General features: G+C 68.1%; 60 protein-coding genes, 4 tRNA genes and 1 pseudogene (2 of these 65 cut by a window edge). 17 read left to right on the top strand and 48 right to left on the bottom strand.

Annotated features, from left to right (window positions below):
- From secY to rpsJ, 22 genes are all read right to left on the bottom strand, one after another.
- Positions 1-218, bottom strand: the beginning of a protein-coding gene (gene secY / locus RLT59_RS14290; protein WP_024491597.1) for a preprotein translocase subunit SecY. 1,102 nt of this gene lie to the left of the window's left edge; 218 of the gene's 1,320 nt are visible here — the first part of the coding sequence; its start codon is at positions 216-218; its stop codon lies beyond the left edge, outside the window.
- A 224-nt stretch (positions 219-442) separates the two neighbouring features.
- On the bottom strand, positions 443-898 hold the full coding sequence (gene rplO, locus RLT59_RS14295; protein ID WP_073732675.1) for a 50S ribosomal protein L15: 456 nt from the start codon (positions 896-898) through the stop codon (positions 443-445).
- Between the two features lies 1 nt (position 899).
- Positions 900-1,082, bottom strand: a complete 183-nt coding sequence (gene rpmD, locus RLT59_RS14300; RefSeq protein WP_024491595.1) for a 50S ribosomal protein L30 — start codon at positions 1,080-1,082, stop codon at positions 900-902.
- Positions 1,082-1,681, bottom strand: coding sequence for a 30S ribosomal protein S5 (rpsE, locus tag RLT59_RS14305; protein WP_024491594.1), 600 nt, complete (start codon positions 1,679-1,681; stop codon positions 1,082-1,084). The genes rpmD and rpsE overlap by 1 nt, the downstream gene beginning before the upstream one ends.
- 47 nt (positions 1,682-1,728) lie before the next feature.
- Complete coding sequence (rplR, locus tag RLT59_RS14310) at positions 1,729-2,112, bottom strand: 50S ribosomal protein L18 (RefSeq protein WP_024491593.1); 384 nt, start codon at positions 2,110-2,112, stop codon at positions 1,729-1,731.
- Between the two features lie 3 nt (positions 2,113-2,115).
- Positions 2,116-2,655 (bottom strand): 50S ribosomal protein L6, encoded by a 540-nt coding sequence (gene rplF, locus RLT59_RS14315; protein ID WP_311303763.1) that lies wholly within the window; start codon positions 2,653-2,655, stop codon positions 2,116-2,118.
- Between the two features lie 21 nt (positions 2,656-2,676).
- Positions 2,677-3,075 carry a 30S ribosomal protein S8 gene (gene rpsH, locus RLT59_RS14320; protein WP_024491591.1) on the bottom strand — a complete coding sequence of 133 codons (399 nt, stop codon included), beginning with the start codon at positions 3,073-3,075 and terminating at the stop codon, positions 2,677-2,679.
- 224 nt (positions 3,076-3,299) lie between these two features.
- Positions 3,300-3,485 carry a type Z 30S ribosomal protein S14 gene (locus tag RLT59_RS14325; protein WP_024491590.1) on the bottom strand — a complete coding sequence of 62 codons (186 nt, stop codon included), beginning with the start codon at positions 3,483-3,485 and terminating at the stop codon, positions 3,300-3,302.
- Between the two features lie 2 nt (positions 3,486-3,487).
- Entirely contained in the window at positions 3,488-4,045 is a 558-nt protein-coding gene (gene rplE / locus RLT59_RS14330; RefSeq protein WP_018550615.1) for a 50S ribosomal protein L5, read from the bottom strand.
- Positions 4,045-4,368 (bottom strand): 50S ribosomal protein L24, encoded by a 324-nt coding sequence (gene rplX, locus RLT59_RS14335; protein ID WP_018550616.1) that lies wholly within the window; start codon positions 4,366-4,368, stop codon positions 4,045-4,047. The genes rplE and rplX overlap by 1 nt, the downstream gene beginning before the upstream one ends.
- A gap of 2 nt (positions 4,369-4,370) precedes the next feature.
- Entirely contained in the window at positions 4,371-4,739 is a 369-nt protein-coding gene (rplN, locus tag RLT59_RS14340; protein ID WP_003966950.1) for a 50S ribosomal protein L14, read from the bottom strand.
- Between the two features lie 107 nt (positions 4,740-4,846).
- The gene (rpsQ, locus tag RLT59_RS14345) at positions 4,847-5,131 is read right to left on the bottom strand and encodes a 30S ribosomal protein S17 (protein WP_024494977.1); all 285 of its coding nucleotides are present in this window, start codon (positions 5,129-5,131) and stop codon (positions 4,847-4,849) included.
- Complete coding sequence (gene rpmC, locus RLT59_RS14350) at positions 5,131-5,355, bottom strand: 50S ribosomal protein L29 (protein ID WP_024494976.1); 225 nt, start codon at positions 5,353-5,355, stop codon at positions 5,131-5,133. The genes rpsQ and rpmC overlap by 1 nt, the downstream gene beginning before the upstream one ends.
- Positions 5,355-5,774, bottom strand: a complete 420-nt coding sequence (gene rplP, locus RLT59_RS14355) for a 50S ribosomal protein L16 (protein WP_003966953.1) — start codon at positions 5,772-5,774, stop codon at positions 5,355-5,357. The genes rpmC and rplP overlap by 1 nt, the downstream gene beginning before the upstream one ends.
- A 5-nt stretch (positions 5,775-5,779) precedes the next feature.
- The gene (gene rpsC, locus RLT59_RS14360; RefSeq protein WP_219569010.1) at positions 5,780-6,616 is read right to left on the bottom strand and encodes a 30S ribosomal protein S3; all 837 of its coding nucleotides are present in this window, start codon (positions 6,614-6,616) and stop codon (positions 5,780-5,782) included.
- Positions 6,616-6,963, bottom strand: coding sequence for a 50S ribosomal protein L22 (gene rplV, locus RLT59_RS14365; protein ID WP_073733141.1), 348 nt, complete (start codon positions 6,961-6,963; stop codon positions 6,616-6,618). The genes rpsC and rplV overlap by 1 nt, the downstream gene beginning before the upstream one ends.
- Positions 6,964-7,005: 42 nt before the next feature.
- Entirely contained in the window at positions 7,006-7,287 is a 282-nt protein-coding gene (gene rpsS, locus RLT59_RS14370) for a 30S ribosomal protein S19 (protein WP_015610726.1), read from the bottom strand.
- Between the two features lie 12 nt (positions 7,288-7,299).
- On the bottom strand, positions 7,300-8,136 hold the full coding sequence (gene rplB, locus RLT59_RS14375; RefSeq protein WP_024494973.1) for a 50S ribosomal protein L2: 837 nt from the start codon (positions 8,134-8,136) through the stop codon (positions 7,300-7,302).
- 39 nt (positions 8,137-8,175) lie between these two features.
- Positions 8,176-8,499 carry a 50S ribosomal protein L23 gene (rplW, locus tag RLT59_RS14380; protein WP_014154589.1) on the bottom strand — a complete coding sequence of 108 codons (324 nt, stop codon included), beginning with the start codon at positions 8,497-8,499 and terminating at the stop codon, positions 8,176-8,178.
- On the bottom strand, positions 8,499-9,152 hold the full coding sequence (gene rplD / locus RLT59_RS14385) for a 50S ribosomal protein L4 (RefSeq protein ID WP_073732676.1): 654 nt from the start codon (positions 9,150-9,152) through the stop codon (positions 8,499-8,501). The genes rplW and rplD overlap by 1 nt, the downstream gene beginning before the upstream one ends.
- Before the next feature lie 4 nt (positions 9,153-9,156).
- On the bottom strand, positions 9,157-9,801 hold the full coding sequence (gene rplC / locus RLT59_RS14390) for a 50S ribosomal protein L3 (protein WP_014154591.1): 645 nt from the start codon (positions 9,799-9,801) through the stop codon (positions 9,157-9,159).
- A 14-nt stretch (positions 9,802-9,815) separates the two neighbouring features.
- Positions 9,816-10,124, bottom strand: a complete 309-nt coding sequence (gene rpsJ, locus RLT59_RS14395; RefSeq protein WP_003948644.1) for a 30S ribosomal protein S10 — start codon at positions 10,122-10,124, stop codon at positions 9,816-9,818.
- Positions 10,125-10,631: 507 nt separating this feature from the next.
- On the opposite strand from rpsJ, the gene RLT59_RS14400 reads away from it, so the two are divergent.
- From RLT59_RS14400 to RLT59_RS14410, 3 genes are all read left to right on the top strand, one after another.
- Positions 10,632-12,353 carry an RNA ligase family protein gene (locus RLT59_RS14400; protein ID WP_311303764.1) on the top strand — a complete coding sequence of 574 codons (1,722 nt, stop codon included), beginning with the start codon at positions 10,632-10,634 and terminating at the stop codon, positions 12,351-12,353.
- Positions 12,353-14,605: a poly(A) polymerase gene (locus RLT59_RS14405; RefSeq protein ID WP_311303765.1), complete on the top strand. Its 2,253-nt coding sequence runs from the start codon at positions 12,353-12,355 to the stop codon at positions 14,603-14,605. Before RLT59_RS14400 ends, RLT59_RS14405 begins: the two co-directional genes overlap by 1 nt.
- Positions 14,606-14,713: 108 nt before the next feature.
- Positions 14,714-15,181, top strand: a complete 468-nt coding sequence (locus RLT59_RS14410; protein ID WP_311303766.1) for a GNAT family N-acetyltransferase — start codon at positions 14,714-14,716, stop codon at positions 15,179-15,181.
- A 92-nt stretch (positions 15,182-15,273) separates the two neighbouring features.
- On the opposite strand, the gene tuf is transcribed toward RLT59_RS14410, so the two are convergent.
- The 4 genes from tuf to rpsL all read right to left on the bottom strand — a co-directional run bounded on the left by tuf (position 15,274) and on the right by rpsL (position 19,641).
- A complete protein-coding gene (tuf, locus tag RLT59_RS14415) occupies positions 15,274-16,467 on the bottom strand; it encodes an elongation factor Tu (RefSeq protein ID WP_073732686.1) in 1,194 nt (397 codons plus the stop codon).
- Between the two features lie 161 nt (positions 16,468-16,628).
- Positions 16,629-18,758, bottom strand: coding sequence for an elongation factor G (fusA, locus tag RLT59_RS14420; protein ID WP_311303767.1), 2,130 nt, complete (start codon positions 18,756-18,758; stop codon positions 16,629-16,631).
- Positions 18,759-18,796: 38 nt separating this feature from the next.
- Positions 18,797-19,267 (bottom strand): 30S ribosomal protein S7, encoded by a 471-nt coding sequence (rpsG, locus tag RLT59_RS14425; RefSeq protein WP_014047773.1) that lies wholly within the window; start codon positions 19,265-19,267, stop codon positions 18,797-18,799.
- 2 nt (positions 19,268-19,269) lie between these two features.
- On the bottom strand, positions 19,270-19,641 hold the full coding sequence (gene rpsL, locus RLT59_RS14430; RefSeq protein ID WP_003948652.1) for a 30S ribosomal protein S12: 372 nt from the start codon (positions 19,639-19,641) through the stop codon (positions 19,270-19,272).
- A gap of 381 nt (positions 19,642-20,022) precedes the next feature.
- Between rpsL and RLT59_RS14435 the strand changes: the two genes are divergently transcribed.
- The 6 genes from RLT59_RS14435 (at position 20,023) to RLT59_RS14460 (ending at position 26,819) form a co-directional block, all read left to right on the top strand.
- Positions 20,023-20,772, top strand: a complete 750-nt coding sequence (locus RLT59_RS14435; protein WP_311303768.1) for a Crp/Fnr family transcriptional regulator — start codon at positions 20,023-20,025, stop codon at positions 20,770-20,772.
- A 107-nt stretch (positions 20,773-20,879) separates the two neighbouring features.
- On the top strand, positions 20,880-21,668 hold the full coding sequence (locus RLT59_RS14440; protein ID WP_311303769.1) for a hypothetical protein: 789 nt from the start codon (positions 20,880-20,882) through the stop codon (positions 21,666-21,668).
- Entirely contained in the window at positions 21,665-23,851 is a 2,187-nt protein-coding gene (locus RLT59_RS14445) for a hypothetical protein (RefSeq protein ID WP_311303770.1), read from the top strand. Before RLT59_RS14440 ends, RLT59_RS14445 begins: the two co-directional genes overlap by 4 nt.
- 31 nt (positions 23,852-23,882) lie before the next feature.
- A complete protein-coding gene (locus RLT59_RS14450; RefSeq protein ID WP_311303771.1) occupies positions 23,883-25,214 on the top strand; it encodes a hypothetical protein in 1,332 nt (443 codons plus the stop codon).
- On the top strand, positions 25,211-25,750 hold the full coding sequence (locus RLT59_RS14455; protein ID WP_311303772.1) for a Pycsar system effector family protein: 540 nt from the start codon (positions 25,211-25,213) through the stop codon (positions 25,748-25,750). The genes RLT59_RS14450 and RLT59_RS14455 overlap by 4 nt, the downstream gene beginning before the upstream one ends.
- 187 nt (positions 25,751-25,937) lie before the next feature.
- The gene (locus tag RLT59_RS14460) at positions 25,938-26,819 is read left to right on the top strand and encodes a M48 family metalloprotease (protein WP_311303773.1); all 882 of its coding nucleotides are present in this window, start codon (positions 25,938-25,940) and stop codon (positions 26,817-26,819) included.
- A gap of 90 nt (positions 26,820-26,909) precedes the next feature.
- Here RLT59_RS14460 and RLT59_RS14465 read toward each other — a convergent pair whose 3' ends face one another.
- From RLT59_RS14465 to RLT59_RS14510, 10 genes and pseudogenes are all read right to left on the bottom strand, one after another.
- Positions 26,910-30,809 (bottom strand): DNA-directed RNA polymerase subunit beta', encoded by a 3,900-nt coding sequence (locus tag RLT59_RS14465; RefSeq protein ID WP_311303774.1) that lies wholly within the window; start codon positions 30,807-30,809, stop codon positions 26,910-26,912.
- Between the two features lie 130 nt (positions 30,810-30,939).
- Entirely contained in the window at positions 30,940-34,425 is a 3,486-nt protein-coding gene (rpoB, locus tag RLT59_RS14470) for a DNA-directed RNA polymerase subunit beta (RefSeq protein ID WP_311303775.1), read from the bottom strand.
- A gap of 598 nt (positions 34,426-35,023) precedes the next feature.
- A complete protein-coding gene (gene rplL, locus RLT59_RS14475) occupies positions 35,024-35,407 on the bottom strand; it encodes a 50S ribosomal protein L7/L12 (RefSeq protein ID WP_311303776.1) in 384 nt (127 codons plus the stop codon).
- An 83-nt stretch (positions 35,408-35,490) separates the two neighbouring features.
- Positions 35,491-36,048, bottom strand: a complete 558-nt coding sequence (gene rplJ, locus RLT59_RS14480) for a 50S ribosomal protein L10 (RefSeq protein ID WP_311303777.1) — start codon at positions 36,046-36,048, stop codon at positions 35,491-35,493.
- 274 nt (positions 36,049-36,322) lie between these two features.
- Positions 36,323-37,197: pseudogene (locus RLT59_RS14485) on the bottom strand (hypothetical protein).
- Positions 37,198-37,379: 182 nt separating this feature from the next.
- Positions 37,380-38,102: a 50S ribosomal protein L1 gene (rplA, locus tag RLT59_RS14490; protein WP_311303778.1), complete on the bottom strand. Its 723-nt coding sequence runs from the start codon at positions 38,100-38,102 to the stop codon at positions 37,380-37,382.
- 79 nt (positions 38,103-38,181) lie between these two features.
- Positions 38,182-38,616 carry a 50S ribosomal protein L11 gene (rplK, locus tag RLT59_RS14495; protein WP_010058817.1) on the bottom strand — a complete coding sequence of 145 codons (435 nt, stop codon included), beginning with the start codon at positions 38,614-38,616 and terminating at the stop codon, positions 38,182-38,184.
- A 176-nt stretch (positions 38,617-38,792) separates the two neighbouring features.
- Positions 38,793-39,743 (bottom strand): transcription termination/antitermination protein NusG, encoded by a 951-nt coding sequence (nusG, locus tag RLT59_RS14500; RefSeq protein WP_311303779.1) that lies wholly within the window; start codon positions 39,741-39,743, stop codon positions 38,793-38,795.
- Between the two features lie 73 nt (positions 39,744-39,816).
- Positions 39,817-40,104 (bottom strand): preprotein translocase subunit SecE, encoded by a 288-nt coding sequence (secE, locus tag RLT59_RS14505; protein ID WP_219567765.1) that lies wholly within the window; start codon positions 40,102-40,104, stop codon positions 39,817-39,819.
- Between the two features lie 106 nt (positions 40,105-40,210).
- A tRNA-Trp gene (locus RLT59_RS14510) sits at positions 40,211-40,283 on the bottom strand.
- A gap of 236 nt (positions 40,284-40,519) precedes the next feature.
- Here RLT59_RS14510 and RLT59_RS14515 point away from each other — a divergent pair.
- Both RLT59_RS14515 and RLT59_RS14520 read left to right on the top strand, forming a co-directional pair.
- Positions 40,520-41,746 (top strand): pyridoxal phosphate-dependent aminotransferase, encoded by a 1,227-nt coding sequence (locus RLT59_RS14515; protein WP_311303780.1) that lies wholly within the window; start codon positions 40,520-40,522, stop codon positions 41,744-41,746.
- Between the two features lie 144 nt (positions 41,747-41,890).
- Positions 41,891-42,913 carry an adenosine deaminase gene (locus tag RLT59_RS14520; protein WP_311303781.1) on the top strand — a complete coding sequence of 341 codons (1,023 nt, stop codon included), beginning with the start codon at positions 41,891-41,893 and terminating at the stop codon, positions 42,911-42,913.
- A 22-nt stretch (positions 42,914-42,935) separates the two neighbouring features.
- Here RLT59_RS14520 and RLT59_RS14525 read toward each other — a convergent pair whose 3' ends face one another.
- Positions 42,936-43,541 (bottom strand): TetR/AcrR family transcriptional regulator, encoded by a 606-nt coding sequence (locus RLT59_RS14525; protein WP_311303782.1) that lies wholly within the window; start codon positions 43,539-43,541, stop codon positions 42,936-42,938.
- A gap of 87 nt (positions 43,542-43,628) precedes the next feature.
- On the opposite strand from RLT59_RS14525, the gene RLT59_RS14530 reads away from it, so the two are divergent.
- Positions 43,629-44,264 (top strand): NAD(P)-dependent oxidoreductase, encoded by a 636-nt coding sequence (locus RLT59_RS14530; protein WP_311303783.1) that lies wholly within the window; start codon positions 43,629-43,631, stop codon positions 44,262-44,264.
- Between the two features lie 12 nt (positions 44,265-44,276).
- Here the strand turns inward: RLT59_RS14530 and RLT59_RS14535 are convergent, their stop codons facing one another.
- The 8 genes from RLT59_RS14535 to RLT59_RS14570 form a co-directional block, all read right to left on the bottom strand.
- Complete coding sequence (locus RLT59_RS14535) at positions 44,277-45,332, bottom strand: UDP-N-acetylmuramate dehydrogenase (RefSeq protein ID WP_311303784.1); 1,056 nt, start codon at positions 45,330-45,332, stop codon at positions 44,277-44,279.
- 70 nt (positions 45,333-45,402) lie between these two features.
- A complete protein-coding gene (locus RLT59_RS14540) occupies positions 45,403-46,833 on the bottom strand; it encodes a DHA2 family efflux MFS transporter permease subunit (RefSeq protein ID WP_311303785.1) in 1,431 nt (476 codons plus the stop codon).
- 89 nt (positions 46,834-46,922) lie between these two features.
- Positions 46,923-47,471 (bottom strand): TetR/AcrR family transcriptional regulator, encoded by a 549-nt coding sequence (locus RLT59_RS14545; protein WP_311307725.1) that lies wholly within the window; start codon positions 47,469-47,471, stop codon positions 46,923-46,925.
- A 149-nt stretch (positions 47,472-47,620) separates the two neighbouring features.
- Positions 47,621-48,049: a MaoC family dehydratase gene (locus RLT59_RS14550; protein ID WP_311303786.1), complete on the bottom strand. Its 429-nt coding sequence runs from the start codon at positions 48,047-48,049 to the stop codon at positions 47,621-47,623.
- Positions 48,049-48,501, bottom strand: a complete 453-nt coding sequence (locus tag RLT59_RS14555; protein WP_311303787.1) for an FAS1-like dehydratase domain-containing protein — start codon at positions 48,499-48,501, stop codon at positions 48,049-48,051. The genes RLT59_RS14550 and RLT59_RS14555 overlap by 1 nt, the downstream gene beginning before the upstream one ends.
- A 110-nt stretch (positions 48,502-48,611) precedes the next feature.
- Positions 48,612-48,776, bottom strand: coding sequence for a 50S ribosomal protein L33 (gene rpmG, locus RLT59_RS14560; RefSeq protein WP_003956487.1), 165 nt, complete (start codon positions 48,774-48,776; stop codon positions 48,612-48,614).
- An 89-nt stretch (positions 48,777-48,865) separates the two neighbouring features.
- Positions 48,866-48,938: transfer RNA gene (locus RLT59_RS14565), tRNA-Met, on the bottom strand.
- Positions 48,939-48,983: 45 nt separating this feature from the next.
- A tRNA-Thr gene (locus RLT59_RS14570) sits at positions 48,984-49,056 on the bottom strand.
- A gap of 301 nt (positions 49,057-49,357) precedes the next feature.
- Here RLT59_RS14570 and RLT59_RS14575 point away from each other — a divergent pair.
- On the top strand, positions 49,358-50,635 hold the full coding sequence (locus RLT59_RS14575) for an amidohydrolase family protein (protein WP_311303788.1): 1,278 nt from the start codon (positions 49,358-49,360) through the stop codon (positions 50,633-50,635).
- A gap of 36 nt (positions 50,636-50,671) precedes the next feature.
- Positions 50,672-51,328, top strand: a complete 657-nt coding sequence (locus RLT59_RS14580) for an SDR family oxidoreductase (RefSeq protein WP_073733143.1) — start codon at positions 50,672-50,674, stop codon at positions 51,326-51,328.
- A 92-nt stretch (positions 51,329-51,420) separates the two neighbouring features.
- Here RLT59_RS14580 and RLT59_RS14585 read toward each other — a convergent pair whose 3' ends face one another.
- Positions 51,421-51,876 (bottom strand): 2-thiouracil desulfurase family protein, encoded by a 456-nt coding sequence (locus RLT59_RS14585; protein ID WP_311303789.1) that lies wholly within the window; start codon positions 51,874-51,876, stop codon positions 51,421-51,423.
- A 125-nt stretch (positions 51,877-52,001) separates the two neighbouring features.
- Positions 52,002-52,673, bottom strand: coding sequence for a hypothetical protein (locus tag RLT59_RS14590; RefSeq protein ID WP_311303790.1), 672 nt, complete (start codon positions 52,671-52,673; stop codon positions 52,002-52,004).
- Positions 52,674-53,023: 350 nt separating this feature from the next.
- Between RLT59_RS14590 and RLT59_RS14595 the strand changes: the two genes are divergently transcribed.
- Positions 53,024-53,647 (top strand): hypothetical protein, encoded by a 624-nt coding sequence (locus RLT59_RS14595; protein WP_311303791.1) that lies wholly within the window; start codon positions 53,024-53,026, stop codon positions 53,645-53,647.
- Positions 53,648-53,817: 170 nt separating this feature from the next.
- Here the strand turns inward: RLT59_RS14595 and RLT59_RS14600 are convergent.
- A tRNA-Tyr gene (locus RLT59_RS14600) sits at positions 53,818-53,899 on the bottom strand.
- 214 nt (positions 53,900-54,113) lie between these two features.
- Here RLT59_RS14600 and RLT59_RS14605 point away from each other — a divergent pair.
- On the top strand, positions 54,114-54,602 hold the full coding sequence (locus RLT59_RS14605) for a YajQ family cyclic di-GMP-binding protein (protein WP_311303792.1): 489 nt from the start codon (positions 54,114-54,116) through the stop codon (positions 54,600-54,602).
- Between the two features lie 150 nt (positions 54,603-54,752).
- Positions 54,753-54,869, top strand: the beginning of a protein-coding gene (locus RLT59_RS14610) for a methylated-DNA--[protein]-cysteine S-methyltransferase (protein WP_311303793.1). 396 nt of this gene lie beyond the right edge of the window; 117 of the gene's 513 nt are visible here — the first part of the coding sequence; the start codon lies at positions 54,753-54,755; its stop codon lies off the right edge, out of view.

Genomic DNA, 54,869 nt, shown 5'->3' on the forward strand with positions numbered 1-54,869 from the left:
ATCTGCAGCAGTGCACCACCGCTGAACATGTTCACCAGGCCGAAGAGGCTGTTATTGCCCTTGCTTGCCTGATCAACACAGGTCTGGACGTTCTCGTAGCTCACCCCCGGGACCGGGATGTGCGCCCCGAGCCGGTAGAGCACGATGATGCCGAGCGTGAAGAACAGCTTCTTGCGCAGGTCGGGCGTCTTGAACGCCCGGGCGAACGCGGTGAGCACGGTGCCTCCTGCGACCCCCGCGCAATGCGTAGAGGTGACGGTCTTGAGGATTGACGAATACGTAACAGTCAAAGGTCCCCGGGCGACATGCGTCCAGGGCTTACCACAGCAACGGACGCCACCTTACCGGCGTACATGCCCCCCTAGGAACGACCAACCGGGGATGCCCCATATGAGAGGCATCCCCGGTCGGATGTTCAGGCCACCTATGTGTCCGAGTTGTCTCAGACCAGCTCGGTGACGGTGCCGCCCGCGGCGGCGATCTTCTCCTTGGCGGAGCCGGAGACGGCGTCAACCGAAACCTGCAGCGCCACGGAGATCTCGCCCTGTCCGAGGACCTTGACGAGGTGGTTGTTGCGCACAGCGCCCTTGGCGACCAGACCGGCCACCGTGACCTCTCCACCCTCGGGGTAGAGCGTCGCGAGCTTGTCCAGGTTCACGACCTGGTACTCCGTGCGGAACGGGTTCTTGAAGCCCTTGAGCTTCGGGAGACGCATGTGGAGGGGCATCTGCCCACCCTCGAAGCGCTCCGGAACCTGGTAGCGGGCCTTGGTGCCCTTGGTGCCACGTCCGGCGGTCTTACCCTTGGACGCCTCGCCTCGACCCACACGGGTCTTGGCGGTCTTGGCGCCCGGGGCAGGCCGGAGGTCGTGGGCCTTCAGCGGCTGGTTCTCCGCCATGTCAGTCGACCTCCTCAACCGTCACGAGGTGGCGGACGGTGTTAGCCATTCCGCGGAACTCGGGGCGGTCCTCCTTGACAACCACGTCGTGCAGGCGCTTGAGCCCGAGCGAACGAAGGGTGTCGCGGTGGTTCTGCTTGCTGCCGATGTACGACTTGGTCTGCGTGATCTTGAGGCGAGCCATCACACACCCGCCGCTCGGGCACGGAGGAGAGCGGCCGGGGCCACGTCCTCAAGCGGCAGACCGCGGCGGGCCGCGATCTCCTCGGGACGCTGCAGGCCCTGGAGGGCGGCCACCGTCGCGTGCACGATGTTGATCGGGTTCGAAGAACCGAGCGACTTCGACAGGATGTCGTGAACGCCGGCGCACTCGAGAACGGCGCGCACGGGGCCACCCGCGATCACACCGGTACCGGGGGAAGCAGGCTTGAGCAGGACAACGCCTGCGGCCTTCTCGCCCTGGATCGGGTGCGGGATGGTGCCCTGGATACGCGGAACCTTGAAGAAGCTCTTCTTGGCCTCTTCAACGCCCTTGGCGATGGCCGCGGGAACTTCCTTGGCCTTGCCGTATCCGACACCGACGCTGCCGTCACCATCGCCCACCACGACCAGCGCGGTGAAGCTGAAGCGACGACCACCCTTCACGACCTTGGCGACACGGTTGATCGCGACGACACGCTCGACGTACGCGGTCTTCTCGGCGGCGCTGGCGCCGTCACGGCCCTTCCGGTCCCGCCGCTCGCCGCCACCGGCACCGCTTCCGCGGCGCTGGGGTCCAGCCATTGGAATTACCTCTCTCTGTTACGTCCGCTGTGCGTAGGAACCGGGGCTTAGAACTTCAGCCCGGCTTCACGGGCGGCGTCAGCCAGAGCGGCAATCCGCCCGGCGTACTGGTTGCCACCGCGGTCAAACACGACGGCCTCGACGCCTGCGGCCTTGGCGCGCTCGGCGACCAGGGCCCCGACCTGCTTGGCGAGGGCACTCTTGTCACCCTCGACACCGCGGATGGAAGCGTCGAGCGTCGACGCCGACGCGAGCGTGTGGCCCGCGATGTCGTCGATGACCTGAGCGACCATGTGGCGGTTCGAACGCGTCACAACCAAGCGCGGACGCTCGGGCGAACCGGAGATGTGCTTCCGGACGCGGATGTGGCGGCGCTTGAGGGCGGCACGCTTGTAGGCGTCGCCCTTGGCGATCTTTACACCGTATGCCATGGCTTACTTACCCGCCTTTCCGACCTTGCGGCGGATAACCTCGCCGGCGTACTTGACGCCCTTGGCCTTGTACGGGTCGGGCTTCCGCAGCTTGCGGATCTTCGCCGAGACCTCGCCGACCTTCTGCTTGTCGATGCCCTCGACAGTGAACTTCGTGGGCGACTCGACCTTGAAGGTGATGCCTTCGGGGGCCTCGATGAGGATCGGGTGGCTGTAGCCCAGGGCGAACTCCAGGTTGGAGCCCTTCGCCTGAACTCGGTAACCGACACCGCTGATTTCGAGCGCCTTGATGTATCCCGTGGTCACGCCGGTGATCATGTTCGCCACCAGCGTGCGGGACAGGCCGTGAAGGGCCTTGTTCTGACGCTCGTCGTTCGGGCGGACGACGTTCAGAACGCCGTCCTCACCCTTGGTGACCTCGATCGGCGCGGCGACGGTGTGCGAGAGGGAACCCTTGGGGCCCTTCACCGCGACCGTGCGGCCATCGATGGTGACGTCCACACCGGCGGGAACCTGGATGGGGAGCTTGCCGATTCGCGACATGAGCTTTTCCTCCGTTCCCGACTACCAGACGTAGGCGAGGACTTCCCCACCTACGCCCTTCTTGCTGGCCTGCTGGCCGGTCAGGAGACCGTGGGACGTGGAGATGATCGCCACGCCCAGGCCGCCCAGGACCTTCGGCAGATTGGTGGACTTTGCGTATACACGCAGACCCGGCTTCGAAATACGCTTGATGCCGGCGATCGAACGCTCGCGGTTCGGACCGAACTTCAGGTCGAGAACGAGGCTCTTGCCGACCTCGGCGTCCTCGACCTTCCAGCCGGTGATGAAGCCCTCCTGCTGGAGGATCTCCGCGATGTGCGACTTGATCTTGCTGTGCGGCATCTTGACGTCGTCGTGATACGCCGAGTTCGCGTTACGCAGACGCGTGAGCATGTCTGCGATGGGATCAGTCATGGTCATGAGTTGGCCTTCGGCCTCTCTCGCCGGGGTTTCCTGTATGCGCCATCCCTCTCCCCACTCAGTGGCGGGACGGGTGCGGTGCGGGGACCTACGGCGTAGTAAGTCGGTCTAGGGCGGCAGGCGCCCAACCACACAAGCCTACGGCATGTGGGGCCGGGCTCCTGCCGACCAGATACTTACCGAGAGCTTCCGGATAATCCCGACGCCCAGAGGGCGAAGGAGGATTACCAGGAGCTCTTGGTCACGCCCGGCAGCTCGCCACGGTGAGCCATCTCACGAAGGCACACGCGGCACAGGCCGAACTTGCGGTAGACGGAGTGGGGCCGGCCGCAGCGCTGGCAGCGGGTGTACCCGCGGACGCCGAACTTCGGCTTGCGGGCGGCCTTAGCGATCAGGGACTTCTTCGCCACGGTCAGTTCTCCTTGAACGGGAAGCCGAGGTGACGAAGGAGGGCACGACCCTCGTCGTCATTGGTCGCCGTGGTGACCACGGTGATGTCCATGCCCCGGACCCGGTCGATCTTGTCCTGGTCGATCTCGTGGAACATGACCTGCTCCGTGAGACCGAAGGTGTAGTTGCCACGGCCGTCGAACTGCTTCGGCGACAGGCCACGGAAGTCACGGATACGCGGCAGCGCGAGCGACAGCGTACGGTCCAGGAACTCCCACATGCGGTCACCGCGGAGGGTGACGTGGCAGCCGATCGGCTGCCCCTCGCGCAGCTTGAACTGCGCGATCGACTTGCGGGCCTTGGTGACGGCGGGCTTCTGGCCGGTGATCGTGGTGAGGTCGCGCACGGCGCCATCGATCAGCTTGGAGTCGCGGGCGGCGTCGCCCACACCCATGTTGACCACGATCTTGACCAGACCGGGGATCTGCATGACGTTCTCGTAGGAGAACTCCTCACGCAGCTTGCCGGCGATTTCCTCGCGGTAGCGCGTCTTGAGACGCGGCGCTGTGGTGGTAGTCATCAGATGTCCTCACCGGTGCGCTTGGCAACGCGGATCTTGTTGCCCTCGTCGTCAAAGCGGTAGCCGACGCGAGTAACGACCTTGTTGCCGTCCTTCTCAACAACCAGCTGCACGTTGCTGACGTGGACGGGGGCCTCGGTCGTCACAATGCCACCGGTCTGCGAACCGCGAGCGGTCTGACCGGCCTTCGTGTGCTTCTTGACCCGGTTGACACCCTCGACGAGGACGCGGTCCTGAGCAGGGTAGGCAACGATGACCTTGCCCTGCTTGCCCTTGTCCTTACCGGTGATGACCTGAACCAGGTCGCCCTTCTTGATCTTCATGCTTACAGCACCTCCGGCGCGAGCGAGATGATCTTCATGAACTTCTTCTCGCGCAGCTCACGGCCCACCGGGCCGAAGATACGGGTGCCGCGGGGGTCGCCGTCGTTCTTGAGAATGACAGCGGCGTTCTCGTCGAAGCGGATGTACGAGCCATCCTGACGACGACGCTCCTTGACGGTGCGAACGATGACGGCCTTGACGACGTCACCCTTCTTCACGTTGCCACCGGGGATCGCGTCCTTGACGGTGGCGACGATGACGTCACCGATGCCCGCGTAGCGGCGACCCGAGCCACCGAGAACACGGATGGTGAGAATTTCCTTCGCACCCGTGTTGTCGGCGACGCGCAGTCGCGACTCCTGCTGGATCACGTCTATCTCCTGATCGTCTGCCGGTTCCCGGCGGGGGACGCTCCGTTACCGGAGCGAACCCCCACCGAGCCTGGCGGAACCTGCCTGAGAGGAATGCCTCTCAGGAATTACTTGGCCTTCTCAAGGATCTCGACGACGCGCCAACGCTTCGTGGCGGACAGCGGCCGGGTCTCCATGAGGATGACACGGTCGCCGACGCCGGCGGCGTTCTGCTCGTCGTGAGCCTTGAGCTTGTTCGTACGGCGGATGACCTTGCCGTACAGCGCGTGCTTGACGCGGTCCTCGACAGCGACGACGACGGTCTTGTCCATCTTGTCGCTGACGACGAGACCCTCACGGGTCTTACGGAAACCGCGGTCAGTGTTCGTCTCAGTCACAGTCTTCTCGCTCATCAGACGCTCTCCACCGTCTCGATGCCGAGCTCGCGCTCACGCATCAGGGTGTAGATCCGGGCGATGTCCTTACGGACGGACTTGAGCCGGCCGTGGTTTTCGAGCTGTCCGGTCGCCGCCTGGAAGCGGAGGTTGAACAGCTCTTCCTTGGCCTCGCGGAGCTTGTTGAGGAGCTCCTCGTTGCCCAGCTCGCGCAGCTCGGACGTCTTGGTACCGGCCGACATCACGACTCACCTGCCTCGCGCCGAACAATCCGGCACTTCATCGGAAGCTTGTGAGCAGCGCGGGTGAGCGCCTCACGAGCAATCTTCTCGTTCGGGTAGGACAGCTCGAACATCACCCGGCCCGGCTTGACGTTCGCGATCCACCACTCGGGAGAACCCTTACCGGAACCCATGCGGGTCTCGGCGGGCTTCTTCGTCAGGGGACGGTCCGGGTAGATGTTGATCCAGACCTTGCCGCCACGCTTGATGTGACGGGTCATCGCGATACGAGCGGACTCGATCTGACGGTTCGTCACGTACGCCGGGGTCAGCGCCTGGATGCCGTACTCGCCGAACGCAACCTGCGTGCCACCCTTGGACATACCGCTGCGCTTCGGGTGGTGCTGCTTGCGGTGCTTGACCCTACGGGGGATCAGCATTTCGGTCAGGCCTCCGTTCCGGTGCTCTCAGCCGCCGGAGCAGCGGCGGTCGCCTCGGCCTTGGGGGCCTCGGCGGCCGGAGCCGACTGCTGCGGCTTGCGGCCGCGACCGCCACGCTCGCCACCGCGGCCACCGCGGCCGGCCGGACGGTCAGCGCCGCCACGGGCCGGGCGGTTGCCCGCGCGGGCAGCAGCGTTCTCGGCGCGGACCTCGGCGATGTTCTTGACGTCGCCCTTGTAGATCCAGACCTTCACACCGATGCGGCCGAAGGTCGTCTTGGCCTCGAAGAAGCCGTAGTCAACGTTCGCGCGGAGCGTGTGCAGGGGCACACGGCCCTCGCGGTAGAACTCCGAGCGGGACATCTCGGCGCCGCCGAGACGACCGCCGCACTGGATCTTGATGCCCTTGGCGCCGGCCTTCATCGTGCTCTGCATGCTCTTGCGCATGGCACGACGGAAGGAGACGCGCGAGGAGAGCTGCTCGGCGACGGCCTGGGCCACCAGCTGAGCGTCGACCTCGGGGTTCTTGACCTCGAGGATGTTCAGCTGGACCTGCTTGCCGGTCAGCTTCTCCAGCTCGCCACGGATGCGATCGGCCTCGGCGCCGCGGCGGCCGATGACGATGCCCGGACGGGCGGTGTGGATGTCAACGCGGACGCGGTCGCGGGTGCGCTCGATCTCGACCTTCGAGATGCCGGCCCGCTCCATGCCCTTCGTCATCATGCGACGAATGGCGACGTCTTCCTTGACGTAGTCCTTGTACAGCTTGTCGGCGTACCAACGGGACTTGAAGTCCGTGGTAATGCCGAGCCGGAACCCATGCGGGTTAACCTTCTGGCCCATTACCGGGTTCCTTCCTTGCTGCTGACGACCACGGTGATGTGGCTGGTCCGCTTACGGATCCGGTAGGCACGGCCCTGAGCACGCGGACGGAACCGCTTCAGGGTCGGGCCCTCGTCCACAAACGCCTCGCTGATGACCAGCGAAGAAGCGTCGGGGTGGTCGTAGTTGTGTGCAGCGTTGGCGATGGCGCTGTCAAGCACCTTGCCAACCGGCACGCTCGCGGCCTGCGGGGCGAAACGCAGGACCGCCTGAGCCTCCGTGGCATCCATGCCACGGATGAGGTCCACCACTCGGCGGGCCTTCATGGGCGTGACGCGGATGTACCGCGCCTGGGCCCTGGCTTCCATGGTTGTCCCTTCGGTGTGAGTCATAGTCGTTTCCACCCCGCGCTAGCGGCGCTTCGACTTCCGGTCGTCCTTGACGTGGCCGCGGAAGGTGCGAGTCGGCGAGAACTCGCCGAGCTTGTGGCCGACCATCGACTCGGTGACGAACACCGGGACGTGGATCTTGCCGTTGTGCACCGCGATGGTGTGACCCAGCATGGCCGGGATGATCATCGAGCGACGGGACCAGGTCTTGATGACGTTCTTGGTGCCGGCTTCGTTCTGTACGTCCACCTTCTTGACGAGGTGGCCGTCGACGAAGGGCCCCTTCTTGAGACTGCGCGGCATCTAAACCCGCTCCTAGCGCTTCTTGTTCGTCTTGCGGCGGCGGACGATGTACTTGCTCGATGCCTTCTTCGGCGAGCGAGTACGACCCTCCTTCTGACCCCACGGCGAGACCGGGTGACGTCCACCGGAGGTCTTGCCTTCACCACCACCGTGCGGGTGGTCGACCGGGTTCATCGCAACACCGCGGACGGACGGGCGAACGCCCTTCCAGCGCATGCGACCGGCCTTGCCCCAGTTGATGTTCGACTGCTCGGCGTTGCCGACCTCACCGATCGTGGCGCGGCAGCGGGCGTCGACCAGGCGGATCTCACCCGACGGCATACGAAGGTGGGCCATGGTGCCCTCCTTCGCCAGCAGCTGCACGGAGGCACCCGCGGAACGGGCGAACTTCGCGCCGCCGCCAGGCCGCAGCTCGATGGCGTGGATGGTCGTACCGACCGGGATGTTGCGCAGCGCCAGGTTGTTACCGGGCTTGATGTCGGCGGCCGGGCCGTTCTCGACACGGTCGCCCTGTCCCAGGCCGCGCGGCGCGATGATGTAGCGCTTCTCGCCGTCGGCGTAGTGCAGGAGCGCGATGCGCGCGGTGCGGTTCGGGTCGTACTCGATGTGCGCGACCTTGGCCGGCACGCCGTCCTTGTCGTGACGACGGAAGTCGATCACGCGGTAGGCGCGCTTGTGGCCACCACCCTGGTGGCGAACGGTCACACGACCGGTGTTGTTACGGCCGCCCTTGCTGTGCAGGGGGCGGACCAGCGACTTCTCCGGCGTGGACCGCGTGATCTCGACAAAGTCGGCGACGCTGGAGCCACGACGGCCCGGGGTCGTCGGCTTGTACTTGCGGATACCCATTTCTCAGTCCTCGTCCGATTCCGGACGACTCGACCTCCGTTAGGAGGTCGGGCCGCCGAAGATGTCGATTCGGTCGCCCTCAGCGAGGGTCACGATGGCGCGCTTGGTGTCAGCGCGCTTGCCGAAACCGGTCTTGGTGCGCTTGCGCTTACCCTGACGGTTGATCGTGTTGACCCCGGTGACCTTGACCGAGAAGACCGCTTCGACGGCCTGCTTGATCTGGGTCTTGTTGGAGCCGGGCGCGACGATGAACGTGTACTTGTTCTCGTCGAGCAGCGCGTAGCTCTTCTCCGAAACAACCGGCTTGACGAGAACGTCACGCGGGTCGGAGTAGGTCTTGCTGGTAACGGTCGCCTCGCTCATCAGGCGTCGCTCCCTTCGGTCTCAGCGGTCTGGGGGCCAGACACGAAGGACTCGAAAGCGGCCTGAGTGAAGACCACGTCGTCAGAGACGATCACGTCGTACGTGTTCAGCTGGCCCGGGTCCAGGATGTGCACCTGGGGCAGGTTGCGTGCGGAGAGCCACGCGGCCTCGTCGTTGCGGTCGACGACCAGGAGCACGTTCTTGCGCTCCGAGATCTTGCCGAACAGCGACTTCGCTGCCTTCGTGGAGACCGCTGCACCCTCGACCACGCCGGTGACGACGTGGATGCGGGAGTGGCGCGCCCGGTCGGAGAGGGCACCGCGCAGGGCGGCGGCCTTCATCTTCTTGGGGGTGCGCTGCGAGTAGTCACGCGGCTGCGGGCCGTGGACGACGCCACCGCCGACGAACTGCGGTGCGCGGGTCGAACCCTGGCGCGCGCGGCCGGTGCCCTTCTGGCGGTAGGGCTTGCGCCCACCACCGCGGACCTCGCCGCGACGCTTGGTCTTGTGCGTGCCCTGACGGGCAGCTGCCAGCTGGGCGACAACGACCTGGTGGATCAGCGGAACGCTGGTCTTCGCGTCGAAGATCTCCGCGGGGAGCTCGACGGTACCGGCCTTGTCGCCTGCCGGCGAAAGGATGTCAATGGTGCTCATTACCTCAAGCCCCCTTGGCCGCGGTACGGACCAGGACGAGGCCGCCGTTCGGACCGGGGACCGCGCCCTTGATGAGCAGCAGACCCTTCTCCGCGTCAACCGCGTGGATGGTCAGGTTCTGGGTGGTGACGCGCTCGTTACCCATCCGACCGGCCATGCGCATGCCCTTGAAGACACGCCCAGGGGTGGCACAGCCACCGATCGAACCGGGGGAACGGTGCTTGCGCTGGACGCCGTGGCCGGCGCCGAGGCCCTTGAAGTTGTGACGCTTCATGACACCGGCGAAGCCCTTGCCCTTGCTCTTGCCCGTGACGTCGACCTTGACGCCGGACTCGAACACCTCGGCAGTGACCTCCTGGCCCAGCGTGTACTCGCTGGCGTCAGGGGTGCGGAGCTCCACCAGGTGGCGGCGCGGGGTGACGTCGGCCTTGGCGAAGTGACCCTTGAGGGGCTTGTTCACCTTGCGCGGGTCAATCTCGCCGAAGGCGATCTGGACCGACTCGTAGCCGTCGCTGTCGTTCGTACGGACCTGCGTCACGACGCACGGACCGGCCTTGACGACGGTCACCGGGACAACCCGGTTGTTCTCGTCCCAGACCTGGGTCATGCCGAGCTTCTCGCCCAGGACGCCCTTGATGTTCTTGCTCATCTCGGCCCGTCCCCTCAGAGCTTGATCTCGATGTCGACGCCCGCCGGCAGGTCGAGGCGCATCAGCGAGTCAACCGTCTTCGGCGTGGGGTCGAGAATGTCGATGAGGCGCTTGTGCGTGCGCATCTCGAAGTGCTCGCGCGAGTCCTTGTACTTGTGCGGCGACTTGATGACGCAGTACACGTTCTTCTCAGTGGGCAGCGGCACCGGGCCTGCGACCGACGCACCAGTGCGGGTCACCGTCTCGACGATCTTCTTCGCCGAGGAGTCGATGACCTCGTGGTCGTAGGCCTTGAGCCGGATGCGGATCTTCTGTCCCGCCATGGCTACTAGTAGTCCTGTCTCTCGTAACGCTCTGGAACCCGGGGTTCTGATTACTCCGCCTCCGACCCACGCGGTCGGGCGTGTCGCATCCCCTCTACGAAAATCTCCCGAAGAAGATCCCAACCAAGGGGGTGCGGGCCTGAGACCGCGGATGCCGGGGGAGGAACCCCACCGGGTGCCTGGCCGGTGGCACACATACGCTTCCCGAAAGATTCCCGTACGTCCGACCCATGGGGCCGACGAGTACTGTGGGACTCGCTTCCGGTCCTCCCGGCGGGAGGCGCGCAGCATTGACACTCAACCGAGCAACCTGGTCAGTGTGCCATACGGGGTGTGAGCCTGGCCAATCGGCCGGGGATCTTACCCCTCGGGGATGAATGGTCAAACGCGGGCACGCCTCCACCGCCCCCGTTCCCCTCCCTCGGCGGGGTAATTCGGTCGAGCGCCGCGGTCCCCCGCCCCTACAGTGACCGGCCGGACCAGGCACGTCACCGGGGGCGGGAATCCATGCGTACGCACTATCCGCGGACACCGCATCTGCCCTGGTCACCGGGGGCCTCCTCGGACGACCTACGGCTCACCGGCCGCACGGACCTCGCCGGACTCACCGGCTCGGAGGTCGTCGTCACGGAGAAGCTGGACGGCGAGAACACCACGCTCTACGCCGACGGGCTGCACGCCCGCTCCCTCGACTCGGCGCACCACCCCTCCCGGGCCCGGGTCAAGGCGCTCCAGGGACGCGTCGGCCCGCGCATCCCGGCGGGATGGCGGATCTGCGGCGAGAACGTGTTCGCCCGGCACTCCATCCCGTACGACGACCTCGCGGCCCACTTCTACGGGTTCTCCGTCTGGGACGGGGACACCTGCCTGGGGTGGGACCGGACCGTGGCGTTCCTGCACGGCCTCGGCATCCCGACCCCGCCGGTGCTGTGGCGCGGGGTGTTCGACGCCCGCGCGGAACGGACGCTGCGCGCGCGGCGCCTGGACACCGGACGCCAGGAGGGTTACGTCGTCCGCCCCGCCGGGAGCTTTCCGGCCGCCGAGTTCGGGCGGCGGGTGGCCAAGTGGGTACGGCCGGGCCATGTCGTCACGGACACGCACTGGATGCACGCGGCGGTGGTGGAGAACGCGCTGGGGCCTTCCGCCGCGCTCTGGGACGTGCGCTCCGGCGCCCCGGTGGACCCGGCGGCGCTCGCGGCCGCCGCTGTGACCGGGTCCGGTGGCGCTTCGGCCGGAACCGGTCACGCGGCCGCCGGGACCGGTGACGCTTCCGCCGCCCTCGCGGCGGCCGATGCCCTGGACGCGCTGAGCCTCACCGGGGACGACCGGCTGTCCGGGGTGCTGGCCGCCCTGCTGCACCGCACCCGGCGCGCGGCCCTGGCCCCCGCGCTGGCCGGCCCGCTCGGCATGCCGCTCGCCCGCCGCGTCGCGGACCTGGTGGGGCTGGCCCCCTCGCTGCACCGCCCGTACCCGGACGAGGAGCGGCGCGGCGGACTGGCGCGGATGTCGCTCGCCGCCCGGCTGCCGGCGCTGCACGCGGTGGCCGGCGCCCTGGCCGCGAGCCCGGACGCCCGCGAGCAGGTGGAGTGGTCGCGGCTGCACGCCGAGGAGGTGGCCGAACCGGCAGGGCTCCGGGAGGCGTTCGCGGAGCTGGACCCGGCCGCCGCGGACCGCTGCCTGGCGCAGGCCCGTGAGGCGTACGCGCTGGGCCGGATCGGCACGGCGGAGGAGGCGGTGGCGGCGACCTGGCGCTGGCGGGACGGGGACTTCCCCCGCCTGATCCACCTGGTCGGCCCGTCCGGCAGCGGCAAGAGCACCTTCGGCCGCGCCCTGCCGGGGACCGACACGTACATCTCCCTCGACGAGCTGCGCCTCGCCCGCGGCTCGCGCGCCGACCAGAGCGCCAACGCCGACATCCTGCGCGAGGGGCTGCGACGCCTGGACGAAGCACTGGTCCCCGGCGCCACCGTGGTCTGGGACGCCACCTCGCTCAACCCGCACCAGCGCAACCTGGTGCACGCGGCCGCCCACCGCCGGGACGCGCTGCTCACCCACGCCGTGGCCTGGACCGGCGAGGAAGAGCTGACCGCGCGCAACGCCCGTCGCGCCCACCCGGTGCCCCCGGAGGTACTGGCCTCCCAGCTGCGCCGGTTCGTACCCCCGTACCCGGGCCAGGCGCACCGCACCTGGTACATCGGCAGCAGCACGACCGTGGAGGACCGGGCCTGATGCGTACGAGCGAGGACATCTACCACCGGGTCCGCTGGGACCCCCGGTTCGACCCGGCCCGCTTCGTCCTGGGCGTCGCCCAGCGCGGCCGGGACCCCAAGCGGGTGCCGCTGGAGCGGTTCACCCCGGGCGGGGACATCCCCTGGCACCGGGTGCTGTTCTTCGAGGCGGACGGCGAGGTGGTGTGGGACCGGTCCACGGGCACCGACCGGATCGACGCGACAAACGCCGGCCGGATACGGACTCCGCGCAGGCTCCCGTCCCCCTGCTTCACGTCCCGCACCCCGCACGCGTACTCCCCTGCCACGGGCACCTGGGAACCGGCACCGGCCCGTTCACCTGCCCCGTCCCCCGGTCTGACCGTCCTCACCTGGAACACCCTCTGGGACCGGTACGACGCCGACCGGATCGACACTGCCCGCCGCCGCCCCCTGCTGCTCGACGCGCTGCACGCGGCGGACGCGGACGTCATCGCGCTCCAGGAGGCGGAGCCCGCGCTGCTGGATCTGCTGCTGGGGGCCGGCTGGGTGCGCGACGGATACACGCTCGCCGCGGAACCGGCGGGCCGGGACGTGGCGGACTGCGGTCTGCTGCTGCTCAGCCGGCTCCCCGTGCGCGAGGCGGGGCTGCACGTCCTCGGCCCGCACAAGGCGGTGGCGGCAGCCGTGGTGGAGACGGCCGGAGACTGCCCGGTCACCGTGGCCGTGACCCACCTCAGCAGCGACCACTCCCCTGCCGGAGCCGCCCGCCGCGACACCGAACTGGCCGATCTGGCAACGGGGTTGGCCGACGTCGAGGGCGAGGTGCTGCTCCTAGGGGACTTCAACGACGGCGGCGACCACCCGCAGACCCGGCTGGCGATGACGGACGCGTGGCACCAGGTCCACGGCTCCGCCGACCACACCCCGACCTTCGACCCGTCCGCGAACCCCCTGGCGGCGATCTCCTCCCTGTCAGGCCGCGTCTCCCGGCTGGACCGGGTGCTGCTGCGCACGGAACGCCTCCGGGCCCGTACCGCGACGCTGACCGGCGACTCCCCCGGCCCGGCCGGACTCCACATCTCCGACCACTACGGGGTACGGGTGGAGCTGGGCCCGCCCGTACCGGCGGCGACGGAAGGGCTCGCGGAACGGGTCGCCGCCGCCCTCCCCGGCGCCCGGGTCCACGTCGTCGGCTCCCGGCGCATGGGCTGCGCGCTGCCGGACGCGGACCTGGACCTGGTCGCGGCGCTGCCCGGCACGCCCGCTCCGGCGGAGCTGCGGCAACGGCTGACCGCCGCCCTCCCCGAGGCCCGGGACGTGCGCGAGGTGACGGGCGCCCGGGTTCCCGGCCTGCGCTTCCACCTGGACGGGCTGAGCGTGGACCTGGCCACCGTGGCGACGGGGTCGCTCCCCCCGGCCGACGCGATCGGCCACCGCGCGGAACTGGGCGAGGCGGCGGCGATCGCGCTGAGCGCGGTGAGCGACGCGGAGGCGGTGCTCGCGGCGGCGGAGCCCCACGGCGCTTCCTTCGAGGCCCTCGCCCGGGACGTCAAGGCCTGGGCGCGGGCCAGGGGCCTGGACTCCGCGCCCTGCGGCGGGCTGCCGGGCCTGGCCTGGACCGTCCTCGCGGCCCGTACCGCACACGAGTCGGACGGACTGCCACCCCTCGGCCTGCTCCGGCACTTCTTCGCGACCTGGGCGGCGTGGAACTGGGACGAGTCGGTGGGCGGGGCTGCGGCGGTGGGCGGGGCTGCGGCAGGCGCGGCCACGACGACCACTCACCCGGTCACGGTGCTGACGCCGACGGCCCCCGTACGTTCCTGCACCACACAGGTCTCCCCCGCCGGCCGCGATCTCCTCGCCGCCGAGCTGTACCGCGCCTGGGAGATCCTGGAGGCTGCGGAGGACGGCGCAGACCCGCGTCCCCGGCTCTGCGCCCCGCCCGTACTGCGGGACCGCCACACCTCTTGGGCCCTCGCCTCCGCGCGCCCCGGCCCGGACGAGGGCCGACTGCGCGGCCGCCTCCTCGCCGTGCGCGCCGCGCTCGACGAGGCGGGCGCACCCGACACCTGTATATGGCCGCGCCCGCTCACGGCCGACGGCCGCACGGGGTACGCGATCGGCCTGGGCGCGAGCCCGCCGGACGGGCCCCGGCTCGCGGAGATCGGGGCGGAGCTGCTGCGCGGGATCCGGGACGCGTCGCTGTCGGCGGTGGTGCTGCCGGCGCTGCGGTCCAGCGGGGACGCGGCGTTCGCGGACGGGCCCGCCTGACGGCGGTGCGCTCCCGCCCGGCGCCCGCGCCCGGCTTCCAAGCACACGGCACCACCACCGAGGACCGCTGGCCCCGGCCCCGGGCCCCGCCTCTGGCACAATCCCGCCATGCATGTACGTACCACCCAGGCCTGGGCGCTGCGCCCCGCCACCCCCGAGGATCTTGAGCCCACAGCCGAGATCCGGGCCGTCGTGATGCGCCCGGATCTCGTCCGGCTGGGGCGCTACGACGAACACCGGGTGCGCCAGCGGCTGCGGGACTCCTATCTGCCGGAGTACACCTCGGTCATCGTCGTGGACGGACGCTTCGGCGGGAGTGTCACCCTCCGGCCCGCCGAGGGCGGCCGGTGCCTGGAGAACTTCTTCCTCGCCGAGGAGCTCCAGGGCGCGGGCATCGGCTCGGCGGTGCTGCGCGAGCTGCTGGCCCGTACCGACGCCGAAGGGGTCACCGTCCGGCTCAACGTGTTGCAGGGCAGCGCGGCCCGGCGGCTGCACGAGCGGCACGGGTTCGCCCTGGAGCGCGAGGACCCGGTCGACGTGTTCATGGTGCGGCGGCCGCCCGTCCCCACACCGTAGAAAGCAGAAGGGCCCCCTCCCACCGCTTGCGCGATGGGAGGGGGCCCTTCTCGGTGCTCTGTGCGGAGCTACCAGGTCAGACGCTCAAGGACTTACTTGAGGATCTTGGTGACCTGGCCGGCGCCCACGGTCCGGCCACCCTCACGGATGGCGAACTTCAGGCCCTCTTCCATGGCGACCGGCTGGATCAGCGCGACGTTCATGAGGGTGTTGTCACCCGGCATGACCATCTCGGTGCCCTCGGGGAGGGTCACAACGCCCGTCACGTCCGTGGTACGGAAGTAGAACTGCGGGCGGTAGTTGTTGAAGAAGGGGGTGTGACGGCCACCCTCGTCCTTCGACAGGATGTAGGACTGGGCCTCGAACTCGGTGTGCGGCGTGACCGAACCGGGCTTGATGATGACCTGGCCGCGCTCGACGTCCTCGCGCTTGATGCCACGGAGGAGCAGACCGACGTTCTCACCGGCCTGGCCCTCGTCGAGCAGCTTGCGGAACATCTCGATGCCGGTGACCGTGGTGGTGGTCTTCTCGGTCTTGATACCGACGATGTCGACGGTCTCGTTGACCTTGAGGACACCACGCTCGATACGACCGGTGACGACGGTGCCACGACCGGTGATCGTGAAGACGTCCTCGATCGGCATCAGGAACGGCTTCTCGACGTCACGCTCGGGCTGCGGGATGGACTCGTCGACGGCCTTCATCAGGTCGAGGACGGTCTGGCCCCACTCCTTGTCACCCTCAAGAGCCTTGAGCGCCGAGACCTTGACGACCGGAAGGTCGTCGCCCGGGAACTCGTACTCGGAGAGGAGCTCACGGACCTCGAGCTCGACGAGCTCCAGGATCTCCTCGTCGTCCACCATGTCGGCCTTGTTCAGCGCGACGACGATGTACGGAACGCCGACCTGGCGGGCCAGGAGCACGTGCTCCTTGGTCTGCGGCATCGGGCCGTCGGTCGCGGCGACGACGAGGATGGCGCCGTCCATCTGCGCCGCACCCGTGATCATGTTCTTGATGTAGTCAGCGTGACCGGGGCAGTCGACGTGCGCGTAGTGACGCGACTCCGTCTGGTACTCGACGTGCGCGATGGAGATGGTGATACCGCGCTGGCGCTCCTCAGGAGCCTTGTCGATCTGGTCGAAGGCCGAGGCCTCGTTCAGGTCCGGGTACGCGTCGTGCAGCACCTTGGTAATGGCGGCCGTGAGGGTCGTCTTACCGTGGTCAATGTGACCGATGGTGCCGATGTTGACGTGCGGCTTAGTCCGCTCGAACTTTGCCTTCGCCACTGGGTCCTCCTGCGGAGTGGTTCTGTACGCCTTGCTTCATCGGCGCCAGGTGATCTTTGCTGGGATGCCGGGACCCGGGGGCATTCGGCACAGTGCTTGCGCGCTGCGCCGAATGCCCCACCGGGCTCCGGTGACAAGCCTAAAGCGTGAGCTCGGGAGAGTTACTCGCCCTTGGCCTTCGCGATGATCTCCTCGGCGACGTTCCGCGGAACCTCGGCGTAGGAGTCGAACTGCATCGAGTAGCTTGCGCGACCCGAGGTCTTGCTGCGGAGGTCTCCGACGTAGCCGAACATCTCCGAGAGGGGCACGAGGCCCTTCACGACGCGAGCGCCGCTGCGCTCCTCCATGGCCTGGATCTGGCCACGGCGGGAGTTGAGGTCGCCGATCACATCGCCCATGTAGTCCTCGGGCGTGGTGACCTCGACGGACATCATCGGCTCCATGAGCACGGGGGACGCCCTGCGGGCACCCTCCTTGAACGCCTGCGAACCGGCGATCTTGAAGGCCAGCTCCGAGGAGTCGACCTCGTGGTAACCACCGTCGAGAAGGGTGACGCGGACGCCCACCATCTCGTAGCCGGCCAGGATGCCGAACTGCATGGCTTCCTGAGCACCCGCGTCCACCGAGGGGATGTACTCCCGGGGGATGCGGCCACCGGTGACCTTGTTGACGAACTCGTACGACGCGTCGCCGCCCTCGATGGGCTCGATGGCGATCTGCACCTTCGCGAACTGGCCGGTACCACCAGTCTGCTTCTTGTGCGTGAAGTCGATACGGTCGACGGCCTTGCGGATCGTCTCGCGGTACGCGACCTGCGGCTTGCCTACGTTCGCCTCGACGCGGAATTCGCGCTTCATGCGGTCGACGAGCACTTCGAGGTGAAGCTCGCCCATACCACCGATGATGGTCTGGCCGGTCTCCTCGTCGGAGTGCACCTGGAAGGAGGGGTCCTCCTCCGAGAGGCGCTGGATGGCGACACCCAGCTTCTCCTGGTCGCCCTTGGACTTCGGCTCGATGGCGACCTCGATGACCGGCGCCGGGAAGTCCATGGACTCCAGGATCACCGGGTTCTTGTCGTCACAGAGCGTCTCACCGGTCGTGGTCTGCTTGAGCCCCATGACAGCGATGATGTCGCCCGCGCCCACCGACGCGATCTCCTCACGCTTGTTCGCGTGCATGCGGTAGATCTTGCCGATGCGCTCCTTCTTGCCCTTGACCGAGTTCAGCACCGCGGTGCCGGCCTCAAGGCGACCGGAGTAGATCCGGACGAAGGTGAGCTTTCCGAGGTGCGGGTCGCTCGCGATCTTGAACGCCAGGCCGGAGAACGGCTCGTCGTCCGAAGGCTTGCGCTCGATGACCTTCTCGGGGTCCTTGACGTCGTGGCCCTCGATGGCCTCGACGTCCAGGGGGGAAGGCAGGTAGCGGACGACCGCGTCGAGCAGGGGCTGGACGCCCTTGTTCTTGAACGCGGTGCCACAGAACACCGGGGTGACCGTGACGGAGTCGGCGGAACCCTTCGACGCGAGGGTGATCCGGCGGATCGCCTCGTGCAGCTGCTCCTGGGTGGGCTCGACGCCCTCCAGGTACAGCTCCATCATCTCGTCGTCGTTCTCGGAGACGGCCTCAAGGAGCTTGCCGCGCCATTCCTCGGCGGCTTCCTTGTGGGTGTCCGGGATCTCGACCGTGTCGTACATCTCGCCCTTGGCGGCCTCTTCGGGCCACACGAAGGCCTTCATCGACACGAGGTCGACGACGCCCTTGAAGTCGGCCTCTGCGCCGATGGGGAGCTGCATGACGAGCGGGACGGCACCAAGGCGGTCGACGATCATGTCGACACAGCGGTGGAACTCGGCACCCGTGCGGTCGAGCTTGTTGACGAAGCAGATACGCGGCACGCCGTAGCGGTCCGCCTGACGCCAGACGGTCTCGGACTGCGGCTCGACGCCGGCCACACCGTCGAACACGGTGACAGCGCCGTCGAGGACGCGGAGCGAACGCTCCACCTCGACGGTGAAGTCGACGTGACCCGGGGTGTCGATGATGTTGATCGTGTGGTCAACATCATCGAGCGGCCAGTGACAGGTCGTCGCGGCAGACGTGATCGTGATGCCGCGCTCCTGCTCCTGCTCCATCCAGTCCATCGTGGCAGCGCCGTCGTGGACTTCACCGATCTTGTACGAAACGCCGGTGTAGAAGAGGATCCGCTCGGTGGTGGTCGTCTTGCCCGCGTCGATGTGGGCCATGATCCCAATGTTGCGGACCTTGGCCAGGTCAAGCGAAGTGGTGGCCATAAGGCTCAATCTTCTCTCGGTCTCGATGGGGTAAGCGACTACCAGCGGTAGTGCGCGAAGGCCTTGTTCGACTCGGCCATCTTGTGGGTGTCCTCGCGCTTCTTGACGGCAGCGCCAAGACCGTTGGAGGCATCGAGCAGCTCGTTCATGAGCCGCTCGGTCATCGTCTTCTCGCGACGGGCGCGGGAGTAACCGACGACCCAGCGCAGCGCGAGGGTGGCGGCGCGACCGGGCTTGACCTCGATCGGCACCTGGTAGGTGGCGCCACCGACACGGCGGGACTTGACCTCAAGCGAGGGCTTGACGTTCTCAAGCGCGCGCTTCAGCGTGATGACCGGGTCAGCGCCGGTCTTCTCGCGGAGGCCTTCCATGGCGCCGTACACGATCCGCTCGGCGGTGGAACGCTTGCCGTTGAGCAGGATCTTGTTGATCAGCGAGGTGACAAGAGGAGAACCATAGACCGGGTCAATGATGACCGGGCGCTTCGGGGCGGGGCCCTTACGAGGCATTCTTACTTCTCCTTCTTGGCGCCGTAGCGGCTGCGGGCCTGCTTGCGGTTCTTGACACCCTGGGTGTCAAGGGAGCCGCGGATGATCTTGTAACGAACACCCGGCAGGTCCTTCACACGGCCACCACGCACGAGCACGATGGAGTGCTCCTGCAGGTTGTGTCCCTCACCCGGAATGTAGGCCGTGACCTCGATACCGGAGGTCAGACGCACACGTGCGACCTTCCGGAGCGCGGAGTTCGGCTTCTTCGGGGTGGTCGTGAACACACGCGTGCAGACGCCGCGGCGCTGGGGAGAACCCTCAAGCGCGGGCGTCTTGTTCTTCTCGACCTTGTCCTGCCGGCCCTTCCGGACCAGCTGCTGAATCGTAGGCACTACTTCTCCGGTTTCTGTGTGCCGTCGGTGAAACTAACCTGGAACAACTCCGACCCACGCGGTCGGGTGTGTCGGATACTGCGGGCCACTGCCCTGGAGCAGTGGAAGCGCAGATCACGGTGGCCAAAGACGAACTCGCCGTGCGGTTGAGGACACGCACACGAGCCCAGGCACACCCCAGGCACAAGGTCTGAGCGTACCTACCTCACGGACTCCGGTCAAAACAAATGCTGTCCAGGCCAGGGACCCCGCCACAGGCACACCGCCTGCGGCTTACCGTAACCGTTCGCGAACGGTGGGTGGCCGAAACCCCGCCACGCGCCTGCCGCACCCTCAGCGGCGTCAGTACATTGAACCGCGCGCCGAAGGACGGGGGACTCCATGACGGCTGGTGCGGCCCTGCCCGGCGACGACGGGCTCGACGACCGCGTTCCCTTTCTCGCACGACTCGAGCGCGAGGACCGGGAAGCACTGCTCGCGCTGGGCAGGGAACTCTCCTTCGCTCCTCGCGCGCCTCTCCTGCAACAGTATGAGCCGTCGTCCCACGTCCTGCTCATCCTGCGCGGTTGGACCAAGGTCATCGCCGCGTCGGAGAACGGCTACGAGGCCCTGCTCGCCCTGCGGGGTCCTGGCGACATAGTCGGTGAGTCGGCAGCGTTGACCGGTCGCCCGCGCTCGGCGACGGTGACCGCTCTGGCTCCGGTGCGGGCCGTCGCCATCACGCACGAGCGGTTCCGAGAGTTCGTCAGTCACTCCCCCACCGTCTCGCTCAAGCTGCTGGGGCTGACAGCCGACCGGAACCGCGCCGCCGACCGGCGCCGGCTGGAGTTCGCCTCCATGAGTGTCCGGGAGCGGTTCGCGGTCCTGCTCCTCGACCTCGTTCGCTCTCACGGACGCCGGACCGACGAAGGCATCGAGATCGCCGTACCCCTCAGCAAGCAGGAGCTGGCCGGTGCGGTCGGAGCCTCGCGGGAAATGGTGCAGCGGCTGCTGAAGGACCTGAGGACCAGGGGCATCGTCGTCACCGGTCGCAGGGCCCTGGTAGTGGTGCGTCCGAGCGCTCTGCGCTTGATGGCGCGCGCCGCACATCCCGTACCCGTCGAACGGCCCCGAAGCACACCCACGCCCTGACGTCTGTGCACGCAGTCACAGTCCGACTGCGTCATATGCACTCACCGCCACAGACTCGCCGACGGCACGCTCTTGCCGTACCGTCCCCGGCGAGAGGCAGCCCACCCATGTCCGACCCCGTGAACAGCACTATCCTCCTTCTCGACATCGAGAAGTTCAGTCATCGCGACGATGTCGAACAGGCCTATCTGCGTCGCATGCTGTTCGATCTCACCGATCGTGCGCTGCTGGCCGCCGGCATCGAGATGACGCTGCGGCGCCGTGCGGACCGGGGCGACAGTGTGATGGAACTGATCGACTCCAACGCCTCGTCGACCACGCTCCTGCGCACCCTCCTAAGTTTCGTTCCGGCGGAGTTGCGAGCGATCAACCGCCGGGCGTCCAGCTCCGCCCAGATGAGGCTGCGCGGAGTCGTCGCGTCCGGCTACGTCGCTGTCGACGGCGAAGGCGGCTGGGTGGGGTCCGACCTCAACCACGCCTGCCGCCTGCTCGACGCCGACGCACTGCGTCATGCGCTGCGAGACGAGCGGGGGGACTTCGCCCTGTGCGTGTCGGAGTCCGTTTACCAGGGCGTCGTACGTCACAACCACCCCGGTGTGCCGGCCGACGAGTTCCATGCCGTCACCGTGGACAGCAAGAACGGACCGCTGCCGGCCTGGCTGCACAGCCAGGTTCCCCTTCCCCGGAAGGAGGCCGGCGATCAGAGCCGGAGTGCCCGGCCCGGCGCCACGCACCCCACACGCGAACGGCCCGCGTCCGCAGCGCCTCCGGCCGCCTTCGACTTCGGCGGTGCCACGGTGAACGGCGGCGTCTTCGGCAGCGAGAACCGAGGCATCGGTGGGGGCGTCTTCCACGGCGATGTCCACCTCGGGGGCGAACTCGGAGACCGAGGGTGAGCAGCGAGAACGAGGCGGGACAGCCGGAGGAGGGCGAGCGGCCCGAGGACGCCGAACCGACCGGTCATCCGAACGATGCAGCGGGCGCCAAGGTGATGGACCGGCCGCAGGAGGCCTGGGCGGCACGGTGGGACCTGGTGGACCACACACCGCGCACCATGGCGTTCGGCGAAGGGACCCACCTTGCCGGCGGTGTCCTGGGCGGCGTCAACCACGGCATCGGCGGCGGCTCGTTCCACGGCGACGTCCATCTGGGAGCGACCACCCATATCCACTACGGGTTCGGCGGCCTGTCCACAGGGCCCTCCTCGGGCGAAATCCGCGCCGTCACACTGACACAGGTGGCGGAGTGTTTTGCCGACCCGGGCCCCCCGTTCGCCGAACTCGTCGACCGACTGCGCAAAGAACGCGTGCTCGTGCTCAGTGGTCCCCATTCCTCCGGACGGCGGACCGCCGCGCTCATGCTGCTGCATCGCCTGGGCCTCTCACCGGTGCACTCCGTCGCCCGCGACACCGCACCGAGTTCACTCGTTCCGGACGGCGAGGAGCAGACCGGGGCACGAGGCCACCTTCTCTGTGACCTGGAGACCGACCGGAACAAGCCGTTACGGGAAGTGGATCTGCTGGCACTGCGTGACCGGCTCACCCAGCGGGACGCGTATCTGGTCATCACTGTCGGGCCGCGCGCCCATCTCGAGGATGTGAAGACCGACGCGTGGCAGCCGCCACCATCAGTGGACGTCCTCTCCGCACACTTGCGGGCGCGGCTCGACCCCGATGCCGTCGCGTCCTTGCTGGCGCTGCCGGTGGTCACGGAGTTCCTCGCGCGCACTCACCAACCGCGCGAGACCTCCGAGTTCGCCTCGACCCTATTGGGGTACGCGGCCGGCGACACCGATGAGCGGCAGGTCGAGAACTTCTCACTGGCGGCTCTCGAAGGCCAGGTCCGTGAGTGGTTCGAGGAGGACGACACGGTTCTGCACCTGCGAGAGAAGGCCTTCCTCATCGCATTGGCCGCGTTCGACGACGGACCGTACGCGCTGACGGCGGAAGTGAGCGACCGTCTGTACGCGCGCCTGCAGCGGACTGCGGACTCCCAACGGCCGGCCGCTGTGCCGGTGTTCGGCACACACATCGGCAAGCGCCTCGAGCTGGCACGGGCTCATCGCTACGAGGCCGCGGAGCGCACCGAATGGGGCCCCGTGCAGCAAGTGAAAGCGGCCTACCTGGACGACCGGACCTCGCTCGTTCTCCTGCGAGAGGTGTGGACCGGGCATCCATCGGCACGGCCGGCGCTGGTGCAGTGGCTCCAGGACCTGGCGAAGGACGGCAGGCCGCTGGTCCGCACCCGCGCCTCCTCCACCGCGGCTGTCCTCGCCCATACCGATCTCCCCTCCGCCATGGCCCTAGTCATCGAACCCTGGGCCGCGTCCCCGCTCTTCGGCCCTCGGACGGTGGCAGTGCATGCGCTGACCCTCGCCCATCACGTCGGCACGCCGAACGTGCCACGCATTCTCGATGCCTGGTGCGACAGCAATGTCCCCCATCTGCGCTGGGTGGCGATCCGCACGCATGGGTTGATCGGTCCCGAACGTCCGATGGAGACCATGGCGGCGCTGCGTACCGCGGCGCGCCGGGAAGAAATCGACGAAGCCCCGGATCCGGACGGACTGGCCGAGGGGAACGACGAAAAGCTGTCCGAGGTGCTGGCCGAGTCGGTGGAGCTTCTGTTGCTCTCCCAGGTCGGCGATCAGGTACTCGGCGAACTGCTCAGGACTCTCGACCACGACCAGAAGGTCCGTGCCCTGGCCCTCAACGGGTTTCTCAATGCCTGCGGACGAACAGACCGCGATGCCTCACCGGACCGACCGCTCGTCCTGGACTGGTACGCGACATCTCTTGCTGCCCGGGCTCCGGCCTCGGCGGGTATCCCCGTTCTCCTGCGCACCGCGTTGAACGACCGCGTCAACCGTCGCCGCGTACTTGACGTGCTGCGCCGGTGGGTCCTGTCCGCCGAAGACGACCCCGAAGCCGAACGGGCTCTCGCTCGCTTGCTGTCCGTTCTCGTGACGAGCGAGGCCGATCAGCAGCGCATCAGTCATCTGCTGCACACAGTCACGGGCGACGAGGGCATACCGCCACCTGTGGCACACCGTCTGCTCGGCGCACTGCCACTCCTTTGACCCTCCCCACGAGCACAGGAGACCCATCGGCATGACCCGATTTCACCGCCCTCCCGAGTGGGAACAACCCGCCGGCCGTCACACGCAGCTGAAGGATCCGGTGCTGACCGTGCGCCAGATTTCCCGGTTCGGCTTCGTCCCCCGAAGGCTCACCCGCATCGACCACGCCCTGGTGTTCTCGACGCCGTCCGGCGCGTACGTCACGTCGCTGCCGCCCCTCCGGCCGGCGCGCACGGAGATCATCGGCAAGCGCTACACCGCTGTGTACGAAGTGGACATGGGCATTCATCCCGTCCACCTGGAACTGGCTCTCCCGAGCGACAACGACGCCCTTGAGTTCGAGTGCGCCGTGGAGGTGACCTGGCAGGTGGGCGACCCCGCAGTGTTCGTTGCCTCCGGACACCGTGACGTCCCACGCCTGTTGCTGGGTGAACTGGAGCAGGCCGCGCGCTCGGTCACACGTCGCTTCGCCGTCACCAAGAGCGCCGAGGCCGAGGCGGAGGTTCTGCGCGCGGTGCACGCCCGAGGCCCTCTCGGCTCAGACGCGGGTCTCCTCGTCGGGTGGACTATGAGACTGCACCGGGACCGGGACAACGTCGACCATCAAAAGCGTATGCAGGCGATCGACCACACGGCCACAGAACGCATCCACGCCGAGCAGCAGGCCATGGCCTACGACGTCGAGGCGGACCTGTGTGCACGACGGCGGGACGCGATGCAGACCGACCGGGCGCTGGTCTACGGGGAACGGCAACAGGAACTGCTTCTTCAGCAACAGAAGTGGCGGTCGGAACTGAGGGAGGCCGAACTCGCAAAGATCGACTTCTACCAGGCCCAGTTGGAGCAGGGCGGTGTCCGCGCCTGGGCTCTGCACCTCGCTGAGCATCCGGAGGACTCCCGGCTGGTCGTCCAGAGCCTACGCCAGGACCAGGCGAGCATGATCCGGGCCAAGGCCGACATGGTCGCTCAGCTGCTCGGCGGGGACAACGCCGAGGGATACGAGCTGGCAGCCCCCAAGAAGCTCGCGCTGCGCGCCATGCACGACATCCTGAACCAACAGCTGCCCGCCGACGAAACGGGCCGTGGGGCACCGGTCCCCCGGTTGCCCGTGACCGCATGGCCCCCCGGCGACCCCGAGACCGCGGCAGACCCAGCTTTCGGGCCGGACGAAGAGCTCTCCGGGCAGGTGGAGACCTCGCCGCCCGGCTCCGATCCGTACACCCCCGATGCGTACGAGTCAGACGCAGGCACCTCAGCGGCCTCGGGTTCGCGCGGCACGCTCCTCCCCGAACCCCGTCGGCGGCCCACACCGGCATCCGACGTATCCCGGAACGATGGCCCCGGACCAAAGGACCTCCGATGACCGGCCCGGCCTCATCAGCCCCGGACACACCTGCTCCGGCCACGGCCCTCGGTGCCAGGACCGCCGCTCGCCTTCTGGTCGATCTGCGTGCCGAGATCGCTCGTGCCGACAGCAAGGCGGCCGTAGTCGTCGCTGCGCTCGGCCTGACCTCCGGCGTCGTCTGCGGTGTTCTGGTCAGCAGAGACTGGCCGTCGAGCCATCTGTCGGCACCTGGTGCCATCGTGTGGTGGGCAGGAATCACCGTCCTGGCCCTGGCCCTGCTGTTCCTTCTGCTGGCTGTAGCCCCGCGCTACCGCGTCAGCGACTGGGCTCCCGGTGACCCGCTCACCTACTTCGGGGACATTCGACGTGCGGTAAGACAGAACAAGCTGCCACAGGCACTGGCCGAGACAGAACAGCTGCCCATGGCCTCGCTGCTGTCAGCACTGACGGAGACAAGCCGGATCGTCACGCGCAAGCACCAGTGGATACGCGCCGGACTGGTCGCCTTCTGTATCGGTGCCCTGTTGCTCCCCGCATCCGTGGTCATCGGCTGAGCTACCGACATCACGGAGGACGGACATGACACAGCCCCCAGACGAACGTGCACACCCTCACCACGGAGACCGGACGACCGACGCGCCCCTCACGGAGGACGACCTCGAATATCTCCACGCCCCTGGCAACCGACTGCACATCGCCGCCCACCAGCGCCGAGCGGATGCCGCCACCCTGGGTCGGCTGGTGCTGTACCTGCCCGGGTTCGTGTTCAGTCTCGGGACGGTCCTTGCCGCCGGTCGGCTGCTGGAACTCGCCTGGGGAATGCCCTTCTGGCTCCCTGCCCTGGTGTGGCTGGCAGCGGGCCTGCTGGTCTTCCACCGACCCACAGAAGACCTGTACGCCCGTTATGTACTGGGGTTCCGGTATCCGCTCCCCCATGAGCGCGCCAGGCTCGAGACGGTCTGGCACGAGGTGACCGGACGCGCGGGGATCGAAGGCAATCGCTATGGCCTGTGGATCGAGAACACGGACAATCTCAACGCGTACGCAGCAGCCGGCCACATAGTCGGCGTCACCCGCTTCGCCTTGGAGAACCTTTCGAGTGCCCAACTCGCTGCCGTACTGGCCCACGAACTGGGCCACCACACAGCCGGACACAGCTGGTCCACACTGGCGGGCCGCTGGTACGGCCTGCCCGGCCGCGCGGCGTTCCGGGCCGGCCGCACAGTGCTCGTCAGCACCACCAGCGCGGCGCTGCGTGCGTCATGGCTCGTCACCGCAGCCCTGCTGGCCGGCTTCGGCATCATGCTGCTGAGCCCTGCCGCCATGCTGTTGGGCGGAGTGCCGCTCGCGCTGCTCGTTTCTCCCTATGCGGCGGCGGCACTGAGCAGGCGCGCCGAACTGCGTGCTGACCTGCACGCGGCGTCGCTCGGCTTCGCACCTGTGCTGGTGGAGGTGCTGCTCGCCATGGAGAAAGCCGGACCGCCGTCATCACGGATCCAGGGAGCAGCGATGTCCACAGAGAGCGGTGCCCGTTCGGAGCTCAGCTCACCGCTCTTGGCCTCCCACCCGGACTACGCGACCCGCTTGCACCGCCTTCGCCCTTTCTTGGCTTCCCAGCACTGACCGACAGCCGGGACCGGCCTGGGGCACGCCGGAGGGCGGCCACCCCGTGCACACGGGGTGACCGCCCTCCGGTCGTATCAGGCGACTCGCCTACTGGTTGTACGGACCGTAGTCGTAGTCCTCCAGCGGAACGGCCTGGCCGGAGCCGGTGCCGAACGGCGAGTAGTCGATGTCGTCGTAGCCGACGGCCGAGTACATCGCGGCCTTGGCCTCCTCGGTCGGCTCGACCCGGATGTTGCGGTAGCGGGACAGACCCGTACCGGCCGGGATGAGCTTACCGATGATGACGTTCTCCTTGAGGCCGATCAGGGAGTCGGACTTGGCGTTGATCGCCGCGTCCGTCAGGACCCTGGTCGTCTCCTGGAAGGAGGCCGCGGACAGCCACGACTCCGTCGCCAGCGAGGCCTTGGTGATACCCATCAGCTGCGGACGGCCGGAGGCGGGGTGACCGCCCTCGGTGACCACACGACGGTTCTCGGTCTCGAACTTCGAACGCTCGACGAGCTCGCCCGGCAGGAGTTCCGCGTCGCCGGACTCGATGATCGTCACGCGGCGGAGCATCTGCCGGATGATGATCTCGATGTGCTTGTCGTGGATCGACACGCCCTGCGAGTTGTAGACCTTCTGGACCTCGCCGACCAGGTGGACCTGGACCGCGCGCTGACCGAGGATCCGCAGCACGTCGTGCGGGTTGGTGGCACCCACGGTGAGCTTCTGGCCCACCTCGACGTGGTCGCCCTCGCCCACCAGCAGACGGGCGCGCTTGGAGATCGGGAACGGGATCTCCTCGCTGCCGTCGTCCGGCGTCACGACGAGCTTCTTCGTCTTCTCGGTCTCCTCGATCCGGACCCGGCCGGCGGACTCCGAGATCGGGGCGACACCCTTCGGCGTACGGGCTTCGAAGAGCTCGACGACTCGGGGCAGACCCTGGGTGATGTCGTCACCGGCCACACCACCGGTGTGGAAGGTACGCATCGTCAGCTGGGTGCCGGGCTCACCGATGGACTGGGCGGCGATGATACCGACCGCCTCACCGATGTCGACCAGCTTGCCGGTGGCGAGCGAGCGTCCGTAGCAGAAGGCACAGGTGCCGACCGCGGACTCACAGGTCAGGACCGAGCGGGTCTTGACCTCCTCGACGCCGGCGCCCACCAGGGCGTCGATCAGGACGTCACCGAGGTCGACGTTGGCAGGCGCGATGACCTTGCCGTCGATGACGACGTCCTCCGCGAGCATGCGGGCGTAGACCGAGGTCTCGACGTCGTCCGTCTTGCGGAGCACGCCGTCGGCGCCCTTGACCGCGATCTTCAGCTTGAGGCCGCGGTCGGTGCCGCAGTCCTCCTCGCGGATGATCACGTCCTGCGAGACGTCCACCAGACGACGGGTCAGGTAACCCGAGTCGGCGGTACGCAGGGCGGTGTCCGCCAGACCCTTACGGGCACCGTGCGTGGAGATGAAGTACTCCAGAACGGTGAGGCCCTCACGGAAGGACGCCTTGATGGGACGCGGAATCGTCTCGTTCTTGGCGTTGGACACCAGACCACGCATACCGGCGATCTGACGCATCTGCATCATGTTTCCTCGGGCACCCGAGTCAACCATCATGAAGATGGGGTTCGTCTTGGGGAAGTTCGCGTTCATCGCCTCGGCAACCTCGTTGGTCGCCTTGGTCCAGATCGCGATGAGCTCCTGCGTGCGCTCGTCCTTGGTGATCAGACCGCGCTCGTACTGCTTCTGGACCTTCTCGTCCTGGTCCTCGTAGCCCTTGACGATGGCCTTCTTGGCCTCGGGCACGACGATGTCCGCGACGGACACGGTGACGCCGGAACGGGTGGCCCAGTGGAAGCCCGCCGCCTTCAGGTTGTCGAGCGTCGCCGCCACGATGACCTTGGGGTAGCGCTCCGCGAGGTCGTTGACGATCTCGGAGAGCTGCTTCTTGCCGACCGAGTAGTCGACGAACGGGTAGTCCTCGGGCAGCAGCTCGTTGAAGAGCGCGCGGCCCAGGCTCGTCCGCAGCCGGAAGGTGTCACCCGGCTGGTACTCGGGCTCGCCCTCCTCCGCGACCGGCGGCACCCAGCCACGCGGCGGGATGGTGCCCACCGGGAAGCGGATGTCGACGGACGACTGGAGCGCCAGCTCGCCGGAGTCGAACGCCATGATCGCCTCGGCCGTGGAGCCGAACGCGCGGCCCTCGCCCTTGGTGTCACGGAGCTCACCGTCGGTGGTCAGGAAGAACAGACCCAGCACCATGTCCTGGGTCGGCATGGTGACGGGACGACCGTCGGCCGGCTTCAGGATGTTGTTCGAGGACAGCATCAGGATGCGGGCCTCGGCCTGCGCCTCCGCGGAGAGCGGCAGGTGCACGGCCATCTGGTCACCGTCGAAGTCCGCGTTGAACGCGGTGCAGACGAGCGGGTGGATCTGGATGGCCTTGCCCTCGACCAGCTGCGGCTCGAAGGCCTGGATGCCGAGACGGTGCAGCGTGGGCGCACGGTTCAGGAGAACCGGGTGCTCCGCGATGACCTCTTCCAGGACGTCGTACACGACCGTGCGGCCGCGCTCGACCATGCGCTTGGCCGACTTGATGTTCTGCGCGTGGTTCAGGTCCACCAGGCGCTTCATCACGAACGGCTTGAAGAGCTCCAGCGCCATGGCCTTCGGCAGACCGCACTGGTGCAGCTTCAGCTGCGGGCCGACGACGATCACGGAACGCGCGGAGTAGTCCACACGCTTACCGAGAAGGTTCTGACGGAATCGGCCCTGCTTGCCCTTGAGCATGTCGCTGAGGGACTTGAGCGGGCGGTTACCGGGACCGGTGACCGGGCGACCGCGGCGGCCGTTGTCGAACAGCGCGTCGACGGCCTCCTGCAGCATCCGCTTCTCGTTGTTCACGATGATCTCGGGGGCACCGAGGTCAAGGAGACGCTTGAGGCGGTTGTTGCGGTTGATCACACGGCGGTACAGGTCGTTCAGGTCGGAGGTCGCGAAGCGGCCACCGTCCAGCTGCACCATCGGACGCAGGTCCGGCGGGATGACCGGCACGCAGTCGAGCACCATGCCCTTGGGCTTGTTGCTGGTCTGCAGGAACGCGGAGACGACCTTGAGGCGCTTGAGCGCACGGGTCTTCTTCTGGCCCTTGCCGGTGCGGATGATCTCGCGGAGGCGCTCGGCCTCCTCGTCGAGGTCGAAGGACTCCAGGCGCTTCTGCAGGGCGGCGGCACCCATGCAGCCGTCGAAGTACGTGCCGAAGCGGTCACGCAGCTCGCGGTAGAGCAGCTCGTCGCCCTCCAGGTCCTGGACCTTGAGGTTCTTGAAGCGGCTCCACACCTCGTCGAGGCGGTCGATCTCACGCTGCGCACGGTCGCGCAGCTGCTTCATCTCGCGCTCGGCACCTTCGCGCACCTTGCGGCGCACATCGGCCTTGGCGCCCTCGGCCTCCAGCTCGCCGAGGTCGGTCTCCAGCTTCTTGGCGCGGTTCTCCAGGTCGGAGTCGCGACGGTTCTCGACCTGCTGGCGCTCGACGGAGACGTGCGCCTCCAGCGACGGGAGGTCGCGGGTACGGCGCTCCTCGTCGACGAACGTGATCATGTACGCGGCGAAGTAGATGACCTTCTCAAGGTCCTTCGGCGCGAGGTCCAGCAGGTAGCCCAGTCGCGACGGGACGCCCTTGAAGTACCAGATGTGGGTGACGGGAGCGGCAAGCTCGATGTGGCCCATGCGCTCACGGCGCACCTTGGCGCGAGTGACCTCGACGCCACAGCGCTCACAGATGATGCCCTTGAAGCGGACACGCTTGTACTTGCCGCAGTAGCACTCCCAGTCCCGGGTCGGACCGAAGATCTTCTCGCAGAAGAGTCCGTCCTTTTCGGGCTTGAGCGTGCGGTAGTTGATGGTCTCCGGCTTCTTCACTTCGCCGTGGGACCAGGTCCGGATGTCGTCCGCGGTGGCAAGGCCGATCCGCAGCTCGTCGAAGAAGTTGACGTCGAGCACTTGTCGTCAATCCCTCTTTCGGGGGTTCGAGCCCCCTCGCGTCAACGCGAGAAATCGGGGCACTTCAGCAATGGTCTGAACGGGTCCGGGGAGAGCCGGCCGGATCACAGGGATCCGGCCGGCCAACCCGTCAGACCTCTTCGACGCTGCTCGGCTCGCGCCGGGACAGGTCGATTCCGAGCTCCTCCGCCGCGCGGAAGACGTCCTCGTCCGTGTCGCGCATCTCGATGGACATGCCGTCCGAGGACAGCACCTCCACGTTGAGGCACAGCGACTGCATTTCCTTGATGAGCACCTTGAAGGACTCGGGAATACCGGGCTCGGGGATGTTCTCGCCCTTGACGATGGCCTCGTAGACCTTCACGCGGCCGGTCACGTCGTCGGACTTGATCGTCAGCAGCTCCTGGAGGGCGTACGCGGCGCCATAAGCCTCAAGCGCCCACACCTCCATTTCACCGAAGCGCTGTCCACCGAACTGGGCCTTACCACCCAGCGGCTGCTGGGTGATCATGGAGTACGGACCCGTCGAACGAGCGTGGAGCTTGTCGTCGACCAGGTGGTGGAGCTTGAGGATGTACATGAAGCCGACCGAGACCGGCTCCGGGAACGGCTCGCCGGAGCGGCCGTCGAACAGGTTGGCCTTGCCCGAGGGCTGGACCAGCCGGTCGCCGTCGCGGTTCGGGATCGTGGCCTGGAAGAGGCCGGTGATCTCGTCCTCGCGCGCACCGTCGAAGACCGGGGTCGCGACGTTGGTGCCGGGGGCGACCTGGTCGGCGCCGATGACCTGCAGGCGCTTGGCCCACTCGTCAGCGAGGCCGGAGACGTCCCAGCCGCGGCTGGCGAGCCAGCCGAGGTGGATCTCCAGGACCTGTCCCGGGTTCATTCGGGACGGGACACCCAGCGGGTTGAGGATGATGTCGACCGGGGTGCCGTCCTCCAGGAACGGCATGTCCTCGATCGGCAGGATCTTCGAGATGACGCCCTTGTTGCCGTGACGGCCGGCGAGCTTGTCACCATCGGTGATCTTGCGCTTCTGCGCGACGTAGACGCGGACCAGCTGGTTCACGCCCGGCGGCAGCTCGTCGCCCTCTTCGCGGTCGAAGACGCGGACGCCGATGACCTTGCCGATCTCACCGTGCGGCACCTTCAGCGAGGTGTCGCGCACTTCGCGCGCCTTCTCACCGAAGATCGCGCGGAGCAGGCGCTCCTCGGGGGTGAGCTCGGTCTCGCCCTTGGGCGTGACCTTGCCGACGAGGATGTCACCGGCGACGACCTCGGCACCGATCCGGATGATGCCGCGCTCGTCGAGGTCCGCGAGGACCTCTTCGGAGACGTTCGGGATGTCCCGGGTGATCTCCTCCGGACCGAGCTTGGTGTCACGGGCGTCGACCTCGTGCTCCTCGATGTGGATCGAGGAGAGGACGTCGTCCTGCACGAGGCGCTGCGACAGGATGATCGCGTCCTCGTAGTTGTGACCCTCCCACGGCATGAACGCCACGAGCAGGTTCTTGCCCAGGGCCATCTCACCGTTCTCGGTGGCCGGACCGTCGGCGAGCACCTGGCCCTCGATGACCCGGTCGCCCTCGGAGACGACGACCTTCTGGTTGACCGAGGTGCCCTGGTTCGAGCGCATGAACTTCGCGATGCGGTACGTGGTGTACGTGCCGTCATCGTTCGTCACGGTGATGTAGTCCGCGGAGACCTCCTGGACCACACCGTCCTTCTCGGCCTTCAGTACGTCACCGGCGTCGGTGGCGCAGCGGTACTCCATGCCGGTGCCGACGAGCGGCGCCTCGGACTTGATGAGCGGCACCGCCTGACGCATCATGTTCGCGCCCATGAGGGCACGGTTGGCGTCGTCGTGCTCCAGGAACGGGATCATCGCGGTGGCGACGGACACCATCTGGCGCGGCGAGACGTCCATGTAGTCGACTTCGGTGCCGGGCACGTAGTCGACCTCTCCGCCACGACGGCGGACCAGGACGCGGGGCTCGGTGAAGCGCAGCTCGTCGGAGAGCGTCGCGTTCGCCTGGGCGATGACGTAACGGTCTTCCTCGTCGGCCGTGACGTAGTCGACCTCGTCGGTGACCTGGCCGTCGACGACCTTGCGGTACGGCGTCTCGATGAAGCCGAACGCGTTGACGCGGCCGTACGAGGCGAGCGAACCGATCAGACCGATGTTCGGGCCTTCGGGGGTCTCGATCGGGCACATGCGTCCGTAGTGGGACGGGTGCACGTCACGGACCTCGAAGCCGGCCCGCTCACGGGAGAGACCACCCGGGCCAAGCGCCGACAGGCGGCGCTTGTGGGTGAGACCCGACAGCGGGTTGTTCTGGTCCATGAACTGCGACAGCTGGCTGGTGCCGAAGAACTCCTTGATGGAGGCGACGACCGGCCGGATGTTGATCAGGGTCTGCGGCGTGATCGCCTCTACGTCCTGGGTCGTCATCCGCTCACGCACGACGCGCTCCATACGAGCCAGACCCGTACGGACCTGGTTCTGGATGAGCTCGCCGACGTTACGCAGACGACGGTTGCCGAAGTGGTCGATGTCGTCGGTCTCGACGACGATCTCCCGGCCGGACTCGCCGGTCGTCTCGGTCTCCCCGGCGTGCAGCTTCACCAGGTACTTGATGGTCGCGATGATGTCATCGCTGGTGAGGACACCGGCGTCGAGCGGCTCATCCGCGCCGAGCTTCTTGTTCACCTTGTAGCGGCCGACCTTCGCGAGGTCGTAGCGCTTCGGATTGAAGTAGAGGTTCTCAAGCAGCGTCTGAGCAGCTTCGCGGGTAGGCGGCTCGCCCGGACGCAGCTTGCGGTAGATGTCGAGCAGTGCGTCGTCCTGGCCCTGGGTGTGGTCCTTCTCCAGGGTGGCGCGCATCGACTCGTACTCGCCGAACTCTTCGAGGATCTGCTCGGTGGTCCAGCCGAGAGCCTTGAGGAGAACGGTGACGGACTGCTTGCGCTTGCGGTCGATGCGGACACCGACCATGTCGCGCTTGTCGATCTCCATCTCCAGCCAGGCACCCCGGGAAGGGATGATCTTGGCGGAGAAGATGTCCTTGTCGGACGTCTTGTCGATCGAGGAATCGAAGTAGACACCCGGCGAGCGGACCAGCTGCGACACGACGACACGCTCGGTGCCGTTGATGACGAAGGTGCCCTTGTTGGTCATGAGCGGGAAATCGCCCATGAAGACCGTCTGGGACTTGATCTCGCCGGTCTCGTTGTTGGTGAACTCGGCCGTGACGAAGAGCGGAGCCGCGAACGTGAAGTCGCGCTCCTTGCACTCGTCGATCGAGTTCTTCGGGGGCTCGAAGCGGTGGTCGCGGAACGTAAGCGACATCGACCCGGAGAAGTCCTCGATCGGTGAGATCTCCTCGAAGATCTCCTCCAGGCCGGACTTGGTGGGGACGTCTTGTCCACTGTCCAGAGCAGCCTCGACGCGAGCCTTCCAGGCGGCGTTACCGAGGAGCCAGTCAAAGCTCTCGGTCTGCAGCGCGAGGAGGTTCGGAACCTCGAGGGGCTCCTTGATTTTTGCAAAAGAAATGCGCAGCGGGGCGGTGCTGGCGCCGTTGTTCGTATTCGCGGTCGAGGCGTTGCGCGAGGCGGCCAAGAGGGGGTCCTTCCGAGGGCTCGGACTCACTACGCGCGTACCGGTCCCAAACTGGACACATGGATAGATGCCCCTCTTCAGGGATGCTCAGTCCACGGTGCACAAGATGGGTATGCCCCTGGTGACGGGCAGGAGGCAGCTAACAGGCAGCGCAAAGGGTCAGTGTAGCCAAGAGGCACACTGATGTCCAGTCGGGGTTCTCAGAGACCCACGTTGCTCGCAACAGCTTGTTCTCAACACCTATGTCTAGCCCTGCGTAGCCCTGCATGAGCTGCGCTCTTCTTTACTGCCCTCTTCGCCCTCGATCCATGCCTCGGATCCGGATCGATATGACGACGCGCCTTGAGAATTGCGCGCCTCGTGCGGTTCGTCAAGGCCCCCCAGCCCGTACGGGCCCCGGGTACGCCGCCCCCGCGCGCCGTTCGCACTCCCCTCCGAGAGGCGCACGGCGAAGATCACCATACTCGTCAGCGCGCGAAGAGCAAGGCACTCCCACGGGTACGCCGAAAGGCGATCACCCGTACGGGTGATCGCCTTTCGCGATGTGACGTCCGTGCCTCGCGGCACGGGGTCCAGACGGGTCAGATGACCCGCAGGGTCACTTGACCTCGACGGAGGCGCCGGCGCCCTTGAGGGACTCGGCAGCCTTGTCGGCGGCCTCCTTGGCGACCTTCTCCAGGACGGGCTTCGGGGCGCCGTCCACGAGGTCCTTGGCCTCCTTGAGACCCAGCGAGGTCAGCTCACGCACGACCTTGATGACCTGGATCTTCTTGTCGCCGGCACCCGTGAGGATGACGTCGAACTCGTCCTGCTCGGCCTCGGCCTCGGCGGCGGGGCCACCGGCGGCGGGACCGGCGACGGCGACGGCCGCGGCGGCGGTGACGTCGAACTTGACCTCGAAGGCCTTAACGAACTCGGAGAGCTCGATGAGGGTGAGCTCCTCGAACTGGGCGAGCAGGTCTTCCTGGCTGAGCTTCGCCATGATGGCGTCCTTCCACTATTCGGCAGGTGCCGGATGTATATGTCGGCGGGCGTACGTGGAGCCCGCTGGACCGCTGAGCGAAATTACTCGGCGGCCTCGGCGGGAGCCGGAGTACCGGCACCGCCCTGCTCTTCCCGCTTGGCACGAAGCGCTTCCGCGGTGCGGACGAACTTCGACGGCAGAGCCTGGAAGAGCTGCGCAGCCTGAGTCTGCTTGCCCTTCATGGCACCGGCCAGCTTGGCGAGCAGAACCTCGCGGGACTCAAGGTCCGCAAGCTTCTTGAACTCATCGGCGGACAGCGCCTTGCCATCAAGGACACCGCCCTTGATGACGAGGTTGGGGTTGTCCTTGGCGAAGTCACGAAGACCCTTCGCCGACTCCACCGGGTCACCGGTGACGAAGGCAACCGCCGTCGGACCTGCGAACAGGTCGTCGAGCGTGTCGATCCCGGCCTCGTTGGCCGCAATCTTGGTCAGCGTGTTCTTCACCACGGCGTACTGGGCGTTCTCACCGAGCGAACGGCGCAGCTGCTTGAGCTGTGCCACGGTGAGACCCCGGTACTCGGTCAGCACGGCGGCGTTCGAGCTGCGGAACTGGTCCGCGAGCTCGGCTACCGCGGCAGCCTTGTCGGGCCTTGCCATGAGCGTCGGCCTCCTTCCGGGTGATGAGGACCGCTCAGAAGGGGCCGGAAAAGACGAAACGCCCCGGCACAGGTGCCAGGGCGTAGCTCAACCGCACGAAGTCCGGGAGCTTTCCACAGTCACCTGCGCAGGTCGTCCGTGCTCAACGGATCCTTCGGTTGCTGTCCCCCTTGCGGGAAAGCAGCAACGACCAGCGGTCTTTGGCTTCTGCAGAAGAGTACGCGACCGGAGCCGCGCCGAGCAAATCCGTCCCGGTTCGAGTACTCCGGGAGGTTTAGGACGCGCTGCCGGACGCGCCCTGCTGCTTCTTCAGGAGCTCCTTGAAGTCGACGCTGTCGGAGGCCGGCGGCCGCTCGACCGACACCTTGGTGCCGTAGTCGCTGTAGAACACCGTGGAGTTCAGCTCGCCCGTCTTCATCTGGCCGCGCTCGGTCTTCTTCACCAGCAGGTCGTCCTTGTCGACCCAGATGTCGACCTTCTCCGTGGAGACCCCGGCGTCGCTCAGCTGCTTCTTGAACGCGGCCAGCTGGTCGGCGTCCAGCTCGGAGTTCTTGGCGGTCAGCTCGGCGACGTCGACCGTGCCGGAGTAGTGCGTGGCGGTGACGCCCCGGACATCCTCCTGGCCGACCTTCTTCACGTCGCCGAGGCCAGCAGCGCCTTCACCCCCTGGTCGGGGGTGGTGTTCTGCATCTGGTCCTTCATCACCTCGCCCGAGGCCCCGGAGAGCTCCGCGAGGTCGTCGTAGCTGTAGTTGATCCAGTGCTTGCCGCCGGCCTGCTGGGCGAAGGCGTCGCCCATGTTGGCCGCGTAACCGTCCTTGAAGTAGCGCGCCTGCATCGTGCCGTCGCCACCGATCTGCTTCATGGCGTCCGCCATGGAGCCGCCGGTGTACTTGATCTGCATGACGCCGCTGACGCCGTCGGACCAGTCGAGGGATCCGGTCTGCTTCATGGACATCGTGCTGCCCATCGCGGTGGTGCCCTCGACCTTGGCCGAATTCGCCCCGCCGGTCTTCTTCTGGACCGCGAGCAGTGCGGCGATCGGCTCGGCCTTCGACGCCGCGGCGCCGTCGCTCCCGCTCTTGTCGTCCGATCCGCCGCAGGCCGCGACCGACGTCAGCGCCGCCGCCACTGCCACGGACAGACCCACGCGTCATACGGTACTCGTCCTCATATCCGCTCCCACCCCTTTGTCGGCTCTCGGTCACCTCACGCTAACGCACGGCACCGACAGCCTTCGGTACGTATATACGAGGACGGGCCCCGCACCTCGAAAGGTTGCGGGGCCCGTCAATGTCACACGTGACACGGCGGTCGTACGAGCGCGGAGGCTCAGACGGCGGCCGGGTCCTCCTCGACGAGGAGGTTACGGGTGCGGTTGGCGTCCAGCGGGATGCCGGGGCCCATCGTGGTGGCCAGGGTGGCCTTCTTGATGTAGCGGCCCTTGGCGGCGGACGGCTTCAGACGGAGGATCTCGTCCAGCGCCGCTGCGTAGTTCTCCACCAGCTTGGTCTCGTCGAACGAGGACTTGCCGATGATGAAGTGCAGGTTCGAGTGCTTGTCGACGCGGAACTCGATCTTGCCGCCCTTGATGTCGTTGACAGCCTTCACGACATCGGGGGTGACGGTGCCGGTCTTCGGGTTCGGCATCAGACCACGCGGACCGAGCACGCGGCCCAGGCGGCCGACCTTGCCCATGAGGTCCGGGGTCGCGACGACGGCGTCGAAGTCCAGACGGCCCTTCGCCACCTCGTCGATGAGCTCGTCGGCGCCGACGATGTCGGCGCCCGCGGCTTCCGCGGCCGCAGCACGGTCACCGGTCGCGAAGACCAGGACCCGGGCGGTCTTGCCGGTGCCGTGCGGGAGGTTCACGGTGCCACGGACCATCTGGTCGGCCTTGCGAGGGTCAACACCCAGAGCAAACGCGACCTCGACGGTGCTGTCGAACTTCGTGGAGGCGGTGTCCTTGGCGAGACGGACGGCTTCGAGGGGGGCGTAGTTGCGCCCCGCTTCGATCTTGGCGTCCGCAGCGCGGAGGTTCTTGCTGCGCTTCACTTCTACTCCTGTGGTTTCAGAGTGTGGAGTCGTGGTGCGGACCAGCGCTTGGTCCTACCACTGAGGGGGTGGGGCTGAATCAGCCTTCGACCGTGATGCCCATGGAACGGGCGGTGCCGGCGATGATCTTCGACGCGGCGTCGAGGTCATTGGCGTTCAGGTCGGGGAGCTTCGTCGTGGCGATCTCGCGGACCTGGGCAGCCGTCAGCTTGGCAACCTTGGTCTTGTGCGGCTCGCCGGAGCCCTTGTCCACACCCGCGGCCTTGAGGATCAGCTTGGCGGCCGGCGGAGTCTTGGTGATGAAGGTGAAGGAGCGGTCTTCGTAGACCGTGATCTCCACCGGCACGACCATGCCACGCTGCGACTCGGTCGCGGCGTTGTAGGCCTTGCAGAACTCCATGATGTTGACGCCGTGCTGACCCAGTGCGGGGCCGACCGGCGGGGCCGGGTTGGCCGCACCGGCGTTGATCTGGAGCTTGATAAGCCCCGTGACCTTCTTCTTCTTGGGAGGCATGTGCTCTCTCCGGGTCCTAGTGAGAGTTTTCGCCGTCATCCGGTCATCCGGATGCAGGCATACCGCACAACGATAACGGGTATAGCTGCGCGACCAAAAACCGAGCAGGTCAGACCGGCTTCGACAGCCTGTCTGACCTGCTCGGTAGGCATGTGTCCAGAAGCGAGCGGGAAGCCCTAGTTCTTCTGGATCTGGTCGAAGCTGAGCTCGACCGGCGTCTCGCGGCCGAAGATCTCGACGAGACCCTTGACCTTCTTCGAGTCGGCGTTGATCTCGTTGATCGTCGCCTGCAGCGTCGCGAACGGGCCGTCGGTGACGGTGACGGAGTCGCCCACCTCGAAGTCCAGCACCTGGACCTCGACCTTGCGGGACGGAGCCGGCTTGCCCTCGGCCTCCGCGGCCTCACGGGCGGCCTTCTCCTCGGCCTCCGGCGCCAGCATCTTGACGATCTCGTCCAGGGTCAGCGGGTACGGGTCGTAGGCGTTGCCCACGAAGCCGGTGACACCGGGAGTGTTGCGGACGACGCCCCAGGACTCGTTCGTCAGGTCCATGCGCACCAGGACGTAACCCGGGAGCTTGTTCTGCCGGACGTTCTTGCGCTCGCCGTTCTTGATCTGGACGATTTCCTCCTCAGGCACCTCGGCCTGATAGATGAACTCCTCCACGTTCAGCGAGACGGCGCGCTGCTCCAGGTTGGCCTTCACACGCTTCTCGTAACCGGCGTACGTGTGGATGACGTACCACTCGCCCGGCAGGGTGCGCAGTTCCTCGCGCAGGGCCGTGACGGTGTCGACGGGCGCGGCCGGCTCGGCCTCTTCCTCGTCGGTCTCGTCGGTCTCGTCGGCGGCTTCCTCGGCCTCTGCCTCTTCGGCGGCTTCCTCCGCGGCCTCGGCACCTTCGACGTCCGCGACGGCCTCGGCCTCCGCGGTCTCGTCCTCAGCGGCCTCATCGGCGGGCTCGGGGTTCACTGCGGCCTGCTCGGCGGGCTCGCCCGCGGCGGCGTCGGCAGCTTCAGCCTGGTCCGGCTCCACAGCGTCCGCCGCCTCGACGATGTCGAGCTCGTCCTCGGCGGACTCGAAGGCGCCCGCCGTCGGCTCGACGGCGTCGTTCAGGTTCGGGTCAGACACGGTGGCTGCTTCTTCCTGGATACAAATGGGTGGAACATGCGAAAGGGGCGCCTATGAGGCGCCCTCCGCGGGATCAGCCGAAGACGTACTTGATGACCCGCTGGAAACCGAAGTCAATCACGGTAACGAGACCGATCATGACGACGACGAACACAATCACCACGGTGGTGTACGTCGTCAGCTGGTTGCGAGTCGGCCAGACAACCTTGCGGAGCTCGGCAACGATCTGGCGGTAGAACAGCGCGAGACGGCCCAGAGGGCCCTTCTTACCGCGCTTGCCGCCCTTCCGGGTCTTCTTCTTCGACTCGGGGACTTCATCCTCGGCATCAGGCATGTCGATGGAGCCCACGGCGTCCGTCACGCTACTCACCTGATTCCGGGTCATGGCCGTGCCGCGCCCGGTGGAGCCGCACGGCGATGCATTGAAGTACGTACATGCGCACACATCCTGGCGAAGGAGTGTGTAGCAGGGCCGGAGGGACTTGAACCCCCAACCGCTGGTTTTGGAGACCAGTGCTCTACCAATTGAGCTACGACCCTTTGTGGTTTCCACCAACCTACCGCATGCTCCGGGATGCCCCGGGTGCAGGAACGGTGCGGCTGGTGAAGGCCAACGACAGGTGAGTGTACGTGCTCAGCGGCCCGGCGTCGAACAGATAGCTCCCGACCGCTCCTGTCCGATGCTGCCCGCTTCCCTGTCCGCATGCTGTCCAAGTGGTGTCCGGTCCCTGAAACCCCTGTGCCGACAAGGAATACGGTCTGGGAGCATGGGGGGCATGAGCGCTGCTACTCCTCCCTCCGAGCGCCGGGTCTCCGCCCGCATCGGTGCCATCTCCGAGTCCGCCACCCTCGCCGTCGACGCCAAGGCCAAGGCCCTCAAGGCCGCCGGCCGTCCGGTGATCGGCTTCGGTGCCGGTGAGCCCGACTTCCCGACCCCCGGCTACATCGTCGACGCCGCGGTCGAGGCCTGCCGCAACCCGAAGTACCACCGCTACACCCCGGCCGGCGGGCTCCCCGAGCTCAAGGCCGCCATCGCGGAGAAGACGCTGCGCGACTCCGGCTACGAGGTCGACGCCTCCCAGATCCTGGTGACCAACGGCGGCAAGCAGGCCATCTACCAGGCCTTCGCCGCGATCCTCGACCCGGGCGACGAGGTCATCGTCCCGGCTCCGTACTGGACCACCTACCCCGAGTCGATCCGCCTCGCGGGCGGTGTCCCGGTGGAGGTCGTCGCCGACGAGACCACCGGTTACCGGGTCTCCGTGGAGCAGCTGGAGGCGGCCCGTACCGAGCGTACGAAGGTCGTCCTCTTCGTCTCCCCGTCGAACCCGACCGGCGCGGTCTACAGCGAGGCCGACGCCGAGGCGATCGGCCGCTGGGCCGTAGAGCACGGCCTGTGGGTGCTGACCGACGAGATCTACGAGCACCTGGTCTACGGCGACGCGACGTTCACCTCGCTGCCGGCGATCGTGCCCGAGCTGCGCGACAAGTGCATCGTGGTCAACGGCGTCGCCAAGACGTACGCGATGACCGGCTGGCGCGTGGGCTGGATCGTCGGCCCCAAGGACGTCGTGAAGGCCGCGACCAACCTGCAGTCGCACGCCACGTCCAACGTCTCCAACGTGGCCCAGATCGCCGCGCTGGCCGCCGTCTCCGGGAACCTGGACGCGGTCGCGGAGATGCGCACCGCCTTCGACCGGCGCCGGCACACCATCGTGCGGATGCTCAACGAGATCGACGGCGTGCTGTGCCCGGAGCCCGAGGGCGCGTTCTACGCGTACCCCTCGGTGAAGGAGCTGCTCGGCAAGGAGATCCGCGGCAAGCGCCCGGCCACCTCCGTGGAGCTGGCGGCGCTGATCCTGGACGAGGCGGAGGTCGCGGTCGTACCGGGCGAGGCCTTCGGTACGCCGGGCTACCTGCGTCTGTCCTACGCGCTGGGCGACGAGGACCTCGTCGAGGGCGTGTCGCGGCTCCAGAAGCTGCTGGGCGAGGCCAAGGCCTGAGCACCTGACGCATCCAGAAGGCGACCCCCGGCCACGGCCGGGGGTCGCCTTCTTTCCGCTTCCCTGTCCGCTCCCTTGTTCGGAGGGCAACCCGATGGGGAATGCGGGTACCGGGACACCCCGCCCGTGCGGCAAGATCTATGGATGGAGCGTGACGTACGGCTGTTGCCCAAGGCCCACCTGCACCTGCACTTCACCGGGTCGATGCGGCCCACGACGCTGCTCGAACTCGCCGACAAGTACGGCGTGCGGCTGCCCGAGGCGCTGACCGGCGGCGAGCCACCGAGCCTGCGGGCGACGGACGAGCGCGGCTGGTTCCGCTTCCAGCGCCTCTACGACATCGCCAGATCCTGTCTGCGGGCGCCCGAGGACATCCAGCGGCTGGTGCGCGAGGCCGCCCAGGAGGACGTGGCGGACGGCTCCGGCTGGCTGGAGATCCAGGTCGACCCCACCTCGTACGCGCCGCTGCTCGGCGGGCTCATTCCGGCGATCGAGATCATCCTGGACGCGGTGGACAGCGCGTCGCGGGAGACCGGGCTGCCGATCCGGGTGGTCATCGCGGCGAACCGGATGAAGCATCCGCTGGACGCCAGGACCCTGGCCCGGCTCGCGGTTCGCTACGCCGACCGGGGCGTCGTCGGGTTCGGGCTCTCCAACGACGAGCGGCGCGGCATGGCCCGCGACTTCGACCGGGCCTTCGCGATCGCCAGGGAGGGCGGCCTGCTGGCGGCCCCGCACGGCGGTGAGCTGTCGGGCCCCTCCAGCGTCCGCGACTGCCTGGACGACCTCGACGCGTCCCGCATCGGGCACGGGGTGCGGGCCGCGGAGGACCCGCGGCTGCTGCGCAGGCTGGCGGAGCGCGGGGTGACCTGCGAGGTGTGCCCGGCGTCGAACGTGGCGCTCGGCGTCTACGAGAAGCCCTCCGACGTACCCCTGCGCACCCTGTTCGAGGCCGGGGTGCCGATGGCGCTCGGCGCGGACGACCCGCTGCTCTTCGGCTCCCGGCTGGCCGCGCAGTACGACCTGGTGCGCCGCCATCACGCGTTCACCGACGAGGAGCTGGCGGAGCTGGCGCGTCAGTCGGTACGGGGTTCCGCGGCGCCGGAGCCGGTGCGGGCCGAGCTGCTGGCGGGCGTGGACGACTGGCTGGCGAGGCCGGTCGCCTGACGCCTGTGGCGGCCGGCCCGCGTCAGTCCGTGAGCCCGCTCAGCAGGGTCCGGGCGACCGAGGCGGCGAAGGCGTCGAGCGACTGCGGCGGCCCGCCCGTCTCCGTGGCGTCGTAGGCGAACGCCCGCTGGGCGCAGGCCCCCATCAGCAGGGAGGCGGCCGCGTAGGTGTCGACGTCGGCCCGGATGCGGCCTGCGGACTGTTCGGCGCGCAGATACGCGTCCACGCCTCGGATCGGCATATGGGGGCCGGTACCCAGCTCCCGCATCGCCGCGATGTGCCGGTCCTTGAGCCTCGGCTCCGCGTACAGGGATGCCGCGATCGGGAAGCTCTGCTCGTAGAAGAGGGCGCCCTCGCGGGCGATCTCGGTGAGATTCCGCTCGACCGTCCGCTCCCCCTCCCCCGGGTCGGCTATCAGCCGCTTCAGGATGCCGTCGACCTTGGGCAGCCGCTCCTTCAGGACCACCACGAAGAGCTCTTCCTTGCTCGGGAAGTGCTTGTAGAGCGCGGCCTCCGAGCAGCCGGCGGCCTTCGCGATCTCCTTGGTGGTGGCGCGGGCCAGGCCGATGGTGAGCATCAGCCGGTGAGCGGCGTCGATGATCCGGGCGCGGGCCGGCTTCTGCTCCATGTGCACTCCAACGAAGCTTGACGGGCGGGTGAGTATTCACTCACTCTAGAGGTGAGTGAATACTCACCCACCCAAGGAGGGTGTGCCATGAGGCTCACAGTGTTCGGTGCGACAGGCGGCATCGGCCAGGAGATCGTCCGCCAGGCGGTGGCCGCGGGGCACGAGGTGACGGCGGTGGTGCGGGACCCCGCGCGCCTGTCGGTGCCGCTCTCCGGCCTGACGGTTCACACGGTGGCGCGGGTCGACGACCCGGAGGCGCTGCGCGAGGCGGTCGCGGGCCGTGACGCGGTCCTCTCCGGTCTGGGCTCGCGGGGCCGGAAGGCGGGCGGGGTCGCGGAGCGGCTGACCCGCGCCGTGCTGGCGGCGGTGGAGGCCGAGGGGACGCGGCGGCTGCTCGTGGTGAGCGCGGCCCCGGTCGCGCCGGAGCCGGCGGACGACCCGCTGATCGACCGGATGATGCTCGGGGCGATCGGGGCGATCCTCAAGGAGGTCTACGCGGACCTCACCGCGATGGAGGCGGCACTCGCGGCCTCCGCGACGGACTGGACGTCCGTACGGCCCCCGAAGCTCACCAACGGCCCGCTGACGGGTACGTACCGGACGGTCATCGGCAGCAACCCGCGCAGCGGCCGGTCCATCTCCCGGGCCGACGTGGCGCACGCGATGCTCGCGCTGATCGACGACCCGGCGGCGGTGAAGCAGGGCGTGGGAGTGGCGTACTGAGGACCGGACGGGCTACAGGCTCACGCCGACGGTCACCGGCTCGTTGACCAGCGTGACGCCGAAGACCTCGTGGACCCCGGCGACCACCTCACGGGCCAGGGCCAGCAGGTCCTCCGTGCTCGCGGCGCCCCGGTTGGTGAGGGCGAGGGTGTGCTTGGTGGAGATCCGGGCCGGGCCGGTGCCGTATCCCTTGGTGAAACCGGCCCGGTCGATGAGCCAGGCGGCCGAGGTCTTGGTGTGTCCCTCGTCCGCGGGGAAGGCGGGGGGCGTCACCTCGGGTCCGAGCCGGTCCGCCACCCGGGCGAGGAACGCCTCGAACTGCTCCCGGTCCAGGATCGGGTTGGTGAAGAACGAGCCGGCCGACCAGGTGTCGTGGTCCTCGGGGTCGAGCACCATGCCCTTGCCGGCCCGGAGCCGGAGCACGGTTTCACGGGCCGCGGCGGCGGGCACGCGCTCGCCCTCGGCGACGCCCATGGCGCGGGCCGTCTCGGGGTACTTCAGGGGCGCGGAGAGACCGCCCGCCTCTTCCAGCCCGAAGCGGACACGGAGCACCACGAAACGGTCGGGTTCGGCCTTGAAGCGGCTGTGCCGGTACGAGAAGTCACACTCGCTGTTCGGAATGGTGACCGTTTCGTGGCTGTGCCGGTCGTAGGCGACGACCTCCGTGATGGTGGACGACACCTCCTGTCCGTACGCCCCGACGTTCTGAATCGGTGTCGCTCCGGCGGAGCCGGGGATTCCGGCCAGGCATTCGAGGCCGGCGAGACCGGCTTCCACGGTGCGGGCGACGGCGTCCGTCCAGATCTCTCCGGCGGCCAGTTCCAGGCTCGCGCCGTCCAGCACGAATCCCTTGGTGGCGATGCGCAGGGCGGTGCCGTCGAAGCCCTTGTCACCGATGACCAGATTGCTGCCGCCGCCGATGATCAGGAGCGGGGTGCCGCTGTCGTCGGCCGCGCGTACGGCGTCGACCACTTCGGCGTCGGTCGTCGCGGTGATCAGGCGGGTGGCGGGGCCGCCGAGCCGGAAGGTGGTCAGGGGGGCGAGGGGGGCGTCGTGGAGTTCCTGCACGGGGACAAGAGTACGGTCCGCTCCCCCGCCACCAGGGCGGGACCGCGGACCGTACCGGCGCGACAGCCCCTCAGGCGGCCACCAGGACCCGTTCCCCGGCCTGGCCCGCCTCCGGCGCCGGAGTGTCGCGACGGCCCGGGATCATCAGGGCGACGAGGGCAGCGAGGGCCACCACTCCGGCGCCGAGCCAGAGCGCGAGGACGGTCCCGTCCGTGAAGGTCCGCGCGGAGTCGTAACCGCCCTGCGAGGAGAAGACCGTGGCGAGCACGGCGACCCCGAGGGCCCCGCCGACCTCGCGCAGCGCGTTGCTGGCTCCGGAGGCGATGCCCTGTTCGGCCGGGCGGACGCTGGACATCACCAGGCTGGCGGCGGGTGCGAAGTACAGGGCCATGCCGACGCCGCCGACGATCAGTCCGGGCAGTTGCGAGACGTAGGAGGCGTCGGGGGCCAGAGACATGGCGAACAGGCCGAGGCCGGCGGCCTGGACGGCGAGTCCGGTCGCGACGACCGGGCGGCCGCCGAACCGGTCGGCGAGCAGCCCGGCGACGGGCGCCACCAGCATCGGCATTCCGGTCCAGGGCAGCATCCGCAGACCGGCCTCCGCGGGCGAGTAGCCCATCACGCCCTGGAAGTACTGGCTGAGCAGGAAGATCGAACCGAACATCCCGAGGAACATCAGCAGGCCGGCCATGTTGATCCCGAAGAACGCCCGGCTCCGGAAGAGCCGCATCGGCAGCATCGGGTTCTCGGCGCGGAATCCGTGACGGACGAACGCGCCTATGAGCGCGGTACCGGCGATGAGTGAGGTGAGGACGACGGGGTCGCTCCAGCCCTCGGAGTTGGCGTTCACCAGTCCGTAGACGATCCCGAAGAGCCCGGCGCTGACCAGCAGGGTGCCGGGGATGTCGAGGCGGGAGTCCGGGGCGTACGACTCGGCCAGGCGCAGCCGGGCGAGCGGCAGCAGGATCAGGCCGATCGGCACGTTCAGCCAGAAGATCCACTGCCAGGAGAGGTGTTCGGTGAGGCTGCCGCCGACCAGCGGCCCGCTGGCCACGGCCAGTCCGGTCACGGCGCTGAAGATGCCCAGCGCGGCGCCTCGGCGGGCGGGCGGCACGGCCGCCGTGAGCAGGGTGAGCGTCAGCGGCATCATGATCGCCGCGCCGACGCCCTGGACCGCGCGGAAGGCGATCAGTTCGTTGATCCCGGGCGAGAGGGCGGCCGCGGCGGAGGCGCCGGTGAAGACGGTGAGCCCGATGACGAAGAGCCGGCGGCGGCCGAACCTGTCCCCCAGGGAGGCGCCGAGCATCAGCAGGACGGCGAAGGTGAGGGTGTACGCGTTCACCGTCCATTCGAGCTCCCCCAGCTCGCCGCCGAGGCTCTCGCGGATGGACGGCAGTGCGGTGGTGACGACGAGGTTGTCGAGGGCCGCCATGAATCCGGCGACGCTGGTGATGACGAGCGCCCAGACCGCTCCCCGGCGGCCCTTCACGTGCTGTTCCACTGCTCCCCCTGTGGGTTGGTCATTGATGGTTAGTTATTGATGACTAACTTCTCTGGACAGAAAAACGGGCCGCACCGGGGACGCCCCGTTCAGGCGTCCTGCGTGGCCGGGTCCCGGAACCCGGACCAGACCCGGTGATCCGCCGGATAGCCGAGCGAGGTCAGGGTGTTGATGAGCATGCCGTATGCGAGAAACGCGGTCGCCTTCTCGGTGTCCGCACCGAGCGCGAGGGCGATGTCGTCGAACATCCGCAGCCAGCCGGCCCGCAGCGACTCGCCGAACTCGTGGTCCCCGGCGGCCTCGGCCGCCGCGACGGCCGCGTACATCTGCATCTGCATCAGCAGTCGGTCGTGGTCGTGCACGATCAGGCGCTGATACGCCTCCGACATGGCATGCAGCGCCTCGTCGCCTTCGAGCCCCTCGGCGGCGTCCGCGAAGACCTGGCGGGTGTCCGCGATGCACCGCTCGGCGGCGGCCAGGAACATCGCCTGCTTACTGGGGAAGAGGCGGAAGAGGTACGGCTGCGAGACGCCCACCCGTCTGGCGATCACCTCGGTGGACGTGCCGTTGTACCCGCCGCGGGCGAACTCGGTGATCGCCGCGCGGACAGCGCTCTCGCGCCGCTCGTCCGCACTCATCCTTGCCATGGAATCAAGTTAGTACTCAATCACTAACCTGGTCAATCGATATCCGGCCCAGCCTCACCCGGGCCCCACGCGTAAGGGGCGCGGCCTCTTGGACCACGCCCCTTACACCACACCTCTACTACGGAACCTCTACTACGGAGTCAGGCGAGCTGGACCACGGCGCGGGACATGCCCAGCACCTTCTTGTCGTCGCTCATCACCGTCAGGTCGACCCGTACCCGCTTGTCGTCCAGCAGGACGGCCACCTTGGCGCTGACCTCGATCAGGGCGCCCTTGTCGTCGTTGGGCACGACGACCGGCTTGGTGAACCGGACCCCGTACTCGACGATCGCACCGGGGTCGCCGGTCCAGTCCGTGACGACCTGGATCGCCTCGGCCATGGTGAACATGCCGTGCGCGATCACGTCCGGCAGTCCGACCTCACGGGCGAACTTCTCGTTCCAGTGGATCGGGTTGAAGTCGCCGGAGGCACCCGCGTACTGCACCAGGGTCGCCCGGGTGACCGGGAAGGAGCGCGCCGGCAGCTCCGTACCGACCTCGACCGAGTCGTAACTCACCTTCGCCGTCATCACGCCTCCTCGGCGGCGCGCGCCACCAGCTTCGTCCACGCCGTCACGACCAGCTCGCCGGACTCGTCGTGGACCTCGCCGCGGACGTCCAGGATGTCGTTGCCGGCCATGGACTTGACCGTCTCGATGGTCGACGTGACCGTCAGCCGGTCCCCCGCCCGCACCGGGCGGACGTACACGAACCGCTGGTCGCCATGGACCACGCGGCTGTAGTCGAGGCCGAGCTGCGGGTCCTGCACGACCTGCCCCGCGGCCTTGAAGGTGATCGAGAACACGAACGTGGGCGGCGCGATCACATCACTGTGACCGAGCGTCCTGGCCGCATCGGGATCCAGGTACGCGGGATTGGCGTCGCCGACCGCTTCGGCGAACTCCCGGATCTTCTCCCGGCCGACCTCGTACGGCGTGGTGGGCGGATAGGTCCGCCCCACGAAGGACTGATCGAGCGCCATGGGCTCGCAACCTCCTGATGAAAGACGAATGGGCCGAAGTCTCGGAGTACAGCTTCGTACAACGACACGAGGCCGCCCCCAACGGGGACGGCCTCGTGTACGAGCCTGATTCAGCGCGTTTCGCGGTGCGCAGTGTGCGAGTTGCAGCGCGGGCAATGCTTCTTCATCTCAAGACGGTCCGGGTTGTTACGCCGGTTCTTCTTGGTGATGTAGTTCCGCTCCTTGCACTCCACGCAGGCCAGCGTGATCTTCGGGCGGACGTCGGTGGCAGCCACGTGAGTGCTCCTTGGACGGACGGTGGACGGATGAACGCAAAAAAAGAGTAGCCGATCGGAGGACCGACCCCACAATCGGCTACTGTTAGTAGCGGTGACCGGACTTGAACCGGTGACACAGCGATTATGAGCCGCTTGCTCTACCGACTGAGCTACACCGCTTTGATGATGATTCCCCCCGCCGAAGCGGGGTTCCCCGATCACCAGAGCCCCAATGCGGAATCGAACCGCAGACCTTCTCCTTACCATGGAGACGCTCTACCGACTGAGCTATTGGGGCGAGCGATGAAGACATTACACGCTCGGTCGCCGATCGCCCAAATCCGTTTCGAAGCCTCCTCCAAAGCCCTTGACCGGCGCCGCTCCGGCCCCTTGATCAGCCGCCCGTCCGGCACTTGATCAGCGGTTCAGCGGCCCCGGGATCACTTCCCGCCGCACAGACGCCCACTCGTCACACACGCCCCTCCACGCGCCCCTGCGGACGGCGCCGGTACGACTATTCAGCTCTTCCTCGAACCCGGTACGTCACACCTCTAGGCTCGACTCACTCTGCGTGATCCTGCCCCCTTCCCTGGAGCGCGATGCCCGACAGCAGACCGCGGCCGCCGGACGACCACGCCGCCGACGCGTCCAACAGCCCGGAGAGCACGGCACTGACGCTCCGCGGCGCCCGTCTCACCGACGGCCGCATCGTGGACGTACGGCTCGGCGGCAGCCGGATCGAGGCCGTCGGCACCGCCGGCAGCCTCCCCGCGTCCGGCGCGCGCATCGATCTGCGCGGCCACCTCCTGCTGCCGGCGCCCGCAGAGCCGCACGCCCACAGCGACACCGCGCTCACCGCCGACGAGGCCGTGACCGGCACCCCCGGACCGGCCTCGCAGCTCCCCGAGGACGTCCAGCGGCGCGCCACAGAGGCCGCGTTGCTGCAACTCGGACACGGCGCGACCGCGCTGCGATCGCACGTACGGATCGGCGACGTACAGGGCCTCGCCGCCCTCGAAGCCGTCCTCCAGGCACGCCGGTCGCTTCGCGGGCTCGCCGATCTGACAGCGGTCGCCGTCCCCCGGCTGCTCACCGGCATCGCGGGCGCCGACGGACTGGCCATGCTCCGCGACGCGGTGAAGATGGGCGCCGGTGCGGTCGGCGGCTGCCCCGACCTGGATCCGGACCCGACGGGGTACGCGGAGGCCGTCCTGGAGATCGCCGCAGAGCACGGCTGCCCCGTCGACCTGCACACGGACAGTGACGACCCGGTCCGGCTGGCCCGGCTCGCGACCATGGCCGGCGGACTGCGGCAAGAGGTCGCCCTCGGCCCCTGCGCGGGCCTCTCCCGGCTTCCCGGGGAGGCCGCGGGCCGCGCCGCGGACCAGCTCGCCGCGGGCCGTGTGACGGTCATCTGCCTGCCCCAGGGCGGCTGCTGCGGGTCGGAGCGCCGGGGTACCGCCCCGGTACGGCTGCTGCGCGCGGCCGGGGTGCGGGTCGCGGCGGGCAGCGGGGCGCTGCGGGACCTCGCCAACCCGGTGGGGCGCGGCGACCCGCTGGAGGCCGCCTTCCTGCTGGCCTCGCAGAGCGGGCTGAGCGCCGGGCAGGCCTACGAGGCGGTGTCCGCGGAGGCCAGAAGGGCGATGGGGCTGCCGGAGGTGCGGATCGAGGCGGGTTTCCCGGCCGAGCTGCTCGCCGTGCGCGGTGAGCGGCTCAGCGGGGTGCTCTCACTGGCGTACAGCCGGATCGTGGTGCACCGCGGCCGGGTGGTGGCCCGGACCAGCGCGGTACGCGAGTACTGCGACTCCGAGACGGGCGGCGGGGCCGGGCTCCCCCGCCAGGGACGGGCGGATTCCGGTCCCGGCGGCGGGGCTTGAGCGCGCCGCGGCGCGCTCCGGCGTACGGTCGTGCCCATGCGCATTGTCATCGCAGGTGGACATGGTCAGATCGCGCTGCGGCTTGAGCGGCTGCTCGCTGCGCGCGGGGACGAGGCGGTGGGGATCATCCGCGATCCCGGACAGCGTGACGACCTGCGGGCCGTCGGCGCGGAGCCGGTGGTCCTGGACCTCGAATCGGCCACCGTGGAGGAGACCGCGGAGGCGCTGCGCGGGGCCGACGCGGTGGTCTTCGCGGCCGGTGCGGGCCCCAACAGCGGCACGGACCGCAAGGACACGGTGGACCGCGGCGCTGCCGTCCTCTTCGCGGACGCGGCGGAGCGGGCGGGGGTGCGGCGCTACGTCGTCGTCTCGTCCATGGGCGCCGACGCCGACCACCCCGGAGACGAGGTGTTCGACGCGTACCTGCGGGCCAAGGGCGCGGCGGACGCGTACGTGCGCTCCAGGACGGCACTCGACTGGACGATCCTGCGCCCCGGGATGCTCACCAACGACGCCGGCACCGGCCAGGTGCTGCTCGCCGCGTCGACCGGCCGGGGCCCCGTCCCGCGCGACGACGTGGCGGCCGCGCTCATGGAGCTGCTGGACACCCCGGCGACGGCGGGCCTGACGCTGGAGCTCATCTCGGGCAACGTGCCGGTGATGGTCGCGGTGAAGGACATCGCGGGCAACTGACGACGGGGCGCCGGGGCCCGGCCGCCCGTCGCCAGTTGGGGGGCCGGGACCCGGCCGCCCCGGTCAGCCGCCGGGGGGGCCGGCCTCCCCGGTCAGCCGCCCGGCGCCGGACGTACGGTGATGCCGTGCCGCTCCAGCAGGGCCGCCGTCACCCCGTCGCCCTCGCGCAGCCCTCCGGTGAACGACCCGTCATAAACCCTGCCGCGCCCGCACGAAGGGCTCCGGGCCATCAGCAGTGCCTCGGTGCAACCGGCCCCGCGCGCCGCCTCCAGGGCCCGCCGCGCCCCGTCCAGGAACGCCTCGGTCACATCGTGCCCGGAGTCGTCCACGACGCGTGCGCGGCCGTCCAGGACGTCGTGGCCGTCGCCGCCGACGATCTCGGCGGGGCGACGGGGTGTGGGCAGCCCGGCGGCGACCTCGGGGCAGCAGGACACGGGCCTGCGGTCACCGATGGCCGCGGCAAGCTCGGCGGAGGCCTTGCTCCGGCCGTCGAAGCGACAGGGCACGCCCAGCAGGCAGGCACTGACCAGTACGGATTCCGTTTCCACGGTTGGGCCCTTCGCGATAGGACAGCAGAGAATGCCGCCTCCGAGGGCGGGGCCTTGTTCGGTGGCGCCGCCGGGTTCATCCTCGGGCAGCCCGAGGCGGATGTGCACCTCACCTGGCGGGCGGCTCACGTGGACGGCTCATGCAGTGCGGAAGGGAACACCACTCGGCCGGTCCCGGTGTCAACGACTGCTGAATGCTCCGGTGCGGCCATCTGCGAAAGGGCTTCCCAGACTTCGAGGACGAGCCGGCTCAGACCTGGCATGGACTGCGAATGAACCGCCCCACGCGAACGGCTGCGCGCGAGGTCCCGCGGCCGCCAGTCGCCGTCGGTACGCCGACGGCTGTTCAGGGGCGGTGCGGTCCTGACCTGAAGCATGTGCTCCAGGGCGAGTCCGCAGACGCCGAGCCCTATCTCGGCGGCAACGGACTGTTCGTCCTCGGGGGCCTCGGAGAGCAGCAGCGGCCAGCGAATCACCACAACCCTCTCCCAGAGCTCGGGTGGCACGGTGTTGGCCAGGTGATGACTCTCGCCCACCGGCAGATCCCGCAGACGGCGTTCACCCGCCTGTGTCTGCCTCACGTAGCAAAGTCCTGCACCGGAGGCGAAGACGCCATAGAGCACCGGCCCCGCTGTGGCAGGCCCATCGCCGTTCTCCTCTGTCAGAAGGGCTCCGACTCGGTGCGCGAACCGGTACCGCCGCTCCTGCCAGCGGGCCAGCAGCGAGGGATCGGCAAGCAGAGTTGTCAGCGACGTTCTCCAACTGCGATATGCGTCTTCGTACGACTGGTCGTTCACAGACACCAGTCTGAGGCAGCCCCAACCGGCATAGGCTACGGGGCCGCGCCGTCGGCCCGAAGGCCCCGTGTGCGTCCTCCCTCAGCAAGGCTCCGGCACGCGTCACCGGCTTCGGTGCGCGCGCCGCACCGGGACTGAGATGCCATTCCATGCCCCCGGCCAGGAGGCCGGGTCTCGCCGGACCTGAGGCACGCTTCCATGCAGCATCGACGCGGGGAAGGCGTATGCGAGAAGCGTGCGAGCACGCCCGAGGCCGCCCACCCGGAACTCTGGCCGACGGCAGGTTCGGATCTGGTCCGGAGCCAGAAATATCGTCGCCCGGCTCAAGGCGGCGGAGCACAATGCCAGGCATGGGGACGGACATTCATGGCGTCATCGAGTGCCGCTGGGATCGCTGGCTGGACGATGACGATCGCGCGTGGAACCAGGTCATCGACCTCTCACACCTCTACAACGGGCGCGACTACGTTGCTTTCGGTTCCCTGTTCGGTGTCCGCGACACCACCTCGTTCCGCGCACTCGCCGATCACCGAGGCCTCCCCCATGACGTGTCGAAAGAGGTCCTCGCTGACTTCCAGCCCTGGAGTGACGAGCTGCACAGCGAGTCCTGGATCTCTTGGGCGGAGCTGGCAGCCGCCGACTGGGACGAGGTCGCGAGCGAGGTCGATGGCTGTGTTCACGAGTACCGCCGGGGCTCTGACGGCAGCTGGAAGATGCAGGGACGGAACTCCGGCCTCACCCGCTTTGCGGAACTCTCCGGTCTCAGCGATGCCCGGCAGCTCTACTGCGCGGGCAGCGTCTACCCCGAGGACACCGAGTGGCCGGACGGTGAACGGCTCTTCCGCGTCGGCCGCCTGCAGCAAAAGGACGCCGTGCCCGACAGCGAATGGGGTGCCGTCTGGTCGGTCATGCGCGCGCTGGCAGGTCTGCACGGCGACGAGGGCGTCCGCCTGGTCGTCTGGTTCGACGGCTGATGCCGGAAGGCGTCCGGCGGATGAGTCTTATTCGCGACTCGCAGTGCCATTTGCCGGAGACAGTCCGGAAAGCACTGAATCCCACCTCTACTCCGCGGTCCAACTTGCACACATGCAGAAACCCCGCCCGACCTGGTGTTGAAGCAGGTCGAGCGGGGTTTCACTTCCAGTGGCGGCGCCAGGGTTCGAACCTGGGTAGGCTGAGCCGGCAGATTTACAGTCTGCTCCCTTTGGCCACTCGGGCACACCGCCAAGGGATGCTGCCGTCGGGCCCGTCTCGCGACGGCGCTCTGTGGCAACGACGTAAACGATACCTGATGCCCAGGGGTGCTACGCCACTGGATTGATCAGCGGCCCGCGCGGGCCGGGGTGGCTAGGCTTTGGTGGGCGGCGTGGTGCCAGTGGGCCCTACGGCCGCCCCGTAGGTATTCCGTTTCCAGCACCCCGATACAAGGAGCCACACGTCATGGCCGACTCCAGTTTCGACATCGTCTCGAAGGTCGAGCGGCAGGAGGTCGACAACGCCCTCAACCAGGCCGCAAAGGAAATCTCGCAGCGATACGACTTCAAGGGCACCGGCGCCTCGATCTCCTGGTCGGGCGAGAAGATCCTTATGGAGGCGAGCGGCGAGGAGCGGGTCAAGGCGATCCTCGACATCTTCCAGTCCAAGCTGATCAAGCGCGGCATCTCGCTGAAGTCGCTGGACGTGGGCGAGCCGCAGCTGTCCGGCAAGGAGTACAAGCTCTTCGCCACCATCGAGGAGGGCATCTCCCAGGAGAACGCCAAGAAGGTCGCGAAGATCATTCGCGACGAGGGCCCCAAGGGCGTCAAGGCGCAGGTCCAGGGTGACGAGCTGCGGGTCAGCTCGAAGAGCCGGGACGACCTGCAGGCCGTTCAGGCGCTGCTCAAGGGCCAGGACTTCGACTTCGACGTGCAGTTCGCGAACTACCGGTAGGACCCGACGGTCCGGGCGCGGGGCGGACTGTGTGGTTCCGCGCCCGGACGTCATGTCCGAATACCGCCGGTCCCGGCGGTTCGGGCGACGCAGACTGGTCCGTGGCAGCCGATGACCGTGCTGTCCGCCGGACGAGATGAGGGACGAGTCATGACCATGTACGCGACGGTCGACAGCCCGCTGGGCGAGCTGCTGCTGGTCGGCGAGAAGGCCGCGGGACCGGCCGGCGACGGGGTCGCGCTCGTCTCGCTCTCCCTGCCGGGCCAG

Source organism: Streptomyces sp. ITFR-6 (genome assembly GCF_031844725.1).
In the GTDB taxonomy this organism is placed as follows: domain Bacteria; phylum Actinomycetota; class Actinomycetes; order Streptomycetales; family Streptomycetaceae; genus Streptomyces.

Excerpts from the sequence above, each read along its gene's own strand:
- RLT59_RS14555 (WP_311303787.1), bottom strand. The coding sequence starts at position 48,501 with ATGGCGCTCGATCAGTCCTTCGTGGGGCGGACCTATCCGCCCACCACG.
- rpsG (WP_014047773.1), bottom strand. The coding sequence starts at position 19,267 with ATGCCTCGTAAGGGCCCCGCCCCGAAGCGCCCGGTCATCATTGACCCG.
- RLT59_RS14595 (WP_311303791.1), top strand. The coding sequence starts at position 53,024 with ATGGGGACGGACATTCATGGCGTCATCGAGTGCCGCTGGGATCGCTGG.
- rplF (WP_311303763.1), bottom strand. The coding sequence starts at position 2,655 with ATGTCGCGAATCGGCAAGCTCCCCATCCAGGTTCCCGCCGGTGTGGAC.
- rplP (WP_003966953.1), bottom strand. The coding sequence starts at position 5,774 with ATGCTGATCCCCCGTAGGGTCAAGCACCGCAAGCAGCACCACCCGAAG.
- rpmD (WP_024491595.1), bottom strand. The coding sequence starts at position 1,082 with ATGGCTCGCCTCAAGATCACGCAGACCAAGTCGTACATCGGCAGCAAG.
- RLT59_RS14520 (WP_311303781.1), top strand. The coding sequence starts at position 41,891 with ATGGAGCGTGACGTACGGCTGTTGCCCAAGGCCCACCTGCACCTGCAC.
- rplB (WP_024494973.1), bottom strand. The coding sequence starts at position 8,136 with ATGGGTATCCGCAAGTACAAGCCGACGACCCCGGGCCGTCGTGGCTCC.
- rplL (WP_311303776.1), bottom strand. The coding sequence starts at position 35,407 with ATGGCGAAGCTCAGCCAGGAAGACCTGCTCGCCCAGTTCGAGGAGCTC.
- rpsS (WP_015610726.1), bottom strand. The coding sequence starts at position 7,287 with ATGCCGCGCAGTCTCAAGAAGGGGCCCTTCGTCGACGGCCACCTCGTC.
- rplK (WP_010058817.1), bottom strand. The coding sequence starts at position 38,616 with ATGCCTCCCAAGAAGAAGAAGGTCACGGGGCTTATCAAGCTCCAGATC.
- rpsQ (WP_024494977.1), bottom strand. The coding sequence starts at position 5,131 with ATGAGCGAGAAGACTGTGACTGAGACGAACACTGACCGCGGTTTCCGT.
- rpsJ (WP_003948644.1), bottom strand. The coding sequence starts at position 10,124 with ATGGCGGGACAGAAGATCCGCATCCGGCTCAAGGCCTACGACCACGAG.
- RLT59_RS14450 (WP_311303771.1), top strand. The coding sequence starts at position 23,883 with ATGACCCGATTTCACCGCCCTCCCGAGTGGGAACAACCCGCCGGCCGT.
- rplJ (WP_311303777.1), bottom strand. The coding sequence starts at position 36,048 with ATGGCAAGGCCCGACAAGGCTGCCGCGGTAGCCGAGCTCGCGGACCAG.
- RLT59_RS14400 (WP_311303764.1), top strand. The coding sequence starts at position 10,632 with ATGCGTACGCACTATCCGCGGACACCGCATCTGCCCTGGTCACCGGGG.
- rplX (WP_018550616.1), bottom strand. The coding sequence starts at position 4,368 with ATGAAGATCAAGAAGGGCGACCTGGTTCAGGTCATCACCGGTAAGGAC.
- fusA (WP_311303767.1), bottom strand. The coding sequence starts at position 18,758 with ATGGCCACCACTTCGCTTGACCTGGCCAAGGTCCGCAACATTGGGATC.
- rpsH (WP_024491591.1), bottom strand. The coding sequence starts at position 3,075 with ATGACCATGACTGATCCCATCGCAGACATGCTCACGCGTCTGCGTAAC.
- RLT59_RS14580 (WP_073733143.1), top strand. The coding sequence starts at position 50,672 with ATGCGCATTGTCATCGCAGGTGGACATGGTCAGATCGCGCTGCGGCTT.
- RLT59_RS14515 (WP_311303780.1), top strand. The coding sequence starts at position 40,520 with ATGAGCGCTGCTACTCCTCCCTCCGAGCGCCGGGTCTCCGCCCGCATC.
- RLT59_RS14440 (WP_311303769.1), top strand. The coding sequence starts at position 20,880 with ATGTCCGACCCCGTGAACAGCACTATCCTCCTTCTCGACATCGAGAAG.
- rplV (WP_073733141.1), bottom strand. The coding sequence starts at position 6,963 with ATGGAAGCCAGGGCCCAGGCGCGGTACATCCGCGTCACGCCCATGAAG.
- RLT59_RS14575 (WP_311303788.1), top strand. The coding sequence starts at position 49,358 with ATGCCCGACAGCAGACCGCGGCCGCCGGACGACCACGCCGCCGACGCG.
- rplO (WP_073732675.1), bottom strand. The coding sequence starts at position 898 with ATGGCGGAGAACCAGCCGCTGAAGGCCCACGACCTCCGGCCTGCCCCG.
- RLT59_RS14545 (WP_311307725.1), bottom strand. The coding sequence starts at position 47,471 with ATGAGTGCGGACGAGCGGCGCGAGAGCGCTGTCCGCGCGGCGATCACC.
- rplC (WP_014154591.1), bottom strand. The coding sequence starts at position 9,801 with ATGAGCAAGAACATCAAGGGCGTCCTGGGCGAGAAGCTCGGCATGACC.
- rpmC (WP_024494976.1), bottom strand. The coding sequence starts at position 5,355 with ATGTCGGCCGGTACCAAGACGTCCGAGCTGCGCGAGCTGGGCAACGAG.
- RLT59_RS14525 (WP_311303782.1), bottom strand. The coding sequence starts at position 43,541 with ATGGAGCAGAAGCCGGCCCGCGCCCGGATCATCGACGCCGCTCACCGG.
- rplE (WP_018550615.1), bottom strand. The coding sequence starts at position 4,045 with ATGACTACCACCACAGCGCCGCGTCTCAAGACGCGCTACCGCGAGGAA.
- RLT59_RS14435 (WP_311303768.1), top strand. The coding sequence starts at position 20,023 with ATGACGGCTGGTGCGGCCCTGCCCGGCGACGACGGGCTCGACGACCGC.
- RLT59_RS14605 (WP_311303792.1), top strand. The coding sequence starts at position 54,114 with ATGGCCGACTCCAGTTTCGACATCGTCTCGAAGGTCGAGCGGCAGGAG.
- RLT59_RS14550 (WP_311303786.1), bottom strand. The coding sequence starts at position 48,049 with ATGACGGCGAAGGTGAGTTACGACTCGGTCGAGGTCGGTACGGAGCTG.
- RLT59_RS14530 (WP_311303783.1), top strand. The coding sequence starts at position 43,629 with ATGAGGCTCACAGTGTTCGGTGCGACAGGCGGCATCGGCCAGGAGATC.
- RLT59_RS14405 (WP_311303765.1), top strand. The coding sequence starts at position 12,353 with ATGCGTACGAGCGAGGACATCTACCACCGGGTCCGCTGGGACCCCCGG.
- RLT59_RS14455 (WP_311303772.1), top strand. The coding sequence starts at position 25,211 with ATGACCGGCCCGGCCTCATCAGCCCCGGACACACCTGCTCCGGCCACG.
- rplW (WP_014154589.1), bottom strand. The coding sequence starts at position 8,499 with ATGAGCGAGGCGACCGTTACCAGCAAGACCTACTCCGACCCGCGTGAC.
- rplR (WP_024491593.1), bottom strand. The coding sequence starts at position 2,112 with ATGGCATACGGTGTAAAGATCGCCAAGGGCGACGCCTACAAGCGTGCC.
- rpsE (WP_024491594.1), bottom strand. The coding sequence starts at position 1,681 with ATGGCTGGACCCCAGCGCCGCGGAAGCGGTGCCGGTGGCGGCGAGCGG.
- rplD (WP_073732676.1), bottom strand. The coding sequence starts at position 9,152 with ATGAGCACCATTGACATCCTTTCGCCGGCAGGCGACAAGGCCGGTACC.
- RLT59_RS14410 (WP_311303766.1), top strand. The coding sequence starts at position 14,714 with ATGCATGTACGTACCACCCAGGCCTGGGCGCTGCGCCCCGCCACCCCC.
- rpsC (WP_219569010.1), bottom strand. The coding sequence starts at position 6,616 with ATGGGCCAGAAGGTTAACCCGCATGGGTTCCGGCTCGGCATTACCACG.